The organism is Massilia sp. LXY-6 (genome assembly GCF_051233485.1).
Classification (GTDB): Bacteria; Pseudomonadota; Gammaproteobacteria; order Burkholderiales; family Burkholderiaceae_D; genus Telluria.
Genome location: NZ_JBKFGF010000018.1, coordinates 224,104 through 281,452 on the forward strand (window position 1 = coordinate 224,104; position 57,349 = coordinate 281,452).

Here is a 57,349-nt window from a genome sequence, read left to right on the forward strand (position 1 = left end):
CGGCGGCGCGCTCGCCCGCACCCGCCTGGTGGGCCACTTCAACGTCAGCAATGCGCTGGCGGTGCTGGGTGTGCTGCTGGCCAAGGGTGCCTCGCTGCGCGCCGCGCTGGACCTCATCGAGACGCTGGAGCCGGCGCCGGGCCGCATGCAGCAGATCGGCGGCGCCGACGCGCCGCTGGTCGTGATCGATTACGCGCACACCCCGGACGCGCTGGAAAAGGCCCTGCTGGCCTTGCGCCAGGTGGCGACCGAGCGCGGCGGCCAGCTGTGGTGCGTGTTCGGCTGCGGCGGCGACCGCGACCCGGGCAAGCGTCCGCAGATGGGCGCCATCGCCCAGATGGCCGACCACGTGCTGGTGACCAGCGATAACCCGCGCAGCGAAGAGCCGCGCGCGATCATCGAACAGATCGTCGCCGGCATCGACCAGCACGACGCGGCCTCGACCCACCAGGCGATCGAGGACCGTGCCGCCGCCATCCTGTCGGCGGTGAAGCATGCCGCCAAGCTGGACGTGATCCTGCTGGCGGGGAAGGGGCACGAGCCCTACCAGGAAATCAAAGGCCGGAAGATTCCGTTTTCCGATGCCGACCATGCCGCGCTGGCCTTGAGCGCGCGGTTGACGATGATGAGGATGAATTAAATGCGCGGCACGCTCGAAGAGTTGAACCAAGCGCTGACCGCTTCGATGGCTGAAGTGCGCATGACGCGCGACGCCGCTTTCGAAGGCGTGTCAACCGACAGCCGCTCGGCCCCAGCCGGCGCGCTGTTCGTCGCACTGCGCGGCGAAACCTTCGATGCCCACGACTTCCTCGACCAGGTGGCGGCCAAGAAGGTGGCGGCCGTGGTCGTGGAAAAGCTGCCGGAAAACTTCCCGCTGCCGGCCCTGGTCGTGCCGGATACGCTGGCGGCCCTGGGCCGCATTGGTAACGCCTGGCGCAGCCGGTTCGGCATTCCCGTCATCGGCGTCACCGGCAGCAACGGCAAGACCACGGTCAAGGAAATGATCGCTTCGATCCTGGCCGCCAGCGTCGGCGAGGAGGCACGCCTGGCCACCCAGGGCAACCTGAACAACGAAATCGGCGTGCCGCTGACCGTGATGCGCCTGACGGATGCACACCGCGCCGCCGTGGTCGAACTGGGCATGAACCACCCGGGCGAAATCGCGCGCCTGGCCGCCATCGCCGCGCCCACCGTCGCCCTGGTCAACAATGCCCAGCGCGAGCACCAGGAATTCATGCACACCGTGGAAGCGGTGGCGCGCGAGAACGGCGCGGTGCTCGCCGCCTTGCCGGCCGACGGCGTGGCCGTGTTCCCGGGCGACGACGAGTACACCGCGCTGTGGCGCGATCTGGCCGGCGATCGTTCCGTCCTGACCTTCGGCCTGAGCGAAGCCTGCGACGTACGCGCGACCTATACGCCTAACAGCTTTGGCGCTGACTTGGTCGTTAGCGTAAGCCCGTCATTCCCGCGAAGGCGGGAATCCGAGCTCGGCTCTGCAGACGAGCAAGCAAACTTGGATTCCCGCCTTCGCGGGAATGACGTTCATACGTTCACCATCCGCCTCGCCGCCGCCGGCGAGCACAATGTCCGCAACGCCCTGGCAGCCTGCGCCTGCGCGCTGGCCGCCGGCATCTCCCGGGACGCCATCGTGCGCGGCCTGGAAGCCTTCGCGCCCGTCAGCGGCCGCCTGCAGCGCAAGCAGGCCGTGGGCGGCGCTACCGTGATCGACGACTCCTATAACGCCAACCCGGATTCGGTGCGCGCCGCCATCGACGTGCTCGCAGGGGCGCCGTCCCCGCGCATCCTGGTGCTGGGCGACATGGGCGAAGTCGGCACACAGGGACCCGAGTTCCACGAAGAGATCGGTGCATACGCGGCAAGCCGCGGCATCGAGACCGTGCTCGTCACCGGCGCATTGGCGCGCCACATGACGGGCGCTGGAGCGCAGCACTTTGAGCAGTTCGACGACTTATTGGCAGCACTGGATAGGCAACTGGGCAGCAAATCCGACGCAACTGTGTTGGTGAAGGGCTCGCGCTTCATGAAGATGGAACGCGCGGTCCAGCATCTCGTTCGATCACAAAACACTGGCAAGGATTTTCACTAAATGCTTCTCTGGCTTGCACAATATTTTCAGGACTATATCGGTCCGATGCGCATCTTTAACTACATCACCTTCCGGGCGGTGTTCGCGACCATCACCGCGATCGCCATCGGCCTGCTGTGCGGCCCGGCCGTGATCCGCAAGCTGACCGCGATGAAGGTCGGCCAGGCGGTGCGCACCTACGGTCCGCAGACCCACCTGGCCAAGCACGGCACCCCGACCATGGGCGGCGTGCTGGTGCTGATCGCGATCGGCATCTCGACCCTGTTGTGGTGCGACCTGTCGAACCGCCTGATCTGGCCGGTGCTGGTGGTGACCCTGGGCTTCGGCGCGATCGGCTGGGTCGACGACTACCGCAAGGTGGTCTACAAGGACCCGGAAGGCATGCGTTCGGGCGAAAAATACTTCTGGATGTCGCTGATCGGCATCTCTTCCTCGCTGTACCTGGCGTTCTCGGTCTCGGCCGCGACCCCGTGGGAAGTGTGGCAGCTGTTCTTCGCCTGGGTGCAGTCGGGCTTCTCGATGGACCTGCCGCCCAAGGCCGACCTGATCGTCCCCTTCTTCAAGACCATCAGCTATCCGCTGGGCGTGTGGGGCTTCATCGCGCTGACCTATTGCGTGATCGTGGGCGCTTCCAACGCCGTCAACTTCACCGACGGCCTGGACGGCCTGGCCATCATGCCGACCGTGATGGTGGGCGGCGCGCTGGGCCTGTTCGCCTACCTGACCGGTAACGCGACCTATTCGAAATACCTGTTCATCCCGCACATCCCGGGCGCCGGCGAACTGCTGATCTTCTGCGGCGCGATGGCGGGCGCGGGCCTGGCCTTTCTCTGGTACAACGCGCATCCGGCCCAGATGTTCATGGGCGACGTCGGCGCGCTGGCGCTGGGCGGCGCGCTCGGCACCATCGCCGTCATCGTGCGCCAGGAAATCGTGCTGTTCATCATGGGCGGCGTGTTCGTGGCCGAGACCCTGTCGGTGATCATCCAGGTGAGCTGGTTCAAGTACACCAAGAAGCGCTACGGCGCCGGCCGTCGCGTGTTCCTGATGGCGCCGCTGCACCACCATTTCGAACAGAAGGGCTGGAAGGAAACCAAGGTCGTGGTGCGCTTCTGGATCGTGACCATCATCCTGGTCCTGATCGGTATCTCCACCCTTAAACTGCGCTGACGTCGACACCATGAACTACGAAGGCAAAACCGCACTGGTACTCGGGCTCGGCGAATCGGGCCTCGCGATGGCGCAATGGCTGGCGCGCTGCGGCGCGGCGGTGCGCGTGGCCGATACGCGCACCGAGCCGCAGCGCCTGTCCGCGCTGCGCGAGTCCGTGCCGGCCGCCGAATTCATCGGCGGCGGCTTCGATGCCGGGCTGCTGGACGGCGTCGATTTCGTCGCCGTCAGCCCCGGCCTGGCGCCGGAGCGCGAGCTGGCCGAGATCGGCCCGGCAGCGGCCGCCCGCACGATCCCGGTGTGGGGCGAGATCGAACTGTTCGCCCAGGCGCTGGCCGACCTGAAGACGACCCGTGGCTACGCCCCGAAAGTCATCGCCATCACCGGCACCAACGGCAAGACCACGGTGACGAGCCTGACCGGCCTGCTGTGCCGCCGCGCCGGCTTTTCTACGTGCGTGGCCGGCAACATCAGCCCGGCCGCGCTGGACGTGCTGCGCGAAGTCCTCGATAACGATGAATTGCCGCAGGCCTGGGTGCTGGAACTGTCCAGCTTCCAGCTGCACACCACCTTCAGCCTGAACCCGGACGCCGCCACCGTCCTGAACCTCACCCAGGACCACCTGGACTGGCACGGCAGCATGACGGCCTATGCCTTCGACAAGTCGCGCATCTTCGGCAAGGACACGGTCCGCGTGCTGAACCGCGACGACGCCACCGTGATGCGCATGGGCAGCCCGGACGCGCAGGTCACGACCTTCGGCTCAGGCGAGCCGGACGCCCCCGGCAGTTTCGGCCTGGTGAACGAGCGCGGCGTGCTGTGGCTGGCCAACGCCAGTCCGGCGGAAGAGCCGGAGAAAAAGCGCCGCCGTGGCCCATCCTTAAATGAGCCGGAAGAGCCGCAGGAACTCGTGATCAACCGCCTGATGCCGGCCGACGCGCTGCGCATCCGCGGCATTCATAACGCCTCGAACGCACTGGCCGCGCTGGCCCTGTGCCGCGCCTGCGGCCTGCCGCTGGCGCCGCTGCTGCACGGCCTGCGCGACTACCAGGGCGAGCCGCACCGCGTCGAGCTGGTCGCCAGCATCGACGAGGTCGAGTACTACGACGACAGCAAGGGCACCAACGTCGGCGCCACCGTCGCCGCGCTGGAAGGCCTGGGCCAGACTTTCGGCGAGACCGGCCGCCAGATCCTGCTGATCGCCGGCGGCGACGGCAAGGGCCAGGACTTCGCGCCGCTGGCCGGTCCGTGCTCGCGCTACGTGAAGGCGGTGCTGCTGATCGGCCGCGACGCCCCGAGCGTCAAGGCTGCCATCGAGCCGAGTGGCGTGCCGTGCTTCGACCTGGCAAGCCTGGAGGAAGCCACCCGCCGCGCCAGTGGCCTGGCGAAATCGGGTGACGTGGTGCTGCTGTCGCCGGCCTGCGCCAGCCTGGACATGTTCACCAACTACGCACACCGCGCCCAGGTCTTCGTCGATGTCGTGCGCGAGATCGCGCTCGAAAAGGGGCAGGACATCTGATGGCTTTCCAGATCCCTTTCAAATTCGGCGGTTCTTCGAACGATGCGGCGGTCGCCGCGAGCGCGCGTCCGTCGCGCATGATGGAATACGACCAGCCGCTGGTCTGGGTCGTCGTCCTGCTCATGCTGTTCGGTATGGTGATGGTGTACTCGGCCTCGATCGCGCTGTCCGATTCGCCCAAGTTCGCCTACCTGGGCGGCAAGAACAACTACTTCCTGGTGCGCCAGGCGATGTTCATCGCCTTCTCGCTGGTGGTCGGCCTGTTCGTGTTCCGCATTCCGGTCGCGACCTGGCAGCGCTTCGCGCCGCTGATGTTCGTCGGCACGCTGGTCCTGCTGGCGCTGGTGCTGGTGCCGGGCGTGGGCGTCTCGGTCAACGGTGCGCGCCGCTGGCTGCCATTGAAGATCATGCAGATGCAGCCGTCCGAGATCATGAAAGTGGTGGCGGTGCTGTACGCCGCCGACTTCACGGTGCGCAAGCAGCAGTACATGCACAAGCTGACCAAGGGTTTCATGCCGATGGCGGCCGCGATGGCGCTGGTCGGTGCCCTGCTGATGCTGGAGCCCGACCTCGGCGCCTTCGGCGTGGTCGTCTGCATCTCGATGGGCATCCTGTTCCTGGGCGGCTTCAACATGATCTGGTTCGGCGGCATCGGCGCCGTGCTGGTGATGGTGTTCTCGACCATCATCGCGCTCTCGCCGTTCCGCCGTGCGCGCATGTTCGCCTACATGAATCCGTGGGAAGAGGGCAATGCGCTCGACAAGGCGTACCAGTTAACGCATTCCTTGATCGCTTTCGGCCGCGGCGAGTTCTTCGGCGTCGGGCTGGGCGGCAGCGTCGAGAAGCTGCACTACCTGCCGGAAGCCCACACCGACTTCATCATGGCCGTGATCGGCGAAGAGCTCGGCCTGGTCGGCGTGCTGGTCGTGGTCGGCCTGTTCTACTGGCTGGTGAAACGCGCGTTCGACATCGGGCGCCAGGCGATCGCGCTGGAGCAGCACTTCGCCGGCCTGGCCGCGAAGGGCATCGGCATCTGGCTCGGCGTGCAGGTCTTCATCAACATGGGCGTGAACCTCGGCCTGCTGCCGACCAAGGGCCTGACCCTGCCGCTGATGAGCTACGGCGGTTCGGGTGTGCTGTTCAACTGCGTCGGCCTGGCGATTCTGCTGCGCATCGATTACGAAAACCGCGTGCGGATGCGCGGCGGCCGCCAGGGAGTCAACAAATGAGCAAGCGCCTGATGATCATGGCGGCCGGCACCGGCGGCCACATCTTCCCCGGCATCGCCATCGCGCAATCGATGCGCGAGCGCGGCTGGGAAGTGAGCTGGCTGGGCACCGCCCACGGCATGGAATGCGACATCGTGCCCAAGCACGGCATCGCGATGGACCGCATCGATTTCGCCGGCATGCGCGGCAAGGGCCTCGGCCACACGCTTAGCGGCGCGTTCAAGCTGGTCGCCAGCTTCGCGTCCTGCCGCAAATACCTCGCCTTGCGCAAGCCGGACGTGGTGCTGGGCATGGGCGGCTACGTGACCGTGCCGGGCGGGATGATGGCGCGCGCCCGCGGCGTGCCGCTGGCGCTGGTGAATGCCGACGCCGCGCTGCTGCTGTCCAACAAAACCCTGACCCCGATCGCCCAGCGCGTGCTGTTCGGCTTCCCGGCCGACTTCGGCAAAGCGGCCGGCAAGGCCATCGTCACCGGCAACCCGGTACGCAAGGAAATCCTCGAGATGCCGTCGCCGGGCCACCGCTTCGCCAACCGCAGCGGTCCGCTCAACATCCTGGTGGTGGGCGGCAGCCTGGGCGCGAAAGTCCTGAACGATGCCGTGCCGGCGGCGCTGGCCCTGATTCCGGAAGGTGTACGTCCGGTCGTCACCCACCAGTCGGGCAAGAAGAACATCGAGGTCCTGCGCGCGGCGTATGCCCAGGCCGGCGTAGAGGCCAACGTGCTCGACTTCATCGACGACATGGCGGCGGAATACGCGAACGCCGACCTGGTGATCTGCCGCGCCGGTGCGATCACGGTGTCGGAACTGACCGCCGCCGGCGTGGCCAGTGTGCTGGTGCCTTTCGTGGCCAGCACCACCAGCCATCAGCGCGACAACGCGATCTGGATGGACAAGCAAAAAGCGGCGCTGCACGTGCCGCAGGGCGAACTGAACCCGCAGCAGCTGGCGAAGCTGCTGCAATCGCTGAGCCGCGACGACTGCCTGAAGATGGCGGAAGCGGCGCAGGCGGTCGGCCGGCGCGACGCCAATGCGGCGATCGCGCAGGTCCTGGAAGAACTGAGCGAAGGTAAAGGCAGGGCATGAAACACAAGATCAAGCATATTCACTTCGTCGGCATCGGTGGCAGCGGCATGAGCGGCATCGCCGAGGTGCTGCTGAACCTCGGCTACAAGGTGTCGGGTTCGGACCTGGCCTCGAACGCCGCCAGCCAGCGCCTGGCCGAACTCGGCGCGACGGTCTACACCGGCCACGCGGCGGAGCACATCCGCGGCGCCGACGCCGTGGTCACCTCGACCGCCGTCAACGAATCGAATCCGGAAGTGGTGGCCGCGCGCGCCGGCAAGGTACCGGTGGTGCCGCGCGCCATCATGCTGGGCGAACTGATGCGCCTGAAGCGCGGCATCGCGATCGCCGGCACCCACGGCAAGACCACCACCACCAGCCTCGTGGCTTCGGTGCTGGCCGAGGGCGGACTGGACCCGACCTTCGTGATCGGCGGCCGCCTGAACAGCGCCGGCGCCAACGCCAAGCTGGGCACCGGCGACTACATCGTGGCCGAGGCCGACGAGTCGGACGCATCGTTCCTGAACCTGACGCCGATGATCGAGGTGATCACCAACATCGACGCCGACCACATGGACACCTACGAGCACGACTTCGAGAAATTGAAGGGTGCGTTCGTGAACTTCACCCACCGCCTGCCGTTCTACGGCCGCGCGATGATGTGCATCGACGACGTCAACGTGCGGGCTATCCTGCCGCAGGTGACCAAGCCGGTGACGACCTACGGCTTTTCCGAGGATGCCGAAGTGCGCGCGCTGGACGCCCACGCCGACGGCACCCGCATGCGCTTCACCGTGCGCCAGGAAGGCTATCCGGACACGCCCTTCGTGCTGAACCAGCCGGGCATGCACAATGTGCTGAACGCCTGCTCGGCGATCGCGATCGCGCGCGAGATCGGCGTTCCGGACGAAGACACGGCGCGCGGCCTGGCCGAATTCCGCGGCGTCGGCCGCCGCTTCACCCGCTACGGCGAGATCCCGCTCGAGGGCGGCGGCAGCTTCACCCTGGTCGACGACTACGGCCACCATCCGGTCGAAGCCCAGGTGACGCTGGCGGCGGCGCGCGCGGCCTATCCGGGGCGACGCCTGCTGCTGGCCTTCCAGCCGCACCGCTATACCCGCACCCGCGACCTGTTCGAGGACTTCGTCAAGGTGCTGAGCGCGCCGGACGTGCTGCTGCTGGCCGAGGTGTACTCGGCCGGCGAAACCCCGATCGTGGCGGCCGACGGCCGTGCGCTGGCGCGCGCGCTGCGCGCCGGCAGCCAGATCGAACCGATTTTCGTGGAATCGATCGCCGACATGCCGGCGACGATCCTGAAGGTGGCGCGTGACGGCGACGTCGTGCTCATCATGGGCGCCGGCTCGATCGGCGGCGTTCCGCATCAACTGACCCAGCATCAAAAGGTTGCATCGTGAGTGTTTTATCCCCATCCGAAGTCAAACAACTCGGCAAGGTCGGCGTCCTGTTCGGCGGCCGCTCCGCCGAGCGCGAAATTTCCATCCTGTCCGGCACCGGCGTGCTGCAGGCGCTGCAATCGAAGGGCGTCGACGCCCATGCCTTCGACCCGGCCGAGCGTTCGCTGGCCGAGCTGGCGGCGGAAAAATTCGACCGCGTGTTCATCGCGCTGCACGGCCGCTACGGCGAGGACGGCAGCCTGCAGGGTGCCCTCGAGCAGCTCGGCATTCCGTACACCGGCAGCGGCGTGATGGCGTCCAGCGTCGGCATGGACAAGATCACCACCAAGATCGTCTGGCTGGCGCACGGCGTCTCGACCCCGAAATACGCCGTCATCGACGAGGGTACGAACCTGGACAAGGTCGTGGCGGATCTCGGCCTGCCGCTGATCGTCAAGGCGCCGCTCGAAGGTTCGAGCATCGGCATCACGAAAGTGACCCGCTTGGCAGAGCTGCAGGCGGCCGTCGACCTGTCCCGCCGCTACGACAAGCGGGTGCTGGCCGAGCAGTTCATCGAAGGCCGCGAATTCTCGGTGCCGCTGCTGGGTAGCGGTACGGCTGCGCGCGCGCTGCCGATCATCGAGATCGTGGCACCGGAAGGCAACTACGACTACCAGAACAAGTACTTCAAGGACGACACCAAATACTACTGCCCGGCGCCGCTCGACGCGGAGCTCACGGCCCGCATCCAGCGCGAAGTCGAGAAGGCCTACCGCGCCCTCGGTTGTGAAGGCTGGAGCCGCATCGACGTGCTGCTGCGCGAGTCGGACAAGCAGTTCTTCCTGCTGGAGGTGAATACCTCGCCGGGCATGACCACGCACTCGCTGGTGCCGATGGCCGCGCGTGCGGAAGGCGTTTCCTACGAAGACCTGTGCGTCGAGATCCTGCGTTCGGCGTCGCTGAAGATCGTGCAGAAGAAGGAAAAGGCATAAACGATGTGGCATGACGCGCGAGCCTTGAACGCAACCGCCAGCGCGCTCACCGCGCTGGTGGCGCTCGCCTGTATCGCGTCCGGCGTCTGGTGGCTGTCGCAGCGTCCGATGTTCTCCCTGCGTGCGGTGCGCGTCGAGAGCATGTACGGCCTGGACCTGCAGCACGTGAACGAACTCACGGTGCGCAACAGCGTGCTGGGCAAGATCAAGGGGAATTTCTTCACCTCCGACCTGGAGCAGGTGCGTTCGACCTTCGAGGCGGTGCCCTGGGTCCGCAAGGCCAGCGTGCGCCGCGAGTGGCCGAACCAGTTGATCGTCCAGGTCGAGGAGCACGAAGCGCTCGGCACCTGGGGCGAGGACGGACGCCTGCTGTCCGTCAAAGGCGATGCCTTCACCGCCAACCTGGCCGAAGCCGACGAGGACCACGAGCTGCCTGCTTTCGACGGTCCTCCCGGCAGCGAGAAGGAAGTGCTGGCGCGATTCGCCGAGCTGCGCGGCCTGTTCGCGCCGGTGCGCCTGGTGCCGGTCTCGCTCAGCCTGTCGAAGCGCTACGCCTGGACGGTCCGGCTGGACAACGGCATGAGCGTGGAACTCGGCCGCGAGCTGGGCAAGGATGGCATGAAGGCGCGCGTGCAGCGGCTGGTGAGCATCTATCCCCAGCTGGTGGCGCGCCTGCAGGAAGGACGCATCGATACGATCGACATGCGCTATCCGAACGGTCTGGCGCTGTCGTCGGCGGCCTTGAACGTACCGCTCGATGCCAGCAAGCCGGTCAAGGCGGCAAAGAAAAAAGCACCCACTAAAACAACAAAGCAAACCTAACACAGCAGGCGACAGCAAACATGACAAAAGACGCAAAGAACCTGATCGTCGGTCTCGACATCGGCACCTCGAAGGTGGTGGCGGTGGTGGCCGAGGTGATGGCCGATGGGCGCCACGAAGTAATCGGACTCGGCCAGCACGAGTCGAAGGGTTTGAAGAAGGGCGTTGTCGTCAACATCGAAGCGACCGTCGAGTCGATCCAGCGCGCGCTCGAAGAAGCCGAGCTGATGGCCGACTGCAAGATCCGCAACGTGTATGCGGGCATCGCCGGCAGCCATATCCGTTCGTTCAACTCGAGCGGCATGGTGGCGATCAAGGACAAGGAAGTCACCGCGACCGACGTGGCGCGCGTGATCGAGACGGCGAAGGCGGTCAACATCCCGACCGACCAGCAACTGCTGCATACGGTGCCGCAGGAATTCATCGTCGACAACCAGGAAGATGTGCGCGAGCCGATCGGCATGAGCGGCATCCGCCTGGAGGTGCGCGTACACATTGTTACAGGTGCGGTGTCCGCGGTGCAGAATATTGTAAAGTGCGTGCGCCGTTGCGGGCTCGAGGTCTCGGACCTGATCCTGCAGCCGATGGCGTCCGCCGATTCCGTGCTGACGGGCGACGAGAAGGAACTCGGCGTGGTCCTGATCGACATCGGCGGCGGCACCACCGACATCGCCGTGTTCAGCGATGGCGCAATCCGCCACACGGCCGTGATCCCGATCGCCGGCGACCAGATCACCAGCGACATCGCGATGGCCCTGCGCACCCCGACCGGCGAAGCGGAAGAGATCAAGATCCGCTACGGCGTCGCCAAGCAGGTGCTGGCCGATCCGGGCGAGACCCTGGAAGTGCCGGGCCTGGGCGACCGCGGTCCGCGCTCGCTGTCGCGCCAGGCGCTGGCGGCCGTGATCGAGCCGCGCGTCGAGGAGCTGTTCGCGATGGTGCACCAGGTGGTGCGCGAGTCCGGCTACGAGGGCGTGCTGTCGTCGGGCATCGTGCTGACCGGCGGCTCCTCGATCATGCCGGGCATGATCGAGATGGCCGAAGACATCTTTTTGAAGCCGGCGCGCCTTGGCACGCCGGAGTATCGCGGCCAGCTGGCTGACGTGGTGCGCAGTCCGCGCTACGCGACGGTTCTCGGCCTTTTGCTGGAAGCGAAGAAGCAGTATTTGCGCGGCCATATCGTGACCCGTCAGGATGGATCGGTGAAAGCGGTATGGCAGCGGATGAAAGAGTGGTTTTTAGGGAACTTTTAAGACTTTTGGTACACGCTGTAACGGTTTTTCTTGGTAACCAACGTAAATTATTTTTAAAATACAAGCACGTTTCCAACCTGCAGGTCTGATCGCATTCGATGAGGTCTGCAGCTTGGGAACAGCTCATTGAATTAGGAGTTCATCATGGAGTTCGATATGGTCGATAACGCATCACTGGGAACCGTCATCAAGGTCGTCGGCGTCGGCGGCGCGGGTGGCAACGCGGTTCAGCACATGATCAATAAAGGTGTTTCCGGTGTCGAGTTTATCGCCGCAAACACGGACGCGCAGGCGCTGGCGGTCTCGAGCGCGCACAACATCATCCAGATCGGCGATTCCGGCCTGGGCGCAGGCATGCGTCCGGAAGTCGGCCGCCAGCTGGCCGAGCAGTCGCGTGCGCGCATCGAGGATTCGCTGCGCGGCGCGCACATGGTCTTCATCGCCGCCGGCATGGGCGGCGGCACCGGCACCGGCGCCGCGCCGATCGTCGCCGAAGTGGCGAAGAGCCTGGGCGCGCTGACCGTCGCCGTGGTCTCCAAGCCGTTCTCGTACGAAGGCCAGAAGTGCATGGACGTGGCCGAAAACGGCCTGGCCGAGCTGACCAAGCACGTCGACTCCCTGATCGTGATCCTGAACGAGAAGCTGGAAGACATCTACGAAGACGAATCCATGCTGGACTGGATGAAGCATGCCGACGATGTGCTGAACAACGCCGTGGCCGGTATCGCCGAGATCATCAACGTGCCGGGCCACATCAACGTCGACTTCAACGACGTCAAGACCATCATGAGCGAGCAGGGCAAGGCCATGATGGGCACCGCGACCGCTTCGGGCGTGGACCGCGCACGCATCGCCGCCGAACAGGCCGTGGCGTCGCCGCTGCTGGACGGTATCGACCTGTCGGGTGCCAAGGGCGTGCTGGTGAACGTCACCGCCTCGCGCGGCCTGAAAGGTAAGGAAATCAAGGAAGTGATGGCCGCGGTGCGCGCCTTCGCCGCTCCGGACGCCGCCATCGCACAAGGCATCGCCTACGACGACGAGATGGGCGACGAACTGCGCGTGACCGTGGTTGCGACCGGCCTGGGCAAGAACAAGGCCAACATCTCGCTGGTGCAGCCGCAGCAGGTCCTGCATACCGGTACCTACGGTTCGCCGATGATGGCGGGCGCCGCTACCGTCTCCGCAGGCAACGTGCGCATGGGCTCGATCAGCACCGGCGGCGCCGATGCCGGCATGAAGCAGCCGGCCGTGTGGCGCCGCGAGCAGGCCTCCGAGCAGGTCCGCGCGATGCAGAACAACGGCGTCGAAACGTACGACATTCCGGCGTTCCTGCGTAAGCAAGCTGACTGAGCAAGCCGACCAAGCAAGCCAAACTCCATGATGCAAGGGCCAGTACCGACCAAGCGGTACTGGCCTTTTGTTTATGCTGAATCAAACCGGGGTCAGACTCCCAAATTTGGAAATGCCTCATGGGATCTTTCCAAAATCGGGAGTCTGACCCCGGTTTGCTGTAGATCAGGCATACTTGTGGGTTCTGATTATCACAACATTGGAGTATTCACATGACCATCCAGATCGGCGACCGCCTGCCTGAAGCGACCCTGTCGGAATTCATCGAGACCGAAACCGAAGGCTGCTCGCTGGGCCCGAACACTTTCAACACGGCCGACCTCGTCAAAGGGAAGACCGTCGCCATCTTCGGCCTGCCGGGCGCCTACACCCCGACCTGCTCGGCCCAGCACCTGCCGGGCTACATCCAGCTGGCCGACCAGCTGAAGGCCAAGGGCGTGGACGAGATCTGGTGCGTGTCGGTCAACGACGCCTTCGTGATGGGCGCCTGGGGCCGCGACCAGAAGGCCACCGGCATCGTCCGCATGATGGCCGACGGCAGCGGCACCTTCACCAAGGCCCTGGGCCTGGAGCTCGACCTGGCTGCCAAGGGCCTGGGCATCCGCAGCCAGCGCTATTCGATGCTGGTCGAGGACGGCGTGGTCAAGCAGCTGAACCTCGAGAACGGCGGCGGCTTCGCAGTGTCGTCGGCCGAGAAGCTGCTGGAACAGATCGGCTAACCGGTCCGCACCGCCCACGAACGGCGCTGCGGCGCCGTTTTTTGTCTTTATCGCCCACGAGCATGATCACCGAATCTTCCGACCAGTCCAAAGATAAGCCGCAGGCAGCCAACACCAGGCTGAGCGGCAACCTGCGCAGCATCCAGGCGATGCTGGCGGCGGTGCTGATGTTCTCGATCATGGACACGATCATGAAGCTGCTGTCGGCCGAGTTCCCGGCGATGCAGGTGGCGGCGCTGCGCTCCCTCTCGTCGCTGCCGCTGGTCTGCGTCTGGGTCGCCTGGCGCGGCGGCTTTGCTTCGATCCTGCAGGTCCACTGGCCGCTGCACTTGCTGCGCGCGGCGATCGGCATCGTGATGCTGGCGCTGTTCGCCTACGGGGTGAGGGGCTTGTCGCTGGCCGAGGCCTATACGATCTTCTTCATCGGCCCGATCCTGATCACGGCGCTGTCCGTGTTCGTGCTGAATGAACGCGTGAGTCGTGCGCGCTGGCTGGCGATCGCGGTCGGCATGGCCGGCGTGCTGGTGGTGCTGCGTCCCAGCGGCGACGGCTTCCTCACGCTCGGCGGGCTGGCGATCCTGGTGGCGGCCGTGTGCTATGCGGTGTCGGCGGTGACGGGACGGGTGCTGGCGCGCAGCGACAGCAGCGAACAGATGGTGTTCTGGCTGATGCTGATGATGGCCGTCGGCGCGACGGCACTGGCCTGGCCTTCCTGGACCCCGGTCGAGGCACGCCACCTGCCGCTGCTGGCCGGCCTGGCGCTCAGCGGCTTCCTGGCCCAGCTGGCACTGACCGAAGCCTTCAGCCACGGCGAAGCCTCGGTGGTGGCGCCGTTCGAGTACACGGCGCTGGCCTGCGGCATCGCGATCGACTGGATGTTCTGGCAAACCCTGCCCGACCAATATACATTGTTCGGCGCGGCAATCATCGTCGGCAGCGGCCTGTACCTGATTCGCCACGAAACGGCGCATGCCGAGGCTGAACATCCCTGAAAACGTGGTGTTCCTGCCACCGGAAGGGGCGGGGGAGCAGGGCCCCTACCGGCGGAGGCAGGGGGGCTACGATATAATCGGGAAATGCTCAAACAACGAACAATCAAACAGCTGGTGCGCACGACAGGTGTCGGCCTGCACTCGGGCACCAAGGTCGAACTGACCCTGCGCCCGGCCGCAGTCGACACGGGCATCGTGTTCCGCCGCGTCGACCTCGACCCCGTCGTCGAGTTTCCGTCGAACGCGGAAATCGTCGGCGACACCCGCATGGCGTCGGTCCTGATCCAGGAAAATGCGCGCGTTTCGACCGTCGAGCACCTGATGTCGGCCTGCGCCGGCCTCGGCATCGATAACCTGTATGTCGACGTCACCGCCGAAGAAATCCCCATCATGGACGGCTCGGCGTCGTCCTTCGTCTTCCTGCTGCAGCAGGCCGGCGTGCAGGAACAGGGCGCGGCCAAGAAATTCATCCGCGTGCTCGAGCCCGTCGAAGTGCGCCAGGGCAGCGGCAACAACGAGAAGTGGGCCCGCCTGAGCCCGTACGACGGCTTCAAGCTCGACTTCTTCATCGAATTCAACCACCCGGCCGTGGACGGCACCATGCAGCGCGCAGTCGTCGACTTCGGCAAGGTCTCCTACGTGCACGACGTGGCGCGCGCGCGTACCTTCGGCTTCATGCAGGACGTCGAAAGCCTGCGCGGCATGGGCCTGGCGCGCGGCGGTTCGCTGGAAAACGCGATCGTGATGGACGAGTACCGCATCCTGAACGCGGACGGCCTGCGCTACGAAGACGAGTTCGTGCGCCACAAGATCCTCGACGCGATCGGCGACCTCTACCTGGTCGGCTCCCCGCTGCTGGCCAGCTACGAAGCGCACAAGTCCGGCCACGGCCTGAACAACCTGCTGCTGCGCGAGCTGCTGGCGCATCCGGAAGCCTACGAGATCGTCACCTTCGACGAGGAAGGGCGGGCACCGGTGTCGTATGGCGCGCAGATGGAGCGGGAGTGGGCGCTGACCTGAGCGCTTGAACAGCGTCGTTCCCGGCCTGGCCGGGACGACCTTACTTGGCTTTCCTTTTCTCCGCCAAGCGCCTGATCGCCGCAATCAGCGGCGCATTCTGGGGCGATTCCGGCAACGCATCCCCCAGCTCCTCGAACGCCTGTACCGCCGTCGGCGGCAGTTCCAGCGACGACGGCTTCATGACCTCCTCCCGGGCAGGCAGCGCGCGTCCGACCTGGATCTTGATCCGCACCGAGTCCACCTGCCAGCCTTTCTTTTGCAGCGCCGCCTGCAGCTTGGGCGCCTGCTGCTTGAGCTTGGCGGCCACGGCCGAGGAGGGCACCGCAAGGGTCAGCACGCCTTCCTGCAGCGACATCACCTCGCAGCCGGCGTACATCGGCGGCAGGATCAGCCGCACCTCCTTCTGCAGGCTGGCCATGCGGGTTGCCGCCGGCAACAGGCTGGCCAGGCGGTCGCTGCGGCGCAGGAAGTCGGTCGCATCGATCGAGGTGCGGCGCACGCGCGTACCATAAATATGGAAGGGGGGCTGTTTGGGCGGCTGCATGGCCGGAACATACCACAGCCGGGGCGCGTCCGACAGAAACGATTGGAAATGTGCGATCGAGTGCAATTTGATAACATTCTTTGTCCGCCTGCACTTGTGATGCGCCCGTTCACCCCCAAGTGTGGCCGGATCGCATGATAAAATCGGTGGCTTTTTGCCATAGGCGGTCTTCGGCGGATATTATTTTGATATCATCCATGGCTTTTTCGCGGCGTACTTTTTAAGAACACAGCATGTCATTCCTGACCAAGATTTTCGGCAGCCGTAACCAACGACTGCTTAAGCAATACCAAAAAACCGTGCGCGACATCAATGCGCTCGAGCCGCAGATGGAAAAGCTGTCGGATGCCGAACTCCAGGCCAAGACCCCCGAATTCAAGGAGCGGATCGCCGGCGGCGCCTCCCTCGACGATATCCTGCCCGAAGCGTTTGCCGTCTGCCGCGAAGCCGCCAAGCGCGTGATGAAGATGCGCCACTTCGACGTGCAGCTGATCGGCGGCATGGTCCTCCACTACGGCAAGATCGCCGAGATGGGCACGGGCGAAGGCAAGACCCTGATGGCAACCCTGCCGGTCTACCTGAATGCGCTGTCCGGCAAGGGCGTGCACGTGGTGACCGTCAACGATTACCTGGCACAGCGCGACGCCGAGCAGATGGGCCGCCTGTACGGCTGGTTGGGTTTGACGACCGGCGTGAATCTGTCGCAGATGGATCACGACAGCAAGCAGAAGGCCTACGGTTCCGACATCACCTACGGCACCAACAACGAATACGGCTTCGACTACCTGCGCGACAACATGGTCTACGAGGCGCGCGAACGCGTGCAGCGCGGCCTGAACTTCGCCGTGGTCGACGAGGTCGACTCGATCCTGATCGACGAGGCCCGCACCCCGCTGATCATTTCCGGCCAGGCCGAGAACCACACCGACCTGTACCACAAGATCAACGAACTGCCGCCGATGCTGACGCTGCAGATCGGCGAAGAGACCCCGGACGGCAAGGGCCAGGTCGAAGTCCCGGGCGACTACACCAAGGACGAGAAGGCGCACACCGTGCTGCTGACCGAGGCCGGCCACGAGAAGGCAGAAGCCATCCTGACCAAGATGGGCCTGCTGCCGGAAGGCGCCTCGCTGTACGACGCCGCCAACATCACCCTGATCCACCACCTGTACGCCGCCCTGCGCGCGCACGTGCTGTACCACAAGGACCAGCACTACGTGGTGCAGAACGGCGAAGTGGTGATCGTCGACGAATTCACCGGCCGCATGATGACGGGCCGCCGCTGGTCCGACGGCCTGCACCAGGCCGTCGAAGCCAAGGAAGGCGTGCGCATCCAGAACGAGAACCAGACCCTGGCCTCGATCACCTTCCAGAACTACTTCCGCATGTACACCAAGCTGTCCGGCATGACCGGTACCGCCGACACGGAAGCCTACGAATTCCAGGAGATCTACGGCCTCGAGACCGTGGTCGTCCCGCCGAACAGGCCGTCGCAGCGCAAGGACCGCCAGGACCAGGTGTACAAGTCGGCCGAGGAAAAATACGGCGCGATGGTCACCGACATCCGCGATTGCCACGAGCGCGGCCAGCCGGTGCTGGTCGGCACCACCTCGATCGAGAACTCGGAACTGCTGTCCGGGATCCTGACGAAGAACGGCCTGCCGCACAACGTGCTGAACGCGAAGCAGCACGCCCGCGAGGCGGAAATCATCGCCCAGGCCGGCCGTCCGAAGATGATCACCATCGCCACCAACATGGCCGGCCGCGGTACCGACATCGTCCTCGGCGGCAACGTCGAGAAGCAGATCCAGTTCATCGAAGCCGACGAGTCGCTGTCGCCGCAGCAGAAGCTTGAGCAGTCGCAAAAGCTGCGTGACGAATGGCAGTCGCTGCACGACCACGTGGTGGCGCAGGGCGGCCTGCACATCATCGGTACCGAGCGCCACGAGTCGCGCCGGGTCGACAACCAGCTGCGCGGCCGTTCGGGCCGCCAGGGCGACCCGGGTTCCTCGCGCTTCTACCTGTCGCTCGACGATCCGCTCCTGCGCATCTTCGCCGGCGACCGCGTGCGCGCGATCATGGACCGCCTGAAGATGCCGGAAGGCGAACCGATCGAGGCCGGCATCGTGACCCGCTCGATCGAATCGGCCCAGCGCAAGGTCGAGGCCCGCAACTTCGACATCCGCAAGCAGCTGCTCGAATACGACGACGTCGCCAACGACCAGCGCAAGGTGATCTACACCCAGCGTAACGAACTGCTGGAAGCGGCCGACATCTCCGAGCTGATTTCTTCGCTGCGCGTGGGCGTGTTCACCGACGTGGTGCGCACCTACGTGCCGGCCGAGTCGGTCGAAGAGCAGTGGGATATCGCACAGCTGGCGCGCGTGCTGGCCGACGAATGGGCGCTGGAGGTGCCGCTGGCGCAGATGCTGGAGGACGAGCCGAACCTGAACGACGACGACATCCTCGAGCGCGTGCTGGCCGCCGCCGACGAGTCGTACAACAGCAAGGTGGCGATCGTCGGCAAGGAGGCGTTCGGCGGCTTCGAGCGCAACGTCATGCTGCAGAACATCGACACCCACTGGCGCGAGCACCTGGCGGCGCTGGACCACCTGCGCCAGGGTATCCACCTGCGCGGCTACGCCCAGAAGAACCCGAAGCAGGAATACAAGCGCGAAGCCTTCGAGCTGTTCGGCGCCATGCTGGACCAGATCAAGAACGAAGTGATCCGCACCATCATGACCGTGCGTATCCAGACCCGCGAGGAAGTCGAGGCGGCCGAGGCGGCGATGCAGGCGGCCGCGGCGCACCTGGAGAACGTCAACTACCAGCATGCCGACTTCGACCCGTCGGCCGCGCCGGAAGAACTGATGGCGCCGCAGGCGGTGACCGCCGGCACCACCGCGGTGAGCGACGATCCGGCCACCACCTACATGGGCATGAAGGTCGGCCGCAACGACCCGTGCCCTTGCGGCAGCGGCAAGAAGTTCAAGGCTTGCCACGGCAAGCTGGCGTAATCGCACGATTGCAGCAAAAGGAAAGGCTCCCCGCGGGGAGCCTTTTTATTCGCCTATCCGTGTAATGAGATCAGCGCGACGCAGCCAGCGCTCTGCGTAGCCACCCCAGCATCGCATCGCTGATTCCCGGTCCCATGCGCAGCACCGGTTCGGTGGTGATTGCGGCACGGAAGGCATCGATGTCCCGGCTGTCGGTGCCGACCATGTCGTGGAACAGCGCCATCCACTGGCGCGCCAATTCGTGGGCCTGCGGCCCGGCGGCGTCCGGGTCGGCCTGCATGCCGGCGCGAACCTTGTCGATCAGCCCAGTCCATTCGTGGCCGCGCGTCGCGTGGTGGCGCCGCATGCGCGCAATGACAATCGGACGCAGGTGCTTGCTCCAGGTGTCGTACTTCAGCTCCGCGGTCGCCTGGAAAACATAGTTCATCACGGGGCCCGGGATGCCGACCGCGTCCTGCTCTCGCCGGGCCATGACGTTCAGCTTTGCGGCCAGATCCGGGTCACCGGCGGTGTCGCGCTCGAAAGCCTGCAACCAGCGCAGGGCGAAGGCCTTGGCCGCTTCGGATTCGGGAGCAACCTGCGACTGCATCAGTCCCGCGGCCTGTTCGACGAGCGCCGCCCATTGCGCCTTGACGGCATCGTCCCGGTATATCGGGAGCTTCTCCAGTTCCTCGCGGCTAAAGTATTTTTCGTACACGTTCATCATGTCCATCGTCTGCCCCAGTGTAGTCAACCAAGTGGACAATTCCGGCGTGGCGCCTCCCGCGAGCTCTCCGCGCAGGCGCAGCAACTGCTCGCGCATCCGCTTCGTCTCGTGGATCTGCTGCTCGAGCGCGGCGATCTGCCGCTCGACCACGGCCAGCGGGCTGCCCGCCGGGCTGTCCAGGTAAAGGCCGATGTCGGCCAGGCTCATGCCGAACGAACGCAGGGCCTGGATCTGGTGCAGGCGTGCCACGTCGTCGCGGTCGTAGAGCCGGTAGCCGGCATCGGAACGCGCGGAAGGCTGGAGCAGCCCGATGCTGTCGTAATGGTGCAGCGTGCGTACCGTCAGGTCGGCAAGCGCAGCGAGTTCCCCTACTTTCAGCATCGAGCGGCTCCTTTCTTCAGCGTGGCGCCAGGTTCAGGCCTGACGCGGCGTGAGGGTCAAGCGCTTTTCTGCTCGATTCGCCGCAGCTCACTCGGGGACGGCACGGCGGAACTGCTTTTCCTCGTGCCACAGGGTGACGAACAGGGTCATCACGACCGGGCCGACGAACAGGCCGATCAGGCCCAGGGTCTCGACCCCGCCCAGGATGCCCAGCAGGACGGCCAGGAAGGGCAGCTTGGTGGCGTTGCCGATGATGGTGGGGCGCACGAAATGGTCGGCCACGAACAGCACGACCATGCCCAGGGCGAAGATGGCGGCGGCGGCGGCGGTATTGCCCTGGTAGACCAGCAGGGCGGCGACGGCGCCGAAGGCCAGCGGCGCGCCGAAGGGGATGATGGCCAGCACGCCGGTGGCGGCCGCCCATAGCACCGCCGAGGGCACGCCGGCGAACTGGTAGCCGATCCCGAGCAGGACGCCCTCGGCCAGGCCGACCAGCACCAGGCCGTTGACGGTGGCGCGCACCGCGGTCGGCACCTTCAGGGAATACAGGGTCCAGCGCCGCGCGCCGATCAGGTGGGAGCCGATCGCGTCGGTCTGGTCCTGCAGCGCCCGGCCATCCTTGTAGAAGAAGAACAGGCAGAGAAAGGCGAAGGCGATGTCGACCAGGCGGTGCATGACGCCGCTGCCGACCCGCTTCAGCACTTCGCTGGCCGACTGCATGCGGCCCACCGAACCGTCCTCCAGCAGGTGCGCCAGGCCGTGCGGCTGGCCCAGCGTCGCCAGCCACCAGTTGTAGATGGCGTCCCCGACCAGCGGAATCCGGTGCAGCCATTCCGGGGCGGCCAGGCCCTCGGTGTTGGCGCTGGCGACCAGCTGGGCCAGCGCCGGCGCCTGGCGCGCAGCCTGGGCCAGGCCCAGCGCCAGCGGCGTGATGAACACCGTCGCGGCGAGGATCGTGACCAGGGCCGCGGACAGGATTTCGCGCTTGCCCGTCAGGCTCAGCGCGCGCCGGTACAGCGGCCAGGTGGCGATGCACAGGATCGCCGCCCACAGCAGGGGCAGCACGAAGTGCTGGGTCACGAACAGGGCGAACAGGATGATCGCCAGCGAAAAACAGACGCTCAGGGCGCTGCGTTGGGTTTCGGTCATGTGTCCGATTATAACGGTGCGGCGCCCGATGCCGGCCGCTGGCGGTACAATATCGGATTCGACAATCTTTCACTTTGAGAACGCCATGGCCGTCAATTCCCCTCTGCCCGTCGCCGCTGAACTGAAGCCTGTGAATGGCCTCGACATCGGTTTTGCCGAAGCCGGCATCAAGAAGCCGAACCGCAAGGACGTGCTGCTGATGACACTTGCCGAAGGCGCCAGCGTGTCCGGCGTGTTCACCAAGAACCGCTTCTGCGCCGCGCCGGTGCAGGTGAGCAAGGCCAATCTGGCGGCCGTATCAAGCGGCGGCAAACCGATCCGCGCGCTGGTGGTCAACACCGGCAACGCCAACGCCGCCACCGGCGAGCCGGGCCTGGCGAATGCCAAGGCGACCTGCGATGAAGTGGCGCGCCTGCTCGGCATCGACGCCCAGCAGGTGCTGCCGTTCTCGACCGGCGTGATCCTGGAACAGCTGCCGGTGCAGAAAATCGTCGCCGCGCTGCCGGCCGCCGTCGCGAACCTGAAGCAGGACAACTGGTTCAATGCGGCCGAAGCCATCATGACCACCGACACCCAGCCGAAGGCGGCCTCGCTGACCACCACCATCGGCGGCCACAGCGTCACCTTCACCGGCATCAGCAAGGGCGCCGGCATGATCAAGCCGAACATGGCGACCATGCTGGGCTACGTGGCCTTCGATGCCAAGGTCGCCCAGCCGGTGCTGGATGAACTGGTGCGCTACGCGGCCGACCGTTCGTTCAACTGCATCACCATCGACGGCGACACCTCGACCAACGACTCCTTCATCCTGATGGCGACGGGCGCAGGCGCGCTGACGGTCGATTCGACCGACAGCCCGGACTACATCGCGCTGCGCGACGCCGTCACCGGCATCTCGACCCACCTGGCCCAGCAGATCATCCGCGACGGCGAAGGCGCGACCAAGTTCATCACCATCTCGGTGGAGCAGGGCCGCGACATGGAGGAGTGCCGCAAGATCGCTTATTCCATCGCCCACTCGCCGCTGGTGAAGACCGCGTTTTTCGCGTCGGACCCGAACCTGGGCCGCATCCTGGCCGCGATCGGCTATGCCGGCGTGGACGACCTCGATACCACCAAGCTCGATCTCTACCTGGATGATGTGCTGGTGGCGAAGGCCGGCGGCCGCAACCCGGAGTACAAGGAAGAGGACGGCCAGCGCGTGATGAAGAAGGCGGAGATCCTGGTGCGTGTGGAACTGGGGCGCGGCGATGCCAATGCCACGGTCTGGACCTGCGACCTGTCGCACGACTACGTCTCGATCAATGCCGATTACCGTTCCTGACGCGGGCTCAGTTAATATCCTATGAACCAGCTAGACCAGTTCCTGCACCGCGCCGAAAACCTGCTCGCCAGGCTGGAGGCGATGCTGCCCCCAAGCGTGCCCCGCGAGCCCGAGTGGGCGCGCAGCTTCGCCTTCCGCTGGCGCAAGCGTCCCGGCGCGGGTAGCGGCGGCCAGAAATACCTGCAGCCGGTGCTGCACGCATCGAACATTTCCTTGGACGACCTGCAGCACGTCGGCCGCCAGAAGGAGCAGATCGAACAGAACACCCGCCAGTTCGTCGAGCGCCGCCCGGCCAACAACGTGCTGCTGACCGGCGCGCGCGGCACCGGCAAGTCGTCCCTGATCAAGGCCTGCCTGAACGGCTTTGCCGACCAGGGCCTGCGCCTGATCGAGGTCGACAAGGCCGACCTGGCCGACCTGCCGGACATCGTCGACCTCGTGGCTGGCCGTCCGGAGCGCTTCGTGATCTTCTGCGACGACCTCAGTTTCGAAGAGGGCGAGGCCGGCTACAAGGCGCTGAAGGTGGCGCTGGACGGCAGCGTGGCGGCGCAGTCGGACAACGTGCTGATTTACGCGACCTCGAACCGGCGCCACCTGATGCCGGAAAAAATGTCGGACAACGCCGGCTACAGCCACGGCGACGACGGCGACCTGCATCCCGGCGAGACGGTCGAGGAAAAGATCTCGCTGTCCGAGCGCTTCGGCCTGTGGCTGTCCTTCTATCCGTTCAAGCAGGACGACTACCTGGACATCGTCGGCCACTGGCTCGCCAGCTTCGGCTGCACGCCGCAGCAGATCGAGGCGGCGCGTCCGGAAGCATTGCGCTGGGCGCTGCAGCGCGGCTCGCGTTCGGGCCGGGTGGCCTGGCAGTTCGCCAAGGACTTTGCCGGCAAGCTGGAAGGCCAGCCGAATGCCTGAAGCAGTGAAGAAACCGATCGACGTCGCGGTCGGCATCCTGATGCGCCCCAACGGCGACGTGCTGCTCGGCCAGCGCCCCGACGGCAAACCCTATGCCGGCTACTGGGAATTCCCGGGCGGGAAGGTCGAGCCGGGCGAGGACATCTTCCACGCCCTGCAGCGCGAGTTCGTCGAGGAACTGGGCGTGCATGTCGTCAGCGCCGAGCCCTGGTGCTGCGTCGAGCATGTGTATGAGCACGCCCACGTGCGCCTGTACTTCTACATCAGCCGCGAATGGCAGGGCGAGCCGCAAAGCCTGGAAGGGCAGGCCTTCGCATGGCAGGGCGGATACTCCGTCAGCCCGCTGCTGCCGGCCACCATTCCGCTGCTGGGGTGGCTGGACAAGCTGCGCTATCCTGCCTGAGTGCGCATTGCCAGGCATGCAAGTATCTGTCAGCCGCGTAAGCATTTGTAAAGCAGGTCAACAGTCAGTCAAGAGGCTGCGTTTTACGAGCAAGTGATACGTAACAACGTGCACATCGACCAATAAAACAGCTGAGGACCTTCATCATGAAAAAAACCATTACCGCCGTGATCGCTGGCCTGTTCGCCACCGCAGCATTTGCCCAGGCGCCGGCCCCGGCCGCCCCGAAGACGTCGAAGCCGGCCGCCAAGCAAGCCGTACTTGTCGACAATGCCGACCTGAAGGCATCCAAAGCCGACACCAAGGCGGTACATGTGGATGCACAGGCAGCGCAGACCGACGCGAAAAAAGCGCATGAGGATGCCAAGGCGGCCAAAACACATGCCAAGGATGCGAAGACGAGCGCCAAGCATGCGAAGAGCAAGGCCAAGCATGTCGCGAAAACCGACATGGTGAAGGACAAGCAGGACACCGCTGCCGCGACGCCGGCGTCGAGCGCCCCTGTGGCACCGGAGGCGGCACCGGCTCCGGCGCCGGCCGATACCCCGGCTCCGGCTGCAGCGACGACGCCGGCACCGGACGTTGCGCCGGCTCCCGCCACCACCCCGGCACCTGCCGCGCCGGTCACCCAGTAAGACTGCCGTTTCGATTCCGGCGAAGCCCGCGCGATGCGGGCTGTTTGTCGTGGTGTCCTCCGCCTGCTAGCCAGGCTGGAGCAGGCGCTGGCCAAGGCCAGCGAGGAAGGACCCTGGAAAAATGGTGCGGCAGCCACAAGGAGATGTTCAGCTTCGTCCGCGCGGTCACCAGGCGCAGCCCGAAGGGCAGGGCCCTGCACGCCCTGGTCGCGGTAGCCTGCTACCTGTGCGGCGCGGCCAGGGAAGCCAATAAGTTGCTGGACGCCCTGCGCGGCGAAATCCACGTCCTGCCCTGGGCCTGGATCGCCGAAGGCCCGCGCGAGCGCAGCGACCCCGGTTTCGTGCACGACCGCATCAGGCGCGAGCTGGCGCGCACCTGAGCCCGTCGCGGCGGCTCAGCCCTTGGCCATGCGCGCCAGGTGTTCGGGGTAGCGCGCGCCCTGCACCGTGATCTTCGATGCCGCCTGGTCGATGCCGGCCAGGTCTTCCGGTGTCAGTTCGAGCGCAGCGGCGCCGATGTTTTCTTCGAGGCGGACCAGCTTGGTAGTGCCCGGAATCGGCACGATCCACGGCTTTTGCGCCAGCAGCCAGGCCAGCGCCACCTGGGCCGGCGTTGCGCCTTTCTGCGCCGCGACCTGGCCCAGCAGGTCGACCAGGGCCTGGTTCGCCTTCCTCGCATCAGACGTGAAGCGTGGCAGGCTGTTGCGGAAGTCCGAGCTGTCGAATTGCGTGTTCTCGTCCATCTTCCCGGTCAGGAAACCACGCCCGAGCGGGCTGAACGGTACAAAGCCGATGCCGAGTTCTTCCAGCAGCGGCAGGATCTCCGCCTCCGGCTCGCGGGTCCACAGCGAGTATTCGCTTTGCAGCGCAGTGACCGGCTGCACCGCATGCGCGCGGCGGATCGTGTCGGCACCGGCTTCGGACAGGCCGAAGTGTTTGACCTTGCCTTCCTTGATGAGCTGGCCGACGGTGCCGGCCACGTCCTCGATCGGCACGTTCGGATCGACGCGGTGCTGGTAGAGCAGGTCGATGGTGTCCGTCTTGAGGCGCTTGAGCGAGGCTTCGGTCACCGCGCGGATGTGTTCGGGACGGCTGTCCAGGCCGCTCCAGCGCGGCCCGCCGTTCGGATCGGGCGCGAAGCCGAACTTGGTCGCGATCACGACCCGGTCGCGCAGCGGCGCCAGCGCCTCGCCGACCAGTTCCTCGTTGTTGAAAGGGCCGTAGACTTCGGCGGTATCGAAAAACGTGACGCCGCGCTCGACCGCGTCGCGCAGCAGCTTGAGCATGGCCTGCCGGTCCGGCGCCTTGCCGTAGGCGTGGGTCATGCCCATGCAGCCCAGGCCGAGGGCCGAGACTTCCAGGCTTCCTAATTGACGTTTCTGCATCGCTGGGCTCCTGACAAAGTGAACAAGGACTATAGCAGCCCGTTTACTTTGGCGTCGGCAGCGATTCAGGCATGCAGGATGCGGCCGCCGGCAAAGGCCCAGTTTTCCCAGCCAGTCTCCTTGAACACCACCATCATGTTCTCCGGATCCAGCCCGGCCGTGCGCAAACGGTCGACCAGCTCGGCCAGCAGCTTTTTCTTGACCTTGACGCTGCGCCCGACCGACCACAGGATTTCGATCAGCACGAAGTCATCAGTGCGCGCGCCGGCGACGTCGGGATAGCCTGGGTCGAAACGAAAGTCGTCGGCATCGAGCTCCAGCACGCGCTGGAACTTGTCGGTGTCGGGCACGCCGGTCGAGACCAGGCAGGCGTGCACGGCGTCGAGCACCATCGCCTTGAATTCAGGGCTTTTCGGTTTGCGGACGGTAAGGGTGACGAGCGGCATTACTGCTCCGCCAGCGGATCGTCCTGGGCGTCGCCAGGTGTGGCGCCCGGGATCGTGTATTTTTCCTCGGCCCAGGCGCCGAGGTCGATTTGCTTGCAGCGTTCGGAGCAGAATGGGCGGAATGTATTCGCCGGCGTCCATTCGACCTTCTTGCCGCAGGTAGGACAGGAAACGACAGTCATGACGAGATTCAGAAGTTGCAGAGGGTGAGTTCGAATGGTACATCGTCTTCGAGCGGCTTGGGTTTCAGGTCCCCGCCCTGGCTCGTGAAGCGCACCCACAGCATGTACTTGTTGGCCGAGATTTCCGGAATCGCGCCCAGGCTCTCGTCGATCGACAGGCGCAGCATCTGGTAGACCTTCCCCTGCAGCATCTGCTGGTAGCTGCCGCTTGCTGCGATCAGCTTGACCGGGCCGCCGGAGTCGCGCAGCAGGCGCAGCACCAGGGACAGGGCGTCGAACAGCGGCGCCAGCGGCGCGAACCAGGCCGAGATGTCGGCGTGGCGCTGTTCGGCGGAGCGCTGCTGCCAGGCGTAGTAGGAGGGCAGGTCGAATTCGCAGGCGCCGCCTGGCATCACGGTGCGGCCGCGGATGCTCATCAGCCATTCGTTGTCGCGCACGTTCTGGCCGGTCTTGCCCTGGGCGTTGCCGAGGGCATTGCTGACCGTGTCCAGCTCGGCCAGCACGGCGTCCAGCGCAGCGGCGGCGACCGCCGGATTGCTGCGGTAGCTCAGCAGGCTTTGCTTCTGGCGTTCGAGTTCCTGCAGCAGGTCGGACTTGAGGTCGGCGCGGCCTGCCACTTCCAGCATGTCGAAGATCGTCGCGAGCGCGACGTGGTGCTGCAGAGGATGCTCCTGGTTCACAAAGAATTTGAATTTCTCGTACAGGTCCTCGAGCCGCAACAACGTGCGAATCCGCTCGTTGAATGGGTATTCGTAGACGATCAAAGTGGCATTCCTCTCGGCGTAGGCTGGCGCAACCACGTGATTCTGAACCATCGTGGGCAAAATTACAAACGCTCGTTCGGAACGCCCACCAATCTTGCCGCTTCGGCAAGATAAAACGCGTGCAGGCGATCTACCTGCGGCACCAGCGTGTCGAGGCCGTCGTCGTTGAGGATGATGTCGTCGGCAGCAAGCCGGCGCTGCGCCCGCGTGACCTGGGCCGCCATGATGGCGCGCACCTGGGCTTCCGGCAGGCCGTTTCTCGTCATCACCCGCGCCACCTGCACCTCTTCCGGGCAGTCGATCGCCAGCACCCGCACCACGCGTTCGCGCCAGGTGCCGGACTCGATCAGCAGCGGCACCACGAAGATCACGTAGGGGCCGGTAGCCAGCAGGGCGGCGGCGGCGGTGGCTTCGCGGATGCGCGGGTGCAGGATGCCTTCCAGGCGAGAACGCGCGCCGGGGTCGGCAAACACCAGGGCGCGCATCTTCGCGCGGTCGAGGGCGCCGTCCGGCGTGGCGAAGGCGGCCCCGAACTCCTCGACCAGAGCCGGCATGGCCGCGCCATGCGGGGCGGTGAGCGAGTGGGCGATCTGGTCGGTATCGATGACCGAGGCGCCGCGCGCGGCGAACAGGTCGGCGACGGTGGTCTTGCCGCAGCCGATCCCGCCGGTCAGGCCGACGTCGAAGCGCGGCATGCCGCGCGTGGAGTCCTGTTTATCCATTCAAGGCTGCGCCAGCCCCATCGCGAGGCGGGTGAGTTCGGGTCCGTAGAAGAGAGCGATCATACCAGCCCCCGCCAGGTAGGGACCGAAGGGGATGTGCTCGCCCTTCTTGTGCCTGCCGACCACGATCATGGTCACGCCGATGGCCGCGCCGACGAAGGACGACAGCACGATGATCGCGGGCAGCATCTTCCAGCCGAACCAGGCGCCGAGCGCGGCCAGCAGCTTGAAGTCGCCGTCGCCCATGCCGATATGGCCGCGCACCAGTTCGTAGGTGCGGGCCACCGCCCACAGGAACAGGTAGCCGCCGGCGGCCCCCAGCACCGCCTCGCGCAGCGGCACGAAATTGCCGTCCAGGTTGACCAGCAGGCCGAGCCACAGCAGCGGATAGGTAAGGTCGTCCGGCAACTCCTTGTGGTCGATGTCGATCAGCGTCATCGCGGTCAGGAGATAGGTGAAGACCAGCGTCGCCAGGCCGGTCCAGCCGCTGCCGAAATGCCAGACCAGCAGCCCGGACAGGATGCCGCTGACCGCCTCGACGATCGGATAGCGGGCCGAGATCGGCGCCTTGCAGGCGCTGCATTTGCCGCGCAGGGCCAGCCAGCTGACGATCGGGATGTTCTCCAGCGCCGTGATCTGGTGGCCGCAGTGCGGGCAGGCCGAGCGTGGCACCATCAGGTTATAGCGCTCCGGGAAGGGCAGCGGCTTGCCGTCCTTTTCCGCGATGTAGTTGTCGATTTCGCGCTGGCGCATGATCGGCAGGCGGTGCACGACCACGTTCAGAAAGCTGCCGATCAGCAGGCCGAAGATGGCGGCCGCGATGGCCGGGATCAGGCTGGCGGGGGCGGCGAAGAGGAGGGTGTCCGGTTGCATGGCAGGCATTGAATAGGTTGATTCCGTGAATCAACCTATTCTAGGGGGTTTTCGCTGCTTTGGGAGGCTGTCTGCACGTTGGCCTTTCGAATGCGAGCCCTGCCAGTCCCCTTAGCTCGGCGTACCGATCCCGGTCGCCACCGCTGCGGGCGCTGAATGCCCGGGGATTCGGGATAGCAGTTCGAGGAAGTCCTGGCTGGAGCTCCCGATGTGGGTCAGCATGTAACGGGCAGCCTCCTCCGCCTTGCCGGCGGTGATCGCCGCCACGACTTGGCCGTGTTGCTCGTAGGATGTGCGGATGCGGCCGGGCTCCTGGAAAACCGTACTGCGGTAGATCTTGGTGCGTCGGCGGAGGGTCAGGATCTGGTCGGTCAGGTAGGTGTTGAGCGACGCCGCATAGATCAGGGCGTGCAGTTCCTGGTTGTACCGCTCGTAGCCGCCAACATCTTCGGCCTCCGCAAGCGCCCGTGCATTCGCATGCAGTAAGGTCAAGGCTTCACGCTGCGCGGTCGTGATGCGGCGTGTGGCCAGCTTGACGCAAGCCGCTTCCATCTCCGCCAGCACCTCCAGCATCGACAGCAGCTCCTGTGGCGACACCCGCGACACATACGTGCCCGAGCGCGGCACGATCGTAATCAGGCCAAGCGAGGCCAATTGCAGGATGGCAGTGCGCACCGGCGTGCGCGACACCTGGAAGCGGTCCATCAGCTCACTTTCATCCAGCGGCTCGCCCGGCAGCCGTGTGCCGTTGCTAATTTCAATTTCCAGCTCACGCCGCACTCGTTGTGCGGCACCTTCGCGAAGCAGGGGCATCGTGATCTCACTGACAGCATGTGGAATAAAGAGTGAATCATAGCATGGCCGTATATCAATTTGATTTTGTCAAACTTTTATATAAGCAATCTGAAATTTCTGTTAGCATTTGTAGAAATAACGGTGCGAAACAATTTCACCGACAACAAGGGAACAGGCCAAGGGCGGCAGTCGCAGTCCGGTACTGAACAGCCCGAAATGGAGACAATATGACCCTGCCCTTAGCCGGCCTGCGGGTGGTCGACCTCACCCGCGCATTGTCCGGTCCGTTCTGCGCAATGCTCCTCGCCGACCTCGGCGCCGATGTGATCAAGGTAGAACCTGCGCCAGCAGGCGACATGAGCCGCACCTGGGGGCCGTTCGACCGCAACATCAGCGCTTACTACCTCTCCACCAACCGCAACAAACGGGGCATCGCCATCAATTTCCGCGACCCGCGCGGGCTCGAGCTGATCCGGGACATGGCTAGCCAGGCCGATATCCTTGTCGAGAATTTCAAATCCGGCGTGATGGAGGACATGGGGCTGGGCTACGAGACGCTGCGGAGCCTGAACCCGAAACTCGTCTACGGCAATATCACCGGCTTCGGCCGTGATGGACCGATGGGAAGCTGGCCGGGTTTCGACCAGATCGCTCAGGGTTACTCCGGCTTGATGAGCCTGACGGGGCAGCCGGAAGTCGGGCCGACCCGGGTCGGAACGGCGATCGGCGACCTGACCTCCGGCATGTGGACCGCAATGGGCATTCTGGCGGCGCTCCTGGCACGGCAACAGACCGGGGTTGGCCAACGGGTCGAAACTTCCCTGCTGGCCAGCCTGATGGCTTTGCTGAGCGTGCAAGGCCAGCGCTACCTGAGCCTGGGTGAGGTCCCCCAACCAACTGGCAACGTGCATCCGGTGATCGCCCCCTACGGCGTGTTCGAGACCAAAGACGGGCCACTGAACCTGGCGCCGGCCACGCCGGACATGTGGATCAAGCTGTGCCGGCTGCTCGAACTGGAACCATTACTGGACGACCCGCGTTTCATCGACAACGCGGCCCGCATGCAGCACCGCGAGGAGCTGCGGATCATCATCGAGACCCGCCTGACACTGCGCACCAAGATGGAATGGACGGAGGCAATGATCCCGCTTGGCATTCCGGCCGGCCCGATCAACGACCTCGCGGACGTGTTCTGCGATCCGCAAGTGCTGCATTGCGGCCTGGTCGAGGCAGTCTCGCACCCGGCACTTGGCATGCTGCGCCAGGTAGCCAATCCGATCAAGATGGATGCCTTCGCAGGCGGGACGGTGCGCAGCGCGCCGCCGCTGCTGGGCCAACACACCCTGGAAGTGCTGGCCGAGTTCGGCCACACGCAGGAGCAGCTGCAGCACCTCTGCGCCACCGGCGTCATCGTCCAGCATCCGCAGAGTGCCCCCCGGTCCTGAGCGACATGCCAGGCCAACGACATCAAGACCTAGAACGAGGAGACATTCATGAAACAGCTCACCAAGCGGCTTTCTGCCGCCCTGGCGATGGCCGCCGCGGTCGTCGGTACGATCCCCGCCGTCAGTGCAACGGATTTCAAGCTCACCCATCAATGGAAGCAGGGTAATGACAGCCGCGACAAGGCGAGCCGCGAATTCGCCAGGCTGGTCACCGCCAAAGACCCGTCGCTGCGCTTTCGGATCTATCCGAACGCGTCCTTGATCAGCAATCCGCTCAAGCAGCTCGATGCCCTGCAGGATGGAACGGTCGACCTGTCGGTCATTCCGCTGATTTATGCCTCCAACAAGATCCCCGAGTTCTCGATCACCATCCTGCCGGGTGCCGTCAGCAGTGCGGCCGACGCCATGAAGCTGCGCAATTCCGAGTACGCGCACAAGCTGCAGGAGGTGGCCGAGGCCAACGGCCTGCACCTGCTGACATGGTGGTGGACCGAGGGCGGCTTCGTCAATCGCGCCCGCCCGGTGAGCGGCCCGGAGAGCGCCAAGGGATTGAAGCTGCGCGGCGCCGACCGCACGATCGATGTGGCGCTGCGAGAGGCGGGCGCTTCGGTGTTCTCGATGCCCTCCACCGAACTCTACAACGCGCTGCAGTCCGGCGTGCTGGATGGGCTGCTCACTTCCTACGACACCCTGATGAGCATGCGCCTGTACGAGCAGAGCAAGTACGCGACCATCGGTGGTGACTTCACGATCTTCGTGCTGCTGCAGCCGCTGATCATGTCGAAGAAGGCATGGGACAAGCTGACGCCGGCGCAGAAGAAGATCTTCGAAGACGCCGCGGCGGTCACCGACCGCCAGTTCAATGCCGAGCAGGACGAGGTGGCGAAGGAAACCGTGGCCAAGTTCAAGGCGGCCGGGGTGCAGGTGCGCCAAATGACCAAGCCCGAGTTCGATGAGTGGGTGGCGCTGGCCAAGCGCACCTCGTGGGAGCAGTACGCAAAGTCCAGCCCGAAGGCCCAGGAACTGCTCGGCGCGTTTCAGCGCTCCCGCGCCTTGGTGAAGTAAACCATACGCGCCCGCTGGCGTGGGCGCGCCATCCAGGAGAACATCGATGAACCGATTCAACCGACTGGTCGACGGCCTGAGCCTGGCCTGCGCACTGGCGGCTGCGCTGCTGCTGCTGGCCGCCATCCTGACCATCACATGGATGGTGGCCTACCGCGCCACCGGCCACCAAAACTCGTGGGAGCTCGACACCAGCATCATGATGATGGTTGGTGCCGCCTTCCTCGGCTCGCCGTACACCCTGAAGACCCGGGGCCACGTCGGCATGGAGCTGCTCGATGTGCTGCTGTCCGAGCGCGGCCGTCGCCGGCTGGCGGTGACCGGCCAGGGGGTCGGCTTCGTCGTTTGCCTGTACCTGGCCTGGGTCGGCTTGCACATGACGCTCGAAGCGCTCGCCTCGCATGAGCGCTCGCTGGGCATTTCCCAAATGTCCGAATGGCCGAAGTATGCAGCGATGCCGATCGGCATGGGTCTGACTGCCCTGCAATACGTGGCTGAAATCGCCAGGACGCTGGCCGGCCCAACCCAACCCGGAACGCTATCATCATGAGTGAACTTCAAATTGCCGCCGTGCTGTTCCTGGTGACCTTTGCCGTGCTGTTCTCCGGCGTTCCGATCGCCTTCGGCCTGACTGCGGTCGCGGTCGGCTTCCTGGCGATCTTTGGCAATGAAGGTGCGCTGGCGGCCGTGCCGAAGAGTTTCATCAGCGAACTGTCGAGCTTTGCGCTGCTGACCCTGCCGATGTTCGTCGTGCTGGGCGCCGCGATTGGCATGTCGCGCGCCGGCAAGGACATCTATGAGTCCCTGCACCGCTGGCTGCACCGTGTCCCGGGCGGCCTCGTGATCGCGAATATCTTCGCTTGCGGCCTGTTCTCCGCCATGTGCGGATCGAGCCCGGCGACGGCGGCGGCCATCGGCAAGGCCGGCATCCCGGCAATGCTGCAACGGGGCGTGCCTGCGCGCCTGGCCGCCGGGTCCATCGCCGCCGGCGGCAGCCTCGGCATCCTGATCCCGCCCTCGATGACCTTCATCATTTACGGCATTGTCACCGAGACCTCGATCGGCCGCCTGTTCCTGGCCGGGGTCGTGCCGGGCATTCTGCTGGTGCTGTTGTTCTCGGTGTATTCCTGGTTCGCCAGCATCAAGGAGACCAGGCAGGCGGGGCCGGTCGTCCATGAACACTACAGCCTGCGCGACAAGCTGGCGGGTCTGGTACGCACGTTCCCGTTCCTGGCGATCATCGTTGCGGTGACGACGGTAATGTACGGCGGCTTCGCAACACCATCGGAAGTTGCAGGGATTGCCGCATTCATGGCCCTGGTGCTGGTCATCCTTATTTATCGCACGCGCCTGTCAGACCTGTGGGCGATCATGCGCGACGCCTCCCGCGAGTCGTCGATGATCCTCTTGATCGTAGCAGCCGCCGCGCTTTACTCGTACATGATGTCCTACCTGTACGTGACGCAAAGCGTGGCCGACTGGATGTTCGGCTGGAATCTCGGTACCTGGCAGCTGGTCGTGGTGCTGAATCTGTTCCTGCTGCTGGCAGGGTTCTTCATGCCGGCGGTCGCCATTATCCTGATGAGCATGCCGTTCCTGCTGCCGGTGCTGACCCAGAACCATGTCGACCTCGTCTGGTTCGGCGTGATCCTGACGATCAACCTCGAGATTGGCCTCATCCACCCACCGGTTGGCTTGAACTTGTTCGTCATCCGCGGCATCGCGCCGCAGGTCCCGCTGCGCGATGTCATGCTGGGGGTGGTGCCATTCATCGTCATCATGCTGCTGTTCATCGCGATGCTCACCGTGTTTCCGCAGGTCGTCACCTGGCTGCCGGACACGCTGATGGGCCGCGCACTCTAAGCCTGGGAGCATATATGGACCTATCGAACTTTCCGCCGGACGATGTGCCTCGCCTGGTGATCAATGGCGCCGTCGCCACCGTCACCTTGCGCCGGCCGCGCCAGCATAACCGGATCGACCCGGGCGATATCGCCGTGTTGCAGCGACACTTCGATACGGTCGAGGCCGCATCGGCAGTACGGGTGCTGGTGCTGACCGGGACCGGCGACAAGACCTTCAGCTCCGGCTACACGATCGATGCCATCGTTGAAAAGCTCGACCGCAGCTTCGAAGACCTGCTCGACCGCCTCGAAGATTTTCCTCTGCCCACGATCTGCGCCCTGAATGGCAGCGTGTATGGCGGGGCGACCGACCTGGCGCTGTGCTGCGATTACCGGATCGGGGTACACGGTACCCGCATGTTCATGCCGGCAGCAAAGTTCGGGCTGCATTACTACCCGGGCGGGATGCGCCGCTACCTGACACAACTGGGCCTGGCGCACACCAAGCGCCTGTTCCTGGGGGCGCAGACGATCGAGGCGGACGAGATGTGGCGCATCGGCTTCCTGACCGAGTTGGTGCAGGCGGGCGAACTAGGGCAGCGTGTCGCCTCCACTGCCGAGGCCATCATCGGCTGCGAGCCGAAGACGGTCGCGTCCATCAAGCGCCAGCTGAACCAGCTCGCGCGGCACTATGCCCAGGAGGCCTTGTCACGGGACGATTACGAACGCTCGCTGCGCTCCCCGGCGTTGCAAATGCGCATTGCAGCACGCGGAAAATAGGGACGAGCGGGCGCCCGCAAAGGAAATGGACAGCGATGCCCGGATCGGACCGCCATGCACCGCTCCACGCAAGCTGGCGGCTGACATGGCATTCGGCCACATCATGTATCTGTAAAGGCCAGGCATCTGGCGCGAAGCGCTGCCGCCCCGACTCAGGTTCGGCGACGCATGCGCCCGGCGTAAGCGCGCGCAAAACCTTCGAGGACATGTACAGGCAGCATTTTCACCATGCCGTGCAGGACGAGCGGCACGAGCACGAACTCGTCGACTGCTCCGAGCACGGGCACCGCGAAATTCAAGGGCTCGACAGCGAACAGTGCGAGACCAGCCAGCGCCGGCAATAACCACGCGGGACGTTGCTCATGCCGGATGGCGAACCACAGCAGGCGCAGGTCCTGACCGGCGACCACGCGCCATAGTGCAAAGATGCGTTTCAATGCGTTCTCCTCCGTGGCTTGGGGCTTTTTCGTGCCCCTTACATGGGTCGTCCAGGCCTGAACTCAATAGCGAATTGCAGAAGTTGCCGCATCTGTTTCATGCCGACCCTGTCAGCTCGGTCCACTTGGTCCCGGCTGACCGTCATGCTGCATGGCGAATCTTCTGTTCACAAGCAGGACTATGGCTCATACATGGCGCCGGATGGTGGGCTGTCGAGGAAAAGGAGACTGCTCAACTCGTCGGGAATGTTGGCGCGTTCTTTCGCGAGGAATCCACTGTGATGGAGCTTGGTTGGAATACCTATCGTGCCTTTTGGGGCCAGGGATTCGCGAACGAAGCGGCGGCGGCAGTCTTGAACCATGCGCTCGAGATCCGACGCGAACCAAAAGTTCGGGCTCTCATCGCTTCAGCCAATGCATCATCGCTGCGCGTCGCCAGGCGCCTTGGCCTGACTTATGAAGCGGAAACTGAGATATACGGCAAAGCGGTCGGCATGTATACGCGTGAGCGGGGAAGCTCGGTTGTTTAGGCCTACAGGACTGCAATCGGGGCCAAAAGCGCGGTGCTAGAATGGCCGCCATCTGTTTTCTCCATTACATTCCCATGAATTATCAGAACCGCCAGTGGATCTACGCAACCAGGCCGGACGGCCGCGTCGGCGACGAACATTATGTCTTACGTGAAAGCGAGATGAGCGACGCGTTGTCGATCAACGAGGTGCTGGTCCGTGCCCGCTATATCAGCGTCGATCCCTACATGCGCATCCAGCAAGCGGAACGCAACACTTACGACCTTCCACACCCGCTCGGCATCGTCCAGCGCGCTGGCGTGGTCGGACAGGTCATCGCTTCGAACAGTGCCGGCTTTGCCGAAGGCGATTGGGTGTCGGCCTACAGCGGCTGGCAGCTTTACGCCAAGTGCCACCAGAGCGAACTGACCAAGCTCGATGCCGAGGCCGCGCCGGTAACGTCGGCATTGGGTGTGCTCGGAATGCCCGGTCGCACGGCCTGGTTCGGGCTGATGGAAGCAGGCAAGCCACGCCCTGGCGACACACTGGTCGTGTCTGGCGCCGCCGGCGCGGTCGGCTCTCTGGTTGCGCAGTTCGGAAAGCGCGCCGGCTGCCGGGTCATCGGTATCGCTGGCGGCGCCGCGAAATGCTCCTTCCTCACCGACACCCTCGGCCTGGACGCCGCGGTCGATTATCGCTCCCACGCGACAGTGGAGAGTCTGCGCGCGGCGATCGATGCGGTTACGGGCGGTGTTGACATCTACTTCGACAATGTCGGCGGCATGGTGACCGACGCCGTCATTCCCTTGATCAAACTCCGCGCGCGCATCGTCATTTGCGGTGCCATCGCTCAATACGACGGCGGTCTCGACGTGCCAGACCTGGCGCCGCGCTTCTTGCAGCACATGCTTTTCAAGCGCGCGACCATTCAAGGAATCCTGGCACGTGACTTCACGGCGCGAATGGGGGAAATGCTCGAGGTGGTCGGGCCGTGGGTCAAGCGCGGCGAGATCCTCTCGCAGGAGACCTTCATCGACGGTTTCGATCAGCTGCCGGCGGCGTTAAGCAGCCTGTTCGATGGCCGAAACCTGGGCAAGCTGCTGGTACGTGTATGAGCTTCCCTGGCCGTGAAGGCCAGGAAAACGGTCCTTGGCTTCCTGTTCATCCGTGAGGAGGTAACTATGAAACAGGTATCACTGACTATTCCAGAAATCGGATTGATTGCCGGAACACGGGCGGCAGGCGCCGCGGGCCTGGCGCTGTTGTTCAGTAATCGAATGAGTCCAGAACAACGCCGCGCCATCGGCTGGACGCTGTTCGCCGTAGGGGTCATCACCACAGTGCCGCTGGTCGCGTACGTGCTTGGAAAACGTCAGGCATACAAGCGCGGCCCTACACCACCGAACCCAGCTTGAAGATCGGCAGGTACATGGCCACCACCAGGCCGCCGATCAGCACGCCCAGGATCACCATGATCATCGGTTCCATCAGCGAGGACAGCGCGCCCACGGCATCGTCGACTTCCTCTTCGTAGAAGTCGGCGACCTTGCCGAGCATGGCGTCGAGGGCGCCGGACTCTTCGCCGATGGCGACCATCTGGGTCACCATGTTCGGGAACACGTTGACGTTCTGCATCGCCACCGTCAGGCTGGTGCCGGTGCTGACCTCGGTCTGGATCTTCTTGGTTGCCTCCAGGTAGACCGCGTTGCCGGCGGCGCCGCCGACCGAGTCGAGGGCTTCGACCAGCGGCACACCGGCCGCGAACATGGTGGCCAGCGTGCGGGTCCAGCGCGCGATCGTCGCCTTGCGGATCACGGCGCCGAACACCGGCAGGCGCAGCAGCAGGCGGTCCATGGCCTGCTGCATCTTCAGCGAGCGGCGCCAGGACTGGAAGAAGAAATAGATCGCGCCGAACAGGCTGCCGAAGATGACGTACCACCACTTCACCATGAAGTCGGACATCGCCATCACGATCAGGGTCGGGGCCGGCAGGTCGGCGCCGAAGCTGGTGAACACTTCCTTGAACGCCGGCACCACGAAGATCATGATCACGGCGGTGACGATGAAGGCGACCGCCAGGATCGCGATCGGGTACATCAGGGCCGACTTGATCTTGGCCTTCAGGGCCAGCGTCTTTTCCTTGTAGATCGCCAGGCGGGTCAGCAGGTCTTCGAGGATGCCGGCCTGTTCGCCGGCGCCCACCAGGTTGCAGAACAGCGGGTCGAAGTACAGCGGGTATTTGCGGAAGGCGTTGTTCAGGCTGGTGCCGGTCTCGATGTCGGAGCGCAGGTCCATGATCAGCTTGGACATCGACGGGTTCGCGTGGCCCTTGCCGACGATGTCGAAGGACTGCAGCAGCGGCACGCCGGCCTTCATCATGGTGGCCAGCTGGCGCGTGAACAGCGACAGGTCCTTGTCGGTGATCTTCCTGCCGCTGCGGTAGGCCTTCTTCTTGACCTTGGTGACCATGATGCCCTGGCGGCGCAGGGTCACGTTGACGATGGTTTCGCCGCCGGCGCGCATTTCGCCGCGCACGGTCTTGCCGGTCTTGTCCTTGCCTTCCCAGGCGTAGACGTGTTCCTTGATCCGGGTGCCGCCAGCGCCGCGTACTTGGGCCGAAGTTGCCATGTGATTTCCTATTCGTTGGTGCAGCCGAGCACTTCTTCGAGGCTGGTCAGGCCCTGTTTCACCTTCATCAGGCCGGAACGCCGCAGCGAGTTCACGCCCTCGGCCTCGGCCTGGGCGGCGATCTCCATCGAGTTGCCGCTGGCCAGGATCAGGGCTTCGATCGCGGGCGTGATCGGCATGATCTGGTAGATGCCGACCCGGCCCTTGTAGCCCGAACCCAGGCAGCGTTCGCAGCCGACCGGGCCGTAGGGCTTCCATTCGCCGTCCAGGTCGGCGTCGCGGAAGCCGGCCGCCTTCAGCACGTCGCGCTCGATGTCGAGCGGCTGCTTGCAGGTGCACAGGCGGCGCGCCAGGCGCTGGGCGGTAATCAGGATCACCGAGGAGGCGATGTTGAACGGCGCCACCCCCATGTTCATCAGGCGCGTCAGGGTCGACGGCGCGTCGTTCGTGTGCAGGGTCGAGAACACCATGTGGCCGGTCTGGGCGGCCTTGATGGCGATGTCGGCGGTTTCCAGGTCGCGGATCTCGCCGACCATGATGATGTCCGGGTCCTGGCGCAGGAAGGCTTTCAGCGCGACCGGGAAGGTGAGTCCGGCCCGTTCGTTGACGTTGACCTGGTTCACGCCGGGCAGGTTGATCTCGGCCGGATCCTCGGCCGTCGAGATGTTGATGCCGGGTTTGTTCAGCAGATTCAGGCAGCTGTACAGCGACACCGTTTTACCGGAGCCGGTCGGACCCGTCACCAGCACCATGCCATAGGGGCGGGTGATGGCGTCGATTAGCAGTGCCTTCTGGTCCGGGTCGTAGCCGAGCGCATCGATGCCCATCTGCGCCTGGGTGGCGTCGAGGATACGCATGACGGTCTTTTCGCCGAACAGGGTCGGCAGGGTGCTGACGCGGAAGTCGATCGACTTGGTCGGCGACAGCACCAGGCGCATGCGGCCGTCCTGCGGGACCCGTTTCTCGGAGATGTCGAGCTTGGCCAGCACCTTGATGCGCGAAACCAGCTTGTCGCGGATCGACAGCGGCGGCGCCAGGTGGTCGCGCAGCACGCCGTCCACGCGCAGGCGGATCCGGTACTGCTTTTCGTAGGGCTCGAAGTGAATGTCCGAGGCGCCCAGGGTGATCGCGTCCATCAGCACCTTGTTCAGGAAGCGCACGATCGGCGCGTCCTCGACTTCCAGGGCGGCCGCCGCTTCGGCCTGGGTGGTCTGCGGCTCGTCCTCGGCGAATTCGATGTCGGCATCGTCGCCGGCCAGCTCGCTGATGCTCTGCTCGGCGTTCTTGGACAGTCCGGCCAGCAGGGCCAGCAGGGTGTCGTGCGCCACGATCACCGGCTCGACCGACGCTTCGCTCTGGAACTTGATCTGGTCCAGGGCCTGGGAATTGGTCGGGTCGGACAGCGCGACCGACAGCTTGTTGCCGCGCTTGGCCAGCGCCACCACGCGCTGGGCCTGCATCAGGCGCGCGTCGATCGCGTTCGTCGGCAGGCTATCCGGGCTGAAGGTGGAGAGGTCGAGCAGGGGATAGCCGAAGGTCTCGGCACAAAATACCGCCAGGCCGCGCGCATCGATGGTTCCGGAGCCGAGCAAGGTGTCGATGAAGCCTGCCTTGTCGGCTACCGCCTTCTTTTGGAGGCTGTCCGCCTGCGGCAGCGTCAGCCTTCCGGCCTGGACCAGGGCGCGCGCCAACCCGGGCAACGCGGTGCCGGCAAGCGTGTTGGTGAGGACTGCTGCCATAGGATCAGGGGTGGAGTGGCGACAAGGAACCGGGCTGGACGGTCATGCCCGGCGGCTGCTTGGGATCATGCCCGCAGGCATCAAATTTGTAAAGAGATTGGCGTAGGGAAAGAGGCGTGCATACCACGTAGACGGAATGGTATTGCAGAGGTGGCAAGCAAGCAGTGGGCGACATGGGGGCTCCTGGCGGAATTATCCCGTCGTTTCCGCGGAGGCGGGGGCGACGGGCCGGCAACCGTTCAGGCCACCAGCCACCGTTTGATGACGACCGGGCGCAACAGTTTCACGATCCTGATTGATTGATTCTGCACTTGCACCACTTCGATCACGCATTGCCCGACCTTGAGCGCAATCGGGAACTCCGGGATTTCCTGAAGTTGCTCAAGAAGCAAGCCATTCACGGTCTTGGGACCGTCCAGCGGCAGGTCCAGGCCCAGCTTCTTGTTGATGTCGCGCAGGGGCGTGCTGCCTTCGAGCAGGCATTCGCCCTTGGCGTTCCAGGCCATGGCGTCGGCGCGCGCGGTGCCCGGGGTCGAGGTGGTGAAGTCGCCGATCATTTCCTCGATGATGTCCTCGAGCGTCACCAAGCCCTGCACCTCGCCGTATTCGTCGACGATGATGCCCAGCCTTTCCTTGTTTTCCTGGAAATACTGAAGCTGGGTGAACACGCCCGTGTCCTGCGGGATGAAATACGGTTCGCTCAAGAGTTCGCGGAAGTGGTCGGCGGTCAGTTCGTCCGCCTGGTTCAGCAGGCCGAGCGCCTTGCGTACGTGCAGGATACCGACGATCTTATTGATCTCGCCTTCGTAGACGGGCAGCTTGTTGTGGTAGCAGGTGGTCAGCTCGGCCTTGATGTCCTTGACCGGCAGGGCCAGGTTCAGGGCTTCGATCTGGGGGCGCGGGGTCATGATGTCTTCGACCGAGATCTTTTCCAGGTCGAACAGGTTGAGCAGAATGCTCTTGTGCTTCTGCGGTATGAAGTTGCCGCCTTCTAGCACGACGCTACGCAATTCCTCGGGTGTCAGGCGCTGCTGATCGGCCTCGGCGCCACCGCGGATGCCCAGCGGGCGCAGGAGGGCGGAGACGAACAGGTTGACGAACCAGATCGCCGGCTTGGCCACCTTCATCAGCGGCCGCAGGACCAGGCTGGTGCCGAGCGAAATGCGTTCCGGGTAGGTGGCGCCGATCACCTTCGGCGCGATCTCGGCGAACACGATCAGCAGGAAGGCCACGCTGGCGGTGGCGATCGTGATCACGCTTTCCTCATGGCCGAAGAACAGGATCGCGATCGCCGTCACCAGGGCGGTGGCCATGGCATTGATCAGGGTGTTCGCAATCAGCACCAGCGACAGCAGCTTGTCGGTACGCTCCAGCAGCCACAGGGTGGTGACGGCGCCGCGGTGGCCGCGCTTGGCCAGGTGCTTCAGGCGGTACTTGTTGGCGGCCATCAGGGCCGTTTCCGCCATCGCGAAAAAGGCCGAGCAGAGAATCAGGACGACGAGGGCAAGGACCAGCGCCCAAAGGGGTACGGTTTCCAAGATTTACCGTGAGGATCAGCAGGGGAAGGGCCGATTCTAAGGTAAGGGAAGGGGCCTTGCAAGTTTGATCAGGGTCCCCACCTACCGTCGTCCCGGCCTGCGCGGGGGCGACGACGTAAGTAATTTAGTTCCACCAGTGGGAAGTGGTTCCGGCTTCGGGCAGGCGGGCCTGGCGGGCGGCGTGGACGATGCCGGCGTCGACCGCCTGGTCGGCCGTATAGATGCGCGAGCTGCCGGTGAGGTAGCCGCGGATGTCGTGGGGTGTGCGGGCGCCGCGCGTGGCTTCCTCGAAGATCGTGGCATAGCGTTCGGCATCGAAGTCGAGGCAGTCGCGCCATTCCGAAATGCGGGCATGGTCGGCCGCCACCAGGTTGCCGAAACCCCAGTGCAGCGGGTGGATCAGGAAGCGCGTGCCGGGGCAGGCATAGCGCTTCTGGCCGGCCAGGAAGATCGCGACCCCGACCGATTCGACGCTGCCGACGTTCCAGGTAGTCAGGGGCAGGGGGAGGGACTTGAGGAAGAAGTACAGGGCGAAGCCGGCCGTCATGTTGCCGCCTTCGGTCGACATGTGCAGTTCGATCTCGCTGGCGCCGCTCTGCAGGGCCTGCAGGCACAGGTTGCGGATCGTGCAGGCCGAGTTGGCGTTGATCGGACCGATGAAATGTACGACGTGCAAGCCCATTGTTCCTCCCTTGTGGACCCAAGCATAGCAATTAAAATGATAATGAAAGCGCACGGACGCCACATTATTCGAATTCGATGATATTCAAAATCATCCGTGGCTTATATGTTGCGCTCCCTCCGGTGTTAATCTCATAAGCTGGGTTAAATCCGAGGCAACAATGTCCACACCGATCCGATTCTTCTACCGCGGGGCCGTCCATGAAGTGAGCGGCGTCGCGCCCACGCAGACTGTCCTGCAGCATCTGCGGGAAGACCTGCATTGCACCGGCACCAAGGAAGGCTGCGCCGAAGGCGACTGCGGCGCCTGCACCGTCGTGCTCGGATCGCTGGAACACGGCAAGCTGGAGATGAAGGCGGTGAATTCTTGCATCCAGTTCACCCCGACCCTGGACGGCAAGGCCCTGTTCACCGTCGAAGACCTGCAGCAGGCCGGCGGGACGCTGCATCCGGTGCAGCAGGCCCTGGTCGAGTGCCATGGCTCGCAATGCGGCTTCTGCACGCCGGGTTTCGCCATGTCGCTGTGGGGTATGTATTTGAAGCAGGAAGGCCAGGGCTGCCCCTCGCGCCGCGAGATCGACGACACCCTGTCCGGCAACCTGTGCCGCTGCACCGGCTACCGCCCCATCATCGAGGCCGCGCGCCGCATGACGGAATTGCCGCGCGTGGACTTCGACCGCAAGACGCTGGCCGCGACGCTCCAGGGCCTGCAGCGCGAGGCCGGCACCGTCTACAGCCATGGCGGCCAGACTTTCCATGCGCCGCGCACCATCGACGAACTGGTGGCGGCGCGCGGCGCCCATCCGCAGGCCGTGCTGCTGGCCGGCTCGACCGACGTCGGCCTCTGGGTCACCAAGCAGATGCGCGACATCGCCGACATCATCTGGCTCGGCCACGTGGAAGAACTGAAGGCCGTGCGCGAGGCCGATGGCATGCTCGAGGTCGGCGCCGGCGTCTCGCTGAACGATGCCTATGCCGCCGTCTGCGCGCGCTACCCTCAACTTGCCGAGCTGTGGCAGCGCTTCGCCTCGCTGCCGATCCGCCATGCCGGCACCCTGGGCGGCAACGTCGCCAACGGCTCGCCGATCGGCGACTCGATGCCCTGGCTGATCGCGCTCGGCAGTCGCCTGCTGCTGCGCGGTTCGGCCGGCGAGCGCGAGCTGGCGCTGGAAGACTTCTACCTCGGCTACCAGCAGAAGGACCTGCAGCCGGGCGAGTTCGTGCAAGCGCTGCGGATTCCGCTGCCGCGTGCCGGGCTCGCTTTCCGCAGCTATAAACTGGCGAAGCGCTTCGACCAGGACATCTCGGCCGTGTGCGCCGCGTTCGCCCTCGCATTCGACGGCAGCGTCATCAAGCATGCGCGACTCGCCTTCGGCGGCATGGCCGCGACCCCGAAGCGGGCCGCCCGTGCCGAAGCGGCGCTGCTCGGACGCGCATGGGATGAACCCGCGCTGAAGGATGCGATGGCGGCGCTGGCGCAGGACTATGCGCCGCTCACCGACATGCGCGCCTCGGACGCCTACCGCATGCAGGGCGCGCAGAACCTGTTGCGCCGCTTCTGGCTGGAGACCCGGATCGAGAACCCGCTGCCGGCCGAAGCCGTCAATGCTTATTCCTACCTGAGTGCCTGAGGAGAGCGAGCATGAACGACATGAGCGCACCGGAATTGAAAACGGCGGCATGGAGCGCGGTCGGCGTCGCGCGCGCCCACGAATCGGCCAGGCTGCACGTGCTCGGCCAGGCCGACTACACGGACGACATCGATGAAGTCCGCGGCACCCTGCACGCCGCGCTGGGCCTGTCGGGCAAGCCGCATGCGAAGATCGTGTCGATCGACCTGGACGGCGTGCGCGCCAGCCGCGGCGTGGTCGCGGTCTACACGGCGCGGGACATCCCCGGCACCAACGATTGCGGCCCGATCATCCACGACGACCCGATCCTGGCCGACGGCCTGGTCCAGTACGTGGGGCAGCCGCTGTTCGTGGTGGTGGCGGACCGCCACGACAACGCGCGCCGCGCGGCGAAGAAGGCTGTGGTCACCTATGAAGAACTGCCGGCGATCCTGAGCCCGCAGGCCGCGCGCGCCGCGCAAAGCTATGTGCTGCCGCCGATGCGCCTGGCGCGCGGCGACGCCCAGGCGGCCTTCGAACGTGCCCCGCACACGGTGAAAGGCGAGCTGCACGTCGGCGGCCAGGAACAGTTCTACCTCGAAGGCCAGATTGCCTACGCCATCCCGCAGGAGAACGACGGCATGCTGGTGCTGTGCTCGACCCAGCACCCGAGCGAGATGCAGCACGTGGTCGCGCACGCGCTGGGCCTGCATTCGCATCACGTGGTCGTGGAATGCCGGCGCATGGGCGGCGGCTTCGGCGGCAAGGAATCGCAGTCGGCGCTGTGGGCCGCGGCCGCGGCGGTGTCGGCCAAGCTGTGCGGCCGCCCGGTCAAGCTGCGCGCCGACCGCGACGACGACATGCTGGTCACCGGCAAGCGCCACTGCTTCCACTACGAATACGAGGTCGGCTACGACGACGAGGGACGCATCCTCGCGGCCAGGGTCGACATGGTCTCGCGCGCCGGCTTCTCGGCGGACCTGTCCGGCCCGGTGGCCACGCGGGCCGTCTGCCACTTCGACAATACCTATTACCTGTCCGACGTCGACATCCGCGCCGCCTGCGGCAAGACCAACACGCAGTCGAACACCGCATTCCGCGGCTTCGGCGGCCCGCAGGGCGCGATCGCGATCGAATACGTGCTCGACGACATCGCGCGCAATCTCGGCCGCGATGCGCTGGACGTGCGCAAGCTGAATTTCTACGGCAAACATGACGACAATACCGGGCGCAACGTCACGCCCTACGGCCAGGTCGTGGTCGACAACGTGATCCACGAATTGGTCGACGAACTCGAAGGCAGCGCCGAATACCGCGCGCGCCGCGCCGCCGTCGACGCGTTCAACCGCGGCAGCCCCGTGCTGAAGAAGGGCCTGGCGCTCACGCCGGTCAAGTTCGGCATCGCCTTCAACGTCACCCACTTGAACCAGGCCGGCGCGCTGGTGCACGTGTACGTGGACGGTTCGATCCTGGTGAATCACGGCGGCACCGAGATGGGGCAGGGCGTGAACACCAAGGTGATACAGGTGGTGGCGCACGAGCTGGGCGTAGACTCCGCCCGGGTGCGCATCACCGCCACCAACACCAGCAAGGTCGCGAACACCTCGGCCACCGCCGCCTCCACCGGCGCGGACCTGAACGGCAAGGCGGCGCAGGATGCGGCGCGGAGAATCCGCGAGCGCCTGGCCGCCTTCGCGGCGAAGCGGCATGGCGGTGCGCCGGAGGCCGTGCGCTTCGCGGCCGACACCGTATTCGTGAATGGCCAGGAGGTTCCGTTCGGCGAGCTGGTGGCGCAAGCCTACCTGGCGCGCACCCAGCTGTGGTCGGACGGCTACTACGCGACTCCCGGCCTGCACTGGGACCCGAAGACCATGACCGGGCATCCGTTCTCGTATTTCGCCTACGGTGCGGCGGTGTCGGAAGTCATCGTCGACACCCTGACGGGCGAATGGAAGCTGCTGCGCGCCGATGCGCTGTACGACGCCGGACGCTCCCTCAACCCGGCCATCGACATCGGCCAGGTCGAAGGCGCCTTCATCCAGGGCATGGGCTGGCTGACCACCGAGGAACTGTGGTGGAACGAGGGCGGCAAGCTGATGACGCACGCGCCGTCGACTTATAAAATCCCGGCGGTGTCGGACTGCCCGGAAGACTTCCGCGTGCGCCTGTTCGAGAACCGCAACGTCGAGGATTCGATCCACCGCTCGAAAGCCGTGGGCGAGCCGCCGCTGCTGCTGCCGTTCTCGGTGTTCTTCGCGATCCGCGACGCGATCTCCAGCATCGCGGGGCACAAGGTGAATCCGCCCTTGAACGCGCCGGCGACCTGCGAAGCAATCCTGGGTGCGGTCGCCGCGGTGGAAGCGGCAGCATCGGCGAGCGCCTGAGATGGAAGACTGGCTGCTTGCTGCGGCAGGCGCGCATGTGCCCGCCCATGGGCCCGCGCATGGCTTCGATCCCGCGCCCAGGGTGCTGGTCACCGTGGCCGCGGTCGAAGGCTCGGTGCCGCGCGAACCCGGGGCGAAAATGCTGGTCGATGCCGTGCGCCAGTGGGGCACGGTCGGCGGCGGCCACCTCGAGCTGCGCGGCGCCGAAGTCGCGCGCGCCATGCTGGCGACAGGCGAAGCCCGGCGCCTGGAACGCTTCCCGCTCGGCCCCGGCCTCGGGCAGTGCTGCGGCGGCGTCGTGCAACTGGCGTTCGAGCTGCTCGACCACGCCCACGCGGCGCTGCTGGCGGCGCGCACCGCTGAAGACAGCTGGCGCCTGGTGGCGCTGGACGGCGCGCCCGAGCTGGCGCTGTTCGACGCGCGTGGACAACAACTGTACGGTGGCGCAGCCGCGGACTTTACACGCGGGCACGGCACCCATATCATGCGCGAGCCGGGTGGGCGGCGCTGGCTGGTCGACAAGATCGAAGCGCCGCGTGCGCACCTGATGCTGTTCGGCGCCGGCCACGTGGGCGCGGCCATCGTGCGCGCCCTGGGCGAGCTGCCCTGCCGCGTGACCTGGATCGACGAGCGCGAGGACCTGTTCCCCGAACACTTGCCGGCCAATGTCACGGTCGAGGCCACCGATATTCCCGAAGCACTGGTGGAGCATGCGCCGCCGGGCACCAGTTTCCTCGTCATGACGCACAGCCATGCGCTCGACCAGCGCCTGGCCGAAGCGATCCTGAAGCGCCCGGCATTCGAAGCCGACTGGTTCGGGCTGATCGGATCGCATACCAAACGCAAGCAGTTCGAGCACCGCCTGCGCGAGCGCGGCGTGGGGCAGGCGCGCCTGGATGCCATGGCCTGCCCGATCGGGGTGCCCGGCATCGAGGGCAAGGCACCCGCCGTGATTGCCGTCGCCGTGGCCGCGCAGCTGCTGATGGTGTGGGAAACCCGCACCGCACCGATAGCCTCAACAGAAAGAATCTAATGCCGATGGACACCCAGAACCTGCAGGCCTACCGAGCGAGCCTGCTGCATTTTCACGCCGATCCGGCCTTTGCCGACGATGCCCATGCCTGGCACGCGGACGGCTTGCTGGTCGTCGAGGACGGCCGCGTCAAGGCGGCCGGCGATTACGCCCGGCTGGCATCCAGTCTGCCGGCCGGCACCGGGGTGATCGATTACCGCGGCAAGATCCTCACGCCCGGCTTCATCGATACCCACCTGCATTTCCCGCAGACTGACATGATCGCCTCGCCGGCCCCGGGCCTGCTGCCGTGGCTGGAGACCTACACCTTCCCAACCGAGCGCCAGTTCGGCGACCCCGGTCACGCGCGCGCGACCGCCGAGTTCTTCCTCGACGAGCTGCTGCGTAACGGCACCACCACGGCCCTGGTCTACTGCAGCGTGCACAAGGAGTCGGTCGACGCCTTTTTCGGGGCAAGCTCGGCCCGCAAGCTGCGCATGGGCGCCGGCAAGGTGCTGATGGACCGCCACTGCCCGGACTTCCTGCAGGATACCGCCGACCTGCGCGAGAGCGAAGAACTGATCCGGCGCTGGCACAACAAGGACAGGGCAATGTACGCGATCACCCCGCGCTTCGCCCCGACTTCCACCGAGGCCCAGCTGGCCGCCACCGGCGAGCTGGCGCGCGCGTATCCGGACACTTTCATCCAGACCCACGTTTCGGAAAACCGCGACGAATGCACCTGGGTCGGCCAGCTGTTCCCGCAGCGCCGCAGCTACCTGGACGTGTACGACCACTACGGCCTGATGCGCCCGCGCGCCATGTACGGCCATTGCATCTGGCTGGACGACACCGACTTCGCGCGCATGGCGGAAACCGGTTCGGCGATCGCGCATTGCCCGACCTCGAATCTGTTCCTGGGCAGCGGCCTGTTCGACGTCGCCCGGGCCGACAAGGCCGGCGCGCTGGTCTCGCTGGGCACGGACGTGGGGGCGGGAACCTCGTTCTCGATGTTGCAAACCATGAATGAAGCGTATAAAGTTGCGCGACTGAAAGGCAGCTACCTCCCGGCCCTGCGCATGTTCTACCTCGCCACGCTGGGCGCCGCACGCAGCATGCAGCTCGAGGGGACGATCGGAAATTTCGCGCCTGGGCTTGAAGCCGATTTCATCGTGCTCGACCCCAGGGCCACGCCGCTGCTGGCGCGCCGCACCGCGCACAGCAACACGCTCGAGGAAACCCTGTTTGCGCTGGCCCTGCTGGGCGACGACCGCGCCATCCACGCCACCTACGCGGCCGGTCGCCTGGTCCACGAGCGGACGCTGCCCTGACGTTTCGTCCACCTTGTTCCGCCCACAGACAGATCGAGAACCTTTATGCAGAAGAACCTGAGCAGCAGCCTCCTGATCGTTGCCGCCCTGGCCGCCGCGAACGCCGCCGCCCGTCCCACCGCCGTCAACGCCAACGAAGCCGCCACCGCCCGCCACTACGCTGCCCTGATCGCCGGCAGCGAACCGAAGACGGCCGAGCTGACCATGTTCTTCACCCAGATGCCGAAGGGCGGCGACCTGCACCACCACTATTCCGGCGCGATCTATGCCGAGACCTATGTAGACTTCCTCGACAAGCAGGGTTACTGCGTCAACAAGCAGACCTACCGCATCGAGACCGACAAGGCGGTGGTGGATGCCGAGCGCGCCAAGCCGGCCAAAGAGCGCAACTGCCTGGGCACCGCCGACGTCTATGCCGACGACTTCACCTACCGCGAACTGCTGCAACGCTGGTCGAGCAAGGATTTCCATAACCACGGCGCGCTGCAGGCGCCGCCCGACCGCCAGTTCTTCCAGACCTTCCTGTACTTCGGCCCGGTCTCGAACGCCAACTTCCATGACGGCCTGGTCGAGATCAAGGAACGCGCGATCCGCGAGAACGTCAGCTATATCGAGACCATGTTCAAGATGTCGCCCTTCGTCGTGAACAAGGACTTCGACGCCCAGGCCTGGCAGAATGCCCGCGACGATGCCGCCTTCGAGACGCAGATGCGCGCGTGGATGTCGCAGCTCGACGCGGATCCGAAGTTCAACGGGTCGATCGCCGACTTCGTGGCCAGGATCGACGAAGCCGCCGCCGGCATCGACGACGAGCGCTTCACCATGCGCTACCAGACTTATGTGCTGCGCCTGCTGAATCCGTCCCAGGTGTTCTCTTCGATGCTGGCCGGCTTCAAGGCGGCCAGGAAGGACAGCAAGATCGTCGGCGTCAACATCGTCGGGCAGGAGAGCCAGATGGTGTCGATGCGCGACTACACGCTGCACATGAAGATGTTCCGCTTCCTGAAGTCGGTCTACCCGGACGTCAAGGTGGCGCTGCATGCCGGCGAACTGGCCCTGGGCGACGTTCCGCCGGAAGACCTGCAGTTCCACATCGACCAGGCCGTGAACCTGGCCGGCGCCGACCGCATCGGCCATGGCATCGACCTGGCCCACGAGACCAATGCCGCCGCCATCATGAAGCGCATGCGCGAGAAGGACATCCCGGTCGAGATCAACCTCACCTCGAACGCCTTCATCGAGGGCGTGGAGAAGCAGAACCACCCGGTCACCCTGTACCGCAAGTACGGCGTGCCCTACGTGATCTCGACCGACGACGCCGGCGTGACCCGTCACAACCTGGCCAACGAGTACGTGCTGTTCGCCAGCCGCTACAAGCCCGGCTACGCCGAGCTCAAGAAGGCTTCCTACAACAGCATCCGCTACTCCTTCCTGGATGCGGTCGACAAGGCCCGCCTGACCAGGCAGCTGGACCAGCGCTTTGCGAAATTCGAAGCGGAGATTGCGGGCCTGGACCGCAGCGCCGTCAAGCGCTGACAGCACGCACCACCGTCGTCCCGCACCACCGTCGTGCCGGACATTGCCCAGCCCGACTCCCCATGCTGAGCCTCTTCGGCCATCTCAGTATGGGTCCCCGCCCTCGGGGGGCGGCGCGTTTGAGCAGCATGTCACTACGCCAAAAATGCATATGTTTATGCTATCCCTGTGGTCAACTCGCTACAATTCCCACGCTTTCTTGATGGCTTTGCCCAAAAAACAAGCGAAACGATTTTTCTACAGAATGCCTCCCTTATAATCCCGCCGTGCGTTTTCCTAGGGGAAAGTCGTCCTGCACGCGGTTTCCTGCCCGTTTTTTCAGCAACTTATACGCGCAAGCTATAAATTTCCAAGAGAAAACGTATTTGCCATGGCTTTTCGCTTCATGCATATTGGTCTTTTGTTAACCAACCGCAAGACGAAGCTGGCAACTTCTGGCCTTCATGGCCGGGAAATAGTTGACCGCTAGAATCGCGTGCGCCGCCTTGGGCGGGAGGGTCCGAATGTACAGACGACGGCGATGAGCGGTCGGTCTCAGGCTTGCAGTACTGTGAGAGAGGGAACAACGTTTCCCTTATATAACTATTAGTCTTTTTGGGGTTAATCCAATGATCTATCAAAAACGGATCCAGCTGACCAAGCTGGCGCTGGCTTTGTCGATTGCACTGGCGGGGGCTCCGGCTCTTGCCCAGAACACGACTTCGGCAGTTGGCGGTCGCATCACGAGCCCGGACGGCAAGCCTGCCGCCGGCGCCTCGGTGCAAATCATCCACACCGAATCCGGTTCGGTCAGCAACGTCATGACCGATGCCGAAGGCCGCTACGTCGCACGCGGCCTGCGTACCGGCGGTCCGTACACGATCATTATCACGAAAAACGGCGTAACCGAGAAACGTGAAGGCATCTACCTGGAGCTGGCCGAGACCGCTTCCGTGGACGCCACCATCGGCGCACCGATGCAGACCGTGACGGTCGCCGGCAACCGCGCGCGCGCCGACATCTTCAACCGCAACAACATGGGCGCGGGCACCTCGATCAACAACGCCACCCTGCAGACCCAGGCGTCGATCAACCGCAACCTGCAGGACTACGCACGTGCCGACCCCCGCGTGTCGCAGACCGACAAGGAACGCGGCGAGATGTCCGTCGCGGGCCAGAACTCGCGCTTCAACTCGATGACCGTCGACGGCGTCGCCATCAACGACACCTTCGGCCTGGAAGCCAACGGCAGCCCGACCGCACGCCAGCCGATCTCGATCGAAGCGATCCAGTCGGTGCAGGTCAACGTTGCCAACTACGACGTGACCCAGAAGGGCTACACCGGCGGCAACATCAACGCCGTCACCAAGTCCGGTACCAACAACTGGAAGGGCGGCGTCTACTACGTCTACCGTGACGACAGGCTGTCCGGCCAGCGCTTCAATACCGCCAGCGGCGAATACAGCGACCCGCCGAAGTTCACCGAAACCACCAAGGGTGTGTGGGCCAGCGGTCCGCTCGTCAAGGACAAGCTGTTCCTCTACGCCCTGAGCGAAGAGACCAGCTCGAGCCGTTCGGCGCCGGACTTCGGCTACATCGGCCAGGGCCAGGGCACCACCGTCGGCATCACCCGGAATGAAATCAACCAGGTCGTGAACGCTGCCAAGAGCAAGTACGGCATCGACCTCGGCACCCCGGTGGCCGGTGGCAGCGAGCTGAGCTCGCGCGAGCAGATGCTGAAGCTGGACTGGAACATCAACGAGAACCACCGCGCCAACATCCGCTACCAGCGTACCTCGCAGTCCGAGCCGATCTACCCGAGCTTCTCGGCCACCGGCATCTCGCTGAGCTCCTTCCTGTACACCCAGAAGAAGCAGATCGAGACCGTTGTCGCCCAGGTCTTCTCCGACTGGACCCCGACCTTCTCGACCGAGTTCAAGGCATCGTCGCGCGATTACGACTCGGTACCGAAGAACAACGCCCGCCTGCCGACCCTGGGCTTCCAGTTCAGCGGCCCGCTGCCGTCGGACGCTCCGGCCGGCACCCGTACCGGTAACCGCTTCATCAACGCCGGTACCGAAAACTCGCGCCAGCAGAACGTGCTCGCGACCCGTACCCAGGACTACTACGGTGGTGCCAACTGGACCGTCGGCGACCACGAGATCAAGTTCGGTGCCGACTACCAGAAGAACAAGATCTACAACGCGTTCCTGCAGAACGTGTACGGCAACTACACCTTCGCCTGCGACAACAACTTCACGTACAACACGATCGGCGCGAGCACGATCAACTGCGGTACCGCGTCGCTGGCCCAGATCGAAGCTGCCGTGCTGGAGAACTTCAACCGCGGCCGTCCGTCGTCGTACACCCTGCAGACCGCCGCTGCCGGCCACACCCTGAACGATGCGATCTCGCAGTTCGAACTGGGTAACACCGGCCTGTTCCTGCAGGACACCTGGAGCGTCAATCGCCAGCTGACCGTGAATGCCGGCTTCCGCCTCGACCAGGTCGACGTGAACAGCCGTCCGCCGGCAAACACCGCCTTCGCGGCACCGGTCATCGCCGGCGTCAATGGCGGCCGCCAGACCGGTGGTTTCGGCCGTGACAATACTGTCACCCCGGACGGCCAGCGCCTGTTCCAGCCGCGCTTCGGCTTCAACTACCGCTTCAACACCCCGCGCATGATGCAGCTGCGCGGTGGCGCCGGCCTGTTCCAGGGCGCGGCCATGAGCGTGTGGCTGGCCAACCCGTACCAGAACGCCGGTATCGCCACCCGTTCGAGCACCTGCTCGGGCTCGGGCGCGACCCGCTGCCCGAACGTGGACGGCACCTTCAGCCCGAACGTCGATGCACAGAAGAACGTGACCGGCGCTCCGGCGACCTCGAGCGTCGACCTGCTGGATAGCAGCCTGCGCCAGCCGTCGAACTGGAAGTCGAACCTGGCCTTCGAAATGGAACTGCCGTGGTACGGCCTGGTGGCCGGCGCCGAAGCGCTGTACATCAAGACCAAGGATGGCCTGACCTACCAGAACCTGAACCTGGGTGCCCCGACCGCTACCGGTACCGACGGCCGCCAGATGTTCTGGAACGCGACCGGCGGCCTGCTGGCCAAGTGCTGGAACGTGGGTAACAACTCGGTCAACACCGCGACGGGCTGCACCACCACCACCAAGGCGCTGAGCAACCTGAACTACGGCAACGTACTGATGGCGACCGGCACCGACAAGGGTGAAAGCCGTCTGGAAACCCTGTCGCTGACCTACCCGATGACCCGTGGTCTGGGCTGGTCGATCGCCGCGACCCACACCTACGCGACCGAAGTGTCGAACCTGACCTCGTCGACCTCGAGCTCGAACTACGGCGCACGCTCCGTGTTCAATCCGAACGAAGACGTGGCCGCCAACTCGGCCTACCTGGTCAAGAACCGTATCAGCGCCTCGGTGAACTTCGAGAAGGCCTTCCTGGCCGGCCTGAAGACCCGCTTCGGCCTGTTCTACGAAGGCCGTACCGGCAAGCCGTACAGCTGGACCTTCAAGAACGACCTGAACGGCGACGGCATCTCGACCAACGACCTGATGTACATCCCGAAGGCTTTCGGTTCGGGTGAAGTCGTGTTCGCAGGCGACACCGCGACCAACCACGCCAACGAGCAGCGCTTCTGGGACGTCGTCAACGCCAACAAGGCGCTGAAGAACGCCGCCGGTGGCGTCGTGAGCCGCTACAGCGACTTCGCGCCGTGGACCAACAGCTTCGACCTGCGCATCAGCCAGGAAATCCCGGGCATGTTCGCACGTAACAAGGGCCGTATCTCGTTCGACATCTTCAACGTCGGCAACCTGCTGAACAAGAAGTGGGGTCACATCAACGAGATGCCGTTCTCGTCGTCGGGCGGCCAGACCCGCGGCTTCGTCGACTACGCCGGCCTGGATGCACAGGGCCACTATGTCTACGCAGTGCGCACCCAGACGGACGACTACAACATCCGCCAGAACAAGGGCGAATCGCAGTGGGCAGCACAGATCACCCTGCACTACGACTTCTAATCTCCTGATTTCGTAAGTAGGACGATCGAAACGGCCGGTGGCGACACCGGCCGTTTTCTATTTATGGAAAGCGTGGTTTTTGCGGCCGCGTAAAGACCCGCGATGGCTGGATAACATGCAATAATTCCCGGCTTGCAGTCCGTCGCAACAAGATAAGGTGTACTACTTCATGACCGTTTCCCGTCCCGTCCGCGCCGGACTCACCGCGCTGGCCGCGAGCCTGATGCTGGCGAGTTGCGCGAGCGCGCCCGCAACACAGCCGCGCGGCCCGATCGAACTCAATCTCGTCGCCATCAACGATTTCCATGGCAACCTGGAACCCAGCAAGTACACCTGGGCGCCGGCGGGCAGCGATAAGAAAGAGACCATCCAGGCCGGCGGCATCGATGTGCTGAAAGGCGCGCTGGACGCCTTCCGCAAGGAGGACAAGGACCTGCTGTTCGTCGCCGCCGGCGACCTGGTCGGCGCCAGCCCGGCGATGTCCTCGATGTTCGCGGACGAGCCCAGCATCGAGGCGATGAACAGGATGGGGCTGGTCGCCAGCTCGCTCGGCAACCACGAGTTCGACCAGGGCAGCAAGGAACTGCTGCGCCAGCAGCACGGCGGCTGCGATTCGCCGCGCCCCGGCAAGGCCTGCCAATTGTCGAAAGACTTCCGCGGCGCCGGCTTCACCTATCTCGCCACCAACGTGGTCGACGCGCAGACCGGCAAGAACCTGGTGCCGGGCTGGCGCATCGTCGACGTCAAGGGCGTGAAGGTCGGCCTGGTCGGCGCGGTGCTGAAGGACACGCCGTCGGTGGCGGTGGCCTCCGCCATCAAGGGCCTGTCCTTCCTCGACGAAGCGGAATCGATCAACAAGGCGCTGCCGGAGATGCGCGCGCAGGGTGCGCAGGTGTTCGTAGTCCTGATCCACGAAGGCGGCCATACCGGCGAAGCCTACGACAAGACGTATTGCGACGGCCTGCAGGGCCCGATCGTCGGCATCGTCAAGAAGCTCGATCCGGCCATCCGCCTGGTCATCACCGGCCACTCGCACAAGGGCTACCTGTGCAAGGTTGACGGCCGCGTGGTCACCCAGGCCGACGCCGCCGGCCACCTGCTGTCGCGCATCAGGATGACGGTCGACCCGGCCAGCGGCCGTGTCGACGACATCCAGGTCCGCAACGTGGTGATGACCCCGAGCGCTTTCACGCCCGATGCGCAGATGGCGGCCTACCTGCGCGAGGTGCGCGCGCGCAGCACCGCCGAGCTGGCCAGACCGATCGCGCGCATCGCCGCTTCGAGCGTCCCGCGCAAGGAGAGCGAGTCCGGCGAATCGCCGCTGGGCGACGTGATCGCCGACGCCGCGGTCGCCGCCATGCGCGAGCACGGCGTGCAGCTCGGCTTCATGAACCCGGGCGGCATCCGCAAGGACCTGGAGGCGGGCGAGGGCGGGGTGGTCAGCTTCGGCCAGGCCCAGGCCGTGCTCCCCTTCGGCAATACCCTGGTGGTGCTGGACATCAGCGGCGCACAATTAAGGACACTGCTCGAACAGCAGTGGGACCGCCCCGGCAACGAGCGCTACACGCTGCAGGTGTCGAGCGCCCTGTCCTATGCCTGGGACAGCACCCGCCCGGTGGGGCAGCGCCTGGTGCCGGGCAGCCTGAAGGTGGACGGCAAGCCGGTCGGGGACTCCCAGACCTATCGCATCGTGGCGAACAACTTCCTGGCCGACGGCGGCGACAATTTCCCGGTGCTGGCCAAGGGGGTGAATCGCCAGGACACCGGCATGCGCGACCTCGACGCCCTGATCGCCTACCTTAAACAGAACCCCGGAATCGGCGCGTCCTCGCTGACCGCGCCTCAGGCCCGAATCAACAAAGTGCGCTGACGTCAAACTTCGAAACGCAACAAGGAACCACCATGAACAAACTCGCTTGTGTCCTCGCGCTGGCAGGCGCCTTCGCCTCGACGAATGCGCTCGCCTGGGGCAACGACGGCCACCGCGCCGTCGGCGCCATCGCCGACAAACTGATCAAGGGCAGCAAGGCCGAACAGCAGGTCAAGGCTATCCTGCTGCCGGGTGAAACCCTGGAGTCGGTCGCCAACTGGCCGGACTGCGTGAAGGGCAGCTATTGCGGTCCGCAGAGCCCGGACATGGTCGAGTACGTGAACGCCAATCCGAAGCACAGCGAATACCACTACACCGATGTGCCGTTCCAGCTCGAGCACTACCATGACGGCGCGGTCGGCACCGCCGACGACGACATCGTGCAGACCCTGAAGCAGGCGATCGCCGTCCTGCAGGGCAGGGACACCCCGGCCACCAACCCGCACAAGTTCACCCCGCGCCAAGCCCTGATCCTGATCACCCACATGACCGGCGACATCCACCAGCCGCTGCACGTGGGCGCCGCTTTCGTCAACAAGGACGGCAAGTTCGTGGTGCCGAAGACCAAGGCCGAGATCGACGAGACCGCGGTCTTCGATTCGCGCGGCGGCAACAACTTCCTGATGGATGACGCCAAGCTCAGCAGCCTGGTCGCCGGCGTGTCGGACGTGATCCCGCCGGAAGAGGCGAAGCCGATCAAGGAAGGCGTGCCGAAGGCGCTGACCAAGCCCTTCCATTCCTACTGGGACAGCACCACGGTCAACTACGCCTTCCGCCGCATCCGCACCAAGACTCCGGACCAGTTCGCGCAGGCAGCGATCGACGGCAAGCCCGCGATTGCCCCGGCCAGCGGCGACCCGGCCACTTGGCCCTACCAGTGGGCGGACGACGCGCTAGCCGTGTCGAAGCAGGCCTTCGAGGGCGTCACCGTCGGCAAGATCACCCCGCAGACCAGCAAGAAGGGCGAGGCCTACTACACCTGGAGCCTGGAAGTGCCGCAGAACTATCCGGTGCCGAGCTCCGCGATCGCCAAGACCCAGCTG

Annotated in this window: 51 protein-coding genes (2 of these 51 running past the window's edge); 36 read left to right on the forward strand and 15 right to left on the reverse strand. The window is 65.0% G+C overall.

The window, feature by feature from the left end:
* The 14 genes from ACI48D_RS09945 to lpxC all read left to right on the forward strand — a co-directional run.
* Positions 1 to 640, forward strand: partial view of a UDP-N-acetylmuramoyl-L-alanyl-D-glutamate--2,6-diaminopimelate ligase gene (locus ACI48D_RS09945; RefSeq protein WP_435571061.1) — the 3' end only. The gene continues 905 nt to the left of window position 1, outside the view; only the last 640 of its 1,545 coding nucleotides appear in the window; its start codon lies off the left edge, out of view; it ends in the stop codon at positions 638 to 640.
* Entirely contained in the window at positions 641 to 2,107 is a 1,467-nt protein-coding gene (locus ACI48D_RS09950) for a UDP-N-acetylmuramoyl-tripeptide--D-alanyl-D-alanine ligase (RefSeq protein ID WP_435571062.1), read from the forward strand.
* Positions 2,108 to 3,277, forward strand: coding sequence for a phospho-N-acetylmuramoyl-pentapeptide-transferase (gene mraY / locus ACI48D_RS09955; RefSeq protein ID WP_435571063.1), 1,170 nt, complete (start codon positions 2,108 to 2,110; stop codon positions 3,275 to 3,277).
* 10 nt (positions 3,278 to 3,287) lie between these two features.
* The gene (gene murD / locus ACI48D_RS09960; RefSeq protein WP_435571064.1) at positions 3,288 to 4,796 is read left to right on the forward strand and encodes a UDP-N-acetylmuramoyl-L-alanine--D-glutamate ligase; all 1,509 of its coding nucleotides are present in this window, start codon (positions 3,288 to 3,290) and stop codon (positions 4,794 to 4,796) included.
* Complete coding sequence (ftsW, locus tag ACI48D_RS09965) at positions 4,796 to 6,025, forward strand: putative lipid II flippase FtsW (protein ID WP_435571065.1); 1,230 nt, start codon at positions 4,796 to 4,798, stop codon at positions 6,023 to 6,025. The genes murD and ftsW overlap by 1 nt, the downstream gene beginning before the upstream one ends.
* The gene (gene murG / locus ACI48D_RS09970; protein ID WP_435571066.1) at positions 6,022 to 7,110 is read left to right on the forward strand and encodes an undecaprenyldiphospho-muramoylpentapeptide beta-N-acetylglucosaminyltransferase; all 1,089 of its coding nucleotides are present in this window, start codon (positions 6,022 to 6,024) and stop codon (positions 7,108 to 7,110) included. Before ftsW ends, murG begins: the two co-directional genes overlap by 4 nt.
* Positions 7,107 to 8,504: a UDP-N-acetylmuramate--L-alanine ligase gene (gene murC, locus ACI48D_RS09975; protein ID WP_435571067.1), complete on the forward strand. Its 1,398-nt coding sequence runs from the start codon at positions 7,107 to 7,109 to the stop codon at positions 8,502 to 8,504. The genes murG and murC overlap by 4 nt, the downstream gene beginning before the upstream one ends.
* A complete protein-coding gene (locus ACI48D_RS09980) occupies positions 8,501 to 9,475 on the forward strand; it encodes a D-alanine--D-alanine ligase (protein ID WP_435571068.1) in 975 nt (324 codons plus the stop codon). The genes murC and ACI48D_RS09980 overlap by 4 nt, the downstream gene beginning before the upstream one ends.
* 3 nt (positions 9,476 to 9,478) lie before the next feature.
* Entirely contained in the window at positions 9,479 to 10,297 is an 819-nt protein-coding gene (locus ACI48D_RS09985; RefSeq protein ID WP_435571069.1) for a cell division protein FtsQ/DivIB, read from the forward strand.
* A 20-nt stretch (positions 10,298 to 10,317) separates the two neighbouring features.
* Positions 10,318 to 11,550 (forward strand): cell division protein FtsA, encoded by a 1,233-nt coding sequence (gene ftsA / locus ACI48D_RS09990; protein WP_230020410.1) that lies wholly within the window; start codon positions 10,318 to 10,320, stop codon positions 11,548 to 11,550.
* 144 nt (positions 11,551 to 11,694) lie between these two features.
* The gene (gene ftsZ / locus ACI48D_RS09995) at positions 11,695 to 12,900 is read left to right on the forward strand and encodes a cell division protein FtsZ (protein ID WP_435571070.1); all 1,206 of its coding nucleotides are present in this window, start codon (positions 11,695 to 11,697) and stop codon (positions 12,898 to 12,900) included.
* 212 nt (positions 12,901 to 13,112) lie between these two features.
* Positions 13,113 to 13,619 carry a peroxiredoxin gene (locus ACI48D_RS10000; RefSeq protein WP_435571071.1) on the forward strand — a complete coding sequence of 169 codons (507 nt, stop codon included), beginning with the start codon at positions 13,113 to 13,115 and terminating at the stop codon, positions 13,617 to 13,619.
* Positions 13,620 to 13,768: 149 nt separating this feature from the next.
* Positions 13,769 to 14,611 carry a DMT family transporter gene (locus tag ACI48D_RS10005; RefSeq protein ID WP_435571124.1) on the forward strand — a complete coding sequence of 281 codons (843 nt, stop codon included), beginning with the start codon at positions 13,769 to 13,771 and terminating at the stop codon, positions 14,609 to 14,611.
* Positions 14,612 to 14,695: 84 nt separating this feature from the next.
* A complete protein-coding gene (gene lpxC, locus ACI48D_RS10010) occupies positions 14,696 to 15,631 on the forward strand; it encodes a UDP-3-O-acyl-N-acetylglucosamine deacetylase (RefSeq protein ID WP_435571072.1) in 936 nt (311 codons plus the stop codon).
* A 40-nt stretch (positions 15,632 to 15,671) separates the two neighbouring features.
* On the opposite strand, the gene ACI48D_RS10015 is transcribed toward lpxC, so the two are convergent.
* A complete protein-coding gene (locus ACI48D_RS10015; protein ID WP_435571073.1) occupies positions 15,672 to 16,175 on the reverse strand; it encodes a DciA family protein in 504 nt (167 codons plus the stop codon).
* Positions 16,176 to 16,408: 233 nt separating this feature from the next.
* On the opposite strand from ACI48D_RS10015, the gene secA reads away from it, so the two are divergent.
* Positions 16,409 to 19,192, forward strand: coding sequence for a preprotein translocase subunit SecA (secA, locus tag ACI48D_RS10020; protein WP_435571074.1), 2,784 nt, complete (start codon positions 16,409 to 16,411; stop codon positions 19,190 to 19,192).
* 70 nt (positions 19,193 to 19,262) lie between these two features.
* On the opposite strand, the gene ACI48D_RS10025 is transcribed toward secA, so the two are convergent.
* Both ACI48D_RS10025 and ACI48D_RS10030 read right to left on the reverse strand, forming a co-directional pair.
* On the reverse strand, positions 19,263 to 20,279 hold the full coding sequence (locus tag ACI48D_RS10025; protein ID WP_435571075.1) for a MerR family transcriptional regulator: 1,017 nt from the start codon (positions 20,277 to 20,279) through the stop codon (positions 19,263 to 19,265).
* An 87-nt stretch (positions 20,280 to 20,366) separates the two neighbouring features.
* On the reverse strand, positions 20,367 to 21,428 hold the full coding sequence (locus ACI48D_RS10030; protein WP_435571076.1) for an AI-2E family transporter: 1,062 nt from the start codon (positions 21,426 to 21,428) through the stop codon (positions 20,367 to 20,369).
* A gap of 85 nt (positions 21,429 to 21,513) precedes the next feature.
* Here ACI48D_RS10030 and argJ point away from each other — a divergent pair, with 85 nt between their 5' ends.
* The 5 genes from argJ to ACI48D_RS10055 all read left to right on the forward strand — a co-directional run bounded on the left by argJ (position 21,514) and on the right by ACI48D_RS10055 (position 25,088).
* A complete protein-coding gene (argJ, locus tag ACI48D_RS10035; RefSeq protein WP_435571077.1) occupies positions 21,514 to 22,752 on the forward strand; it encodes a bifunctional glutamate N-acetyltransferase/amino-acid acetyltransferase ArgJ in 1,239 nt (412 codons plus the stop codon).
* A gap of 21 nt (positions 22,753 to 22,773) precedes the next feature.
* Positions 22,774 to 23,670, forward strand: a complete 897-nt coding sequence (locus ACI48D_RS10040; RefSeq protein WP_435571078.1) for an ATP-binding protein — start codon at positions 22,774 to 22,776, stop codon at positions 23,668 to 23,670.
* Positions 23,663 to 24,073, forward strand: coding sequence for an NUDIX domain-containing protein (locus tag ACI48D_RS10045; RefSeq protein WP_435571079.1), 411 nt, complete (start codon positions 23,663 to 23,665; stop codon positions 24,071 to 24,073). Before ACI48D_RS10040 ends, ACI48D_RS10045 begins: the two co-directional genes overlap by 8 nt.
* A 146-nt stretch (positions 24,074 to 24,219) precedes the next feature.
* Positions 24,220 to 24,708, forward strand: a complete 489-nt coding sequence (locus ACI48D_RS10050; protein ID WP_435571080.1) for a hypothetical protein — start codon at positions 24,220 to 24,222, stop codon at positions 24,706 to 24,708.
* A gap of 143 nt (positions 24,709 to 24,851) precedes the next feature.
* On the forward strand, positions 24,852 to 25,088 hold the full coding sequence (locus tag ACI48D_RS10055) for a hypothetical protein (protein WP_435571081.1): 237 nt from the start codon (positions 24,852 to 24,854) through the stop codon (positions 25,086 to 25,088).
* A gap of 15 nt (positions 25,089 to 25,103) precedes the next feature.
* Here the strand turns inward: ACI48D_RS10055 and ACI48D_RS10060 are convergent, their stop codons facing one another.
* The 7 genes from ACI48D_RS10060 to ACI48D_RS10090 all read right to left on the reverse strand — a co-directional run bounded on the left by ACI48D_RS10060 (position 25,104) and on the right by ACI48D_RS10090 (position 29,893).
* A complete protein-coding gene (locus ACI48D_RS10060) occupies positions 25,104 to 26,093 on the reverse strand; it encodes an aldo/keto reductase (protein WP_435571082.1) in 990 nt (329 codons plus the stop codon).
* Positions 26,094 to 26,158: 65 nt separating this feature from the next.
* Positions 26,159 to 26,539, reverse strand: a complete 381-nt coding sequence (locus ACI48D_RS10065; RefSeq protein WP_435571083.1) for a tautomerase family protein — start codon at positions 26,537 to 26,539, stop codon at positions 26,159 to 26,161.
* Entirely contained in the window at positions 26,539 to 26,721 is a 183-nt protein-coding gene (yacG, locus tag ACI48D_RS10070; RefSeq protein ID WP_435571084.1) for a DNA gyrase inhibitor YacG, read from the reverse strand. The genes ACI48D_RS10065 and yacG overlap by 1 nt, the downstream gene beginning before the upstream one ends.
* An 8-nt stretch (positions 26,722 to 26,729) precedes the next feature.
* Positions 26,730 to 27,485, reverse strand: a complete 756-nt coding sequence (gene zapD / locus ACI48D_RS10075; RefSeq protein WP_435571085.1) for a cell division protein ZapD — start codon at positions 27,483 to 27,485, stop codon at positions 26,730 to 26,732.
* 62 nt (positions 27,486 to 27,547) lie between these two features.
* Positions 27,548 to 28,207 (reverse strand): dephospho-CoA kinase, encoded by a 660-nt coding sequence (gene coaE, locus ACI48D_RS10080; protein ID WP_435571086.1) that lies wholly within the window; start codon positions 28,205 to 28,207, stop codon positions 27,548 to 27,550.
* Entirely contained in the window at positions 28,208 to 29,080 is an 873-nt protein-coding gene (locus ACI48D_RS10085) for a prepilin peptidase (RefSeq protein WP_435571087.1), read from the reverse strand. It lies immediately after the preceding gene.
* A gap of 111 nt (positions 29,081 to 29,191) precedes the next feature.
* Positions 29,192 to 29,893, reverse strand: a complete 702-nt coding sequence (locus ACI48D_RS10090; RefSeq protein ID WP_435571088.1) for a GntR family transcriptional regulator — start codon at positions 29,891 to 29,893, stop codon at positions 29,192 to 29,194.
* 209 nt (positions 29,894 to 30,102) lie between these two features.
* On the opposite strand from ACI48D_RS10090, the gene ACI48D_RS10095 reads away from it, so the two are divergent.
* From ACI48D_RS10095 to ACI48D_RS10115, 5 genes are read left to right on the forward strand one after another with little or no spacing between them, the layout of a single operon-like run.
* Positions 30,103 to 31,320 (forward strand): CaiB/BaiF CoA transferase family protein, encoded by a 1,218-nt coding sequence (locus tag ACI48D_RS10095; RefSeq protein WP_435571089.1) that lies wholly within the window; start codon positions 30,103 to 30,105, stop codon positions 31,318 to 31,320.
* A 48-nt stretch (positions 31,321 to 31,368) separates the two neighbouring features.
* Positions 31,369 to 32,385: a TRAP transporter substrate-binding protein DctP gene (gene dctP, locus ACI48D_RS10100; RefSeq protein WP_435571090.1), complete on the forward strand. Its 1,017-nt coding sequence runs from the start codon at positions 31,369 to 31,371 to the stop codon at positions 32,383 to 32,385.
* Positions 32,386 to 32,431: 46 nt separating this feature from the next.
* The gene (locus ACI48D_RS10105) at positions 32,432 to 32,935 is read left to right on the forward strand and encodes a TRAP transporter small permease (RefSeq protein ID WP_435571091.1); all 504 of its coding nucleotides are present in this window, start codon (positions 32,432 to 32,434) and stop codon (positions 32,933 to 32,935) included.
* Complete coding sequence (locus ACI48D_RS10110) at positions 32,932 to 34,248, forward strand: TRAP transporter large permease (RefSeq protein ID WP_435571092.1); 1,317 nt, start codon at positions 32,932 to 32,934, stop codon at positions 34,246 to 34,248. The genes ACI48D_RS10105 and ACI48D_RS10110 overlap by 4 nt, the downstream gene beginning before the upstream one ends.
* Before the next feature lie 14 nt (positions 34,249 to 34,262).
* Complete coding sequence (locus ACI48D_RS10115) at positions 34,263 to 35,009, forward strand: enoyl-CoA hydratase/isomerase family protein (protein ID WP_435571093.1); 747 nt, start codon at positions 34,263 to 34,265, stop codon at positions 35,007 to 35,009.
* Positions 35,010 to 35,161: 152 nt separating this feature from the next.
* Here the strand turns inward: ACI48D_RS10115 and ACI48D_RS10120 are convergent, their stop codons facing one another.
* On the reverse strand, positions 35,162 to 35,446 hold the full coding sequence (locus tag ACI48D_RS10120) for a hypothetical protein (RefSeq protein WP_435571094.1): 285 nt from the start codon (positions 35,444 to 35,446) through the stop codon (positions 35,162 to 35,164).
* A 74-nt stretch (positions 35,447 to 35,520) separates the two neighbouring features.
* Between ACI48D_RS10120 and ACI48D_RS10125 the strand changes: the two genes are divergently transcribed.
* The 3 genes from ACI48D_RS10125 (at position 35,521) to ACI48D_RS10135 (ending at position 37,370) form a co-directional block, all read left to right on the forward strand.
* Positions 35,521 to 35,976: a GNAT family N-acetyltransferase gene (locus tag ACI48D_RS10125; protein ID WP_435571095.1), complete on the forward strand. Its 456-nt coding sequence runs from the start codon at positions 35,521 to 35,523 to the stop codon at positions 35,974 to 35,976.
* Between the two features lie 41 nt (positions 35,977 to 36,017).
* Positions 36,018 to 37,070: an NADP-dependent oxidoreductase gene (locus ACI48D_RS10130; RefSeq protein WP_435571096.1), complete on the forward strand. Its 1,053-nt coding sequence runs from the start codon at positions 36,018 to 36,020 to the stop codon at positions 37,068 to 37,070.
* Between the two features lie 66 nt (positions 37,071 to 37,136).
* Positions 37,137 to 37,370: a hypothetical protein gene (locus ACI48D_RS10135; protein ID WP_435571097.1), complete on the forward strand. Its 234-nt coding sequence runs from the start codon at positions 37,137 to 37,139 to the stop codon at positions 37,368 to 37,370.
* Here the strand turns inward: ACI48D_RS10135 and ACI48D_RS10140 are convergent.
* The 4 genes from ACI48D_RS10140 to ACI48D_RS10155 all read right to left on the reverse strand — a co-directional run bounded on the left by ACI48D_RS10140 (position 37,348) and on the right by ACI48D_RS10155 (position 42,542).
* Positions 37,348 to 38,583 (reverse strand): type II secretion system F family protein, encoded by a 1,236-nt coding sequence (locus ACI48D_RS10140; protein ID WP_435571098.1) that lies wholly within the window; start codon positions 38,581 to 38,583, stop codon positions 37,348 to 37,350. The genes ACI48D_RS10135 and ACI48D_RS10140 overlap by 23 nt on opposite strands.
* A gap of 8 nt (positions 38,584 to 38,591) precedes the next feature.
* Positions 38,592 to 40,322, reverse strand: a complete 1,731-nt coding sequence (gene pilB / locus ACI48D_RS10145) for a type IV-A pilus assembly ATPase PilB (protein WP_435571099.1) — start codon at positions 40,320 to 40,322, stop codon at positions 38,592 to 38,594.
* A gap of 239 nt (positions 40,323 to 40,561) precedes the next feature.
* Positions 40,562 to 41,860 (reverse strand): HlyC/CorC family transporter, encoded by a 1,299-nt coding sequence (locus ACI48D_RS10150; protein WP_435571100.1) that lies wholly within the window; start codon positions 41,858 to 41,860, stop codon positions 40,562 to 40,564.
* Between the two features lie 124 nt (positions 41,861 to 41,984).
* Complete coding sequence (locus ACI48D_RS10155; protein ID WP_435571101.1) at positions 41,985 to 42,542, reverse strand: ClpP family protease; 558 nt, start codon at positions 42,540 to 42,542, stop codon at positions 41,985 to 41,987.
* A gap of 160 nt (positions 42,543 to 42,702) precedes the next feature.
* Between ACI48D_RS10155 and xdhA the strand changes: the two genes are divergently transcribed.
* The 8 genes from xdhA to ACI48D_RS10195 all read left to right on the forward strand — a co-directional run.
* Entirely contained in the window at positions 42,703 to 44,172 is a 1,470-nt protein-coding gene (gene xdhA, locus ACI48D_RS10160; protein ID WP_435571102.1) for a xanthine dehydrogenase small subunit, read from the forward strand.
* A gap of 11 nt (positions 44,173 to 44,183) precedes the next feature.
* Complete coding sequence (gene xdhB / locus ACI48D_RS10165; protein WP_435571103.1) at positions 44,184 to 46,535, forward strand: xanthine dehydrogenase molybdopterin binding subunit; 2,352 nt, start codon at positions 44,184 to 44,186, stop codon at positions 46,533 to 46,535.
* A gap of 1 nt (position 46,536) precedes the next feature.
* A complete protein-coding gene (xdhC, locus tag ACI48D_RS10170; RefSeq protein WP_435571104.1) occupies positions 46,537 to 47,568 on the forward strand; it encodes a xanthine dehydrogenase accessory protein XdhC in 1,032 nt (343 codons plus the stop codon).
* 5 nt (positions 47,569 to 47,573) lie between these two features.
* Positions 47,574 to 48,878, forward strand: coding sequence for a guanine deaminase (gene guaD, locus ACI48D_RS10175; protein WP_435571105.1), 1,305 nt, complete (start codon positions 47,574 to 47,576; stop codon positions 48,876 to 48,878).
* A gap of 45 nt (positions 48,879 to 48,923) precedes the next feature.
* Positions 48,924 to 50,414, forward strand: a complete 1,491-nt coding sequence (locus tag ACI48D_RS10180; protein WP_435571106.1) for an adenosine deaminase — start codon at positions 48,924 to 48,926, stop codon at positions 50,412 to 50,414.
* A gap of 608 nt (positions 50,415 to 51,022) precedes the next feature.
* A complete protein-coding gene (locus ACI48D_RS10185; protein WP_435571107.1) occupies positions 51,023 to 54,436 on the forward strand; it encodes a TonB-dependent receptor domain-containing protein in 3,414 nt (1,137 codons plus the stop codon).
* 169 nt (positions 54,437 to 54,605) lie between these two features.
* Positions 54,606 to 56,306, forward strand: coding sequence for a bifunctional metallophosphatase/5'-nucleotidase (locus ACI48D_RS10190; RefSeq protein WP_435571108.1), 1,701 nt, complete (start codon positions 54,606 to 54,608; stop codon positions 56,304 to 56,306).
* 32 nt (positions 56,307 to 56,338) lie between these two features.
* A protein-coding gene (locus ACI48D_RS10195; protein ID WP_435571109.1) for a S1/P1 nuclease crosses the window boundary here: on the forward strand, positions 56,339 to 57,349 show its 5' portion. It continues 51 nt past the right edge of the window; only the first 1,011 of its 1,062 coding nucleotides appear in the window; its start codon is at positions 56,339 to 56,341; its stop codon lies off the right edge, out of view.

Bases quoted from the DNA above. Each gene is read 5' to 3' on its own strand.
- guaD (WP_435571105.1), top strand. From the start codon at position 47,574: ATGGACACCCAGAACCTGCAGGCCTACCGAGCGAGCCTGCTGCATTTT.
- ACI48D_RS10085 (WP_435571087.1), bottom strand. From the start codon at position 29,080: ATGCAACCGGACACCCTCCTCTTCGCCGCCCCCGCCAGCCTGATCCCG.
- ACI48D_RS10135 (WP_435571097.1), top strand. From the start codon at position 37,137: ATGAAACAGGTATCACTGACTATTCCAGAAATCGGATTGATTGCCGGA.
- ACI48D_RS10050 (WP_435571080.1), top strand. From the start codon at position 24,220: ATGAAAAAAACCATTACCGCCGTGATCGCTGGCCTGTTCGCCACCGCA.
- pilB (WP_435571099.1), bottom strand. From the start codon at position 40,322: ATGGCAGCAGTCCTCACCAACACGCTTGCCGGCACCGCGTTGCCCGGG.
- dctP (WP_435571090.1), top strand. From the start codon at position 31,369: ATGAAACAGCTCACCAAGCGGCTTTCTGCCGCCCTGGCGATGGCCGCC.
- ACI48D_RS10090 (WP_435571088.1), bottom strand. From the start codon at position 29,893: ATGCCCCTGCTTCGCGAAGGTGCCGCACAACGAGTGCGGCGTGAGCTG.
- yacG (WP_435571084.1), bottom strand. From the start codon at position 26,721: ATGACTGTCGTTTCCTGTCCTACCTGCGGCAAGAAGGTCGAATGGACG.
- murC (WP_435571067.1), top strand. From the start codon at position 7,107: ATGAAACACAAGATCAAGCATATTCACTTCGTCGGCATCGGTGGCAGC.
- lpxC (WP_435571072.1), top strand. From the start codon at position 14,696: ATGCTCAAACAACGAACAATCAAACAGCTGGTGCGCACGACAGGTGTC.
- ACI48D_RS10040 (WP_435571078.1), top strand. From the start codon at position 22,774: ATGAACCAGCTAGACCAGTTCCTGCACCGCGCCGAAAACCTGCTCGCC.
- ftsA (WP_230020410.1), top strand. From the start codon at position 10,318: ATGACAAAAGACGCAAAGAACCTGATCGTCGGTCTCGACATCGGCACC.
- ACI48D_RS10015 (WP_435571073.1), bottom strand. From the start codon at position 16,175: ATGCAGCCGCCCAAACAGCCCCCCTTCCATATTTATGGTACGCGCGTG.
- ACI48D_RS10060 (WP_435571082.1), bottom strand. From the start codon at position 26,093: ATGCAGAAACGTCAATTAGGAAGCCTGGAAGTCTCGGCCCTCGGCCTG.
- ACI48D_RS09950 (WP_435571062.1), top strand. From the start codon at position 641: ATGCGCGGCACGCTCGAAGAGTTGAACCAAGCGCTGACCGCTTCGATG.
- coaE (WP_435571086.1), bottom strand. From the start codon at position 28,207: ATGGATAAACAGGACTCCACGCGCGGCATGCCGCGCTTCGACGTCGGC.
- mraY (WP_435571063.1), top strand. From the start codon at position 2,108: ATGCTTCTCTGGCTTGCACAATATTTTCAGGACTATATCGGTCCGATG.
- ACI48D_RS10025 (WP_435571075.1), bottom strand. From the start codon at position 20,279: ATGCTGAAAGTAGGGGAACTCGCTGCGCTTGCCGACCTGACGGTACGC.
- xdhC (WP_435571104.1), top strand. From the start codon at position 46,537: ATGGAAGACTGGCTGCTTGCTGCGGCAGGCGCGCATGTGCCCGCCCAT.
- ACI48D_RS09985 (WP_435571069.1), top strand. From the start codon at position 9,479: ATGTGGCATGACGCGCGAGCCTTGAACGCAACCGCCAGCGCGCTCACC.
- ftsZ (WP_435571070.1), top strand. From the start codon at position 11,695: ATGGAGTTCGATATGGTCGATAACGCATCACTGGGAACCGTCATCAAG.
- ACI48D_RS10110 (WP_435571092.1), top strand. From the start codon at position 32,932: ATGAGTGAACTTCAAATTGCCGCCGTGCTGTTCCTGGTGACCTTTGCC.
- xdhA (WP_435571102.1), top strand. From the start codon at position 42,703: ATGTCCACACCGATCCGATTCTTCTACCGCGGGGCCGTCCATGAAGTG.
- ACI48D_RS10155 (WP_435571101.1), bottom strand. From the start codon at position 42,542: ATGGGCTTGCACGTCGTACATTTCATCGGTCCGATCAACGCCAACTCG.
- ACI48D_RS10045 (WP_435571079.1), top strand. From the start codon at position 23,663: ATGCCTGAAGCAGTGAAGAAACCGATCGACGTCGCGGTCGGCATCCTG.
- ACI48D_RS10130 (WP_435571096.1), top strand. From the start codon at position 36,018: ATGGCCGCCATCTGTTTTCTCCATTACATTCCCATGAATTATCAGAAC.
- secA (WP_435571074.1), top strand. From the start codon at position 16,409: ATGTCATTCCTGACCAAGATTTTCGGCAGCCGTAACCAACGACTGCTT.
- ACI48D_RS10180 (WP_435571106.1), top strand. From the start codon at position 48,924: ATGCAGAAGAACCTGAGCAGCAGCCTCCTGATCGTTGCCGCCCTGGCC.
- ACI48D_RS10065 (WP_435571083.1), bottom strand. From the start codon at position 26,539: ATGCCGCTCGTCACCCTTACCGTCCGCAAACCGAAAAGCCCTGAATTC.
- murD (WP_435571064.1), top strand. From the start codon at position 3,288: ATGAACTACGAAGGCAAAACCGCACTGGTACTCGGGCTCGGCGAATCG.
- ACI48D_RS10140 (WP_435571098.1), bottom strand. From the start codon at position 38,583: ATGGCAACTTCGGCCCAAGTACGCGGCGCTGGCGGCACCCGGATCAAG.
- ftsW (WP_435571065.1), top strand. From the start codon at position 4,796: ATGGCTTTCCAGATCCCTTTCAAATTCGGCGGTTCTTCGAACGATGCG.
- murG (WP_435571066.1), top strand. From the start codon at position 6,022: ATGAGCAAGCGCCTGATGATCATGGCGGCCGGCACCGGCGGCCACATC.
- ACI48D_RS10005 (WP_435571124.1), top strand. From the start codon at position 13,769: ATGCTGGCGGCGGTGCTGATGTTCTCGATCATGGACACGATCATGAAG.
- ACI48D_RS10055 (WP_435571081.1), top strand. From the start codon at position 24,852: ATGTTCAGCTTCGTCCGCGCGGTCACCAGGCGCAGCCCGAAGGGCAGG.
- xdhB (WP_435571103.1), top strand. From the start codon at position 44,184: ATGAACGACATGAGCGCACCGGAATTGAAAACGGCGGCATGGAGCGCG.
- ACI48D_RS10185 (WP_435571107.1), top strand. From the start codon at position 51,023: ATGATCTATCAAAAACGGATCCAGCTGACCAAGCTGGCGCTGGCTTTG.
- ACI48D_RS10095 (WP_435571089.1), top strand. From the start codon at position 30,103: ATGACCCTGCCCTTAGCCGGCCTGCGGGTGGTCGACCTCACCCGCGCA.
- ACI48D_RS10190 (WP_435571108.1), top strand. From the start codon at position 54,606: ATGACCGTTTCCCGTCCCGTCCGCGCCGGACTCACCGCGCTGGCCGCG.
- ACI48D_RS10115 (WP_435571093.1), top strand. From the start codon at position 34,263: ATGGACCTATCGAACTTTCCGCCGGACGATGTGCCTCGCCTGGTGATC.
- ACI48D_RS10030 (WP_435571076.1), bottom strand. From the start codon at position 21,428: ATGACCGAAACCCAACGCAGCGCCCTGAGCGTCTGTTTTTCGCTGGCG.
- ACI48D_RS10105 (WP_435571091.1), top strand. From the start codon at position 32,432: ATGAACCGATTCAACCGACTGGTCGACGGCCTGAGCCTGGCCTGCGCA.
- argJ (WP_435571077.1), top strand. From the start codon at position 21,514: ATGGCCGTCAATTCCCCTCTGCCCGTCGCCGCTGAACTGAAGCCTGTG.
- ACI48D_RS10000 (WP_435571071.1), top strand. From the start codon at position 13,113: ATGACCATCCAGATCGGCGACCGCCTGCCTGAAGCGACCCTGTCGGAA.